We start from the raw sequence: 57,671 nt of genomic DNA on the forward strand, positions 1-57,671 counted from the left end.
CCAAAATGGATGAGTATGATCAATGATTGTGATTAATAGTATGACGGGAGGAGCAATAGCTCGCAGGGGAATGACGCCATTCGGTCATCCTCTGCAAAAACAGAAACCCAACTTAATTTCTGCAACAAATAAGCAAAGAAAAGAATTGTTCGCCACGAACGAACACCTTAAGCAAACACCGTCACTGTCTGGCGACTAATCGCCACGAGTTGACCATGTTCATTCCATATTTCAGCTGCGATGTGGCCATAGCCATTGCGCGCTGCATCTGTGTGTGCACGGTATTGCCACCATGGATTTGCTTGTTGCGACAAGGCTGCCTCGTCTATGCTTGGAAACTCTAGAGTCCAAGTCAAGCTGCTGGCAGGATTTGGGCTATCCAGCATTTGTAGAATCGCTGGTGGCCAAGCGTCGATCAGTGCAATTAAACTCAACAGTGGCGCGCGGGTAGCACTCACCTCAGCGCTATCGATCCAGCGCATCCAGCCATTGATATGCGACTTGGATGACGCGCTAAACGGCAAATCACAATCCTTATAACGAAAGTCGATCTTGCGGGTGAATTCCGGAATGATTCCTTCAAGAAAAGGGAAGGACAAGCCATCTTTGATGTCACCAAAATCGGGCGCAACCTCACTCGTGACGACTACTTGCGAACTACGTGCCACACCAAAACTGGCCAGCGCACTTAAGACGACATTACCTTGTTGCAGTAAATGGCATTGCATTTGCGTGACCGATTTTCCAGCACGCAGCACCTCTGCTTTAAATTCGACTTCACCGACTTCAACGGGTGCAACAAACGAAATCGTCAGCGCGCGCAACTTTGCATCACCGCTCAAGCGCGCTTGCATATGCGCGACAGAAAGGGCCGCCAAAATGCCACCAAAAATAGCGCGACCTTGCCCCCAACCTGGTTCCATCTGCACGAGCGAAGATCGCTCGGCTTGTACTAACATAGTTTCAAAACTCATTGATATCTCTCTTGGTCATTTCAATCTATCTTACGCGGATGAAGTTTAGCAAATTTTTGTAGGCTTAATTGATATGCACAAAATTGTGCTTCCAAACACAGATTGCCGTGTTAGTGAAATTGGTGCGAACCCATCGGACATTTCGTAGGCTGGACGCAGCTTTAATGGGCTTACGCGTGTCGGTTGGAAACGATTAAAAAGATAAAATGAGGTGCGAAGTTTTAGTCTTTATCTCAAGCAGTTCGTCTGTGCGCAAAGATTGTGTTTTCCCCACTTGACTTGGCTACATTGATTTAACGTAGATTGATTTCACCGTTTTCATCATAGGTCTCTTTTTTGTCCATAACTCTATCGAGATTTGTATCGATTTCACATATCTTGATTTTCCCGAGGTGAATTGAGCAGATTTTTTTTGCGTAACCTGAATAGACGTTGATGTATTCAATTGAAGTAGCGACGCCGAATTTGAAATTAGTGATGAAATCAGCGAAGTGATCACCATCGGTGTCGGTTTTCATTTGGGTGATATTACCATTTTCGTAGCTCGCAGTTGACTCAAATACTCCGTCGAAGTTGTCATCGAACTCCGCACTTTCAATCAGCCCATTTTTGTCGAAATGAAAGACAAGATCTAATTTTCCATCGAGATTTCGATCAACTTCATTGAGGAGCGCTACTCCGTTGGGACTGTATGTCCATTGATCGTCTAAACGGCCATCATAGTTATAGTCATAGCCACTTCTATCATATGGCGTCCTTGAGAATGCGTATGCCAATACCAAGCCTAGTAGTAGACCCAAAAAAATCAAACCCAGCGAGCTCTTTCGAGTTCGGGTTGGGATGAGATTTGATGACACATAGGTTTCTTGGGATTGGTTCCACTCATCGATGATCTGATTAGCATTGGCGAAGTCGGATTCAGCCACAAGTATTCTTACGAGATTATGAGCGGGCAAGTCTCCAACGCCACCTTGTAAAAATTCACCTTCAATGAAAGCGTTTATTTCATGTTGCTCCAGCATATTTTTTACCATGTGGGCTTCGATATTATTGCTGGCTTGATAGATTGTTTGCATCGTGAAAGTCAGTTGGTAGTAATCGTTCTATTATATGGAGAAATCGGATGGGCACAGCTACATCGTGCCCACGGATGACGGTTGAAGTCGGTGAAAAAGACAAAAAGCAGGGCAGGGTTTCAGTCAGTGTGCGCAAGCAATCAGCATAGGTAAAAAAAGTGTACTGAGCCTAAACGGCTGACCCAAATTGTCCTCATTGGCACCAATTGTTTTTTTGTGCTGGATCAGCCGAGTCGCACTGGAGAGTGATGTCATCTAAGAAGAAAGTGCCAGTGGATTGACGTTTCTTCCAAGTTACCTTGGCCTTGACATTGCTAAAGTCATTTAGCCCCGTGCTTATTTTGATTTTTCCAGTCAGATAATTGGTGCTGTATTCGGATCTTTCGCCAGTGCTGCGTGACGACTCGGAACGATCATAGCCTATCAATTGAAATCGCGTTCCATGCAGGCGAAAAGTGAATTTTTCATCGACCACGCCATAGCTACCGCAGCTTCGCCAGTCTTGCAAATTGATAGTCAGATTTCCTCTCTCAATCGCGACACCTCCGTTTGCTAAGGGATCGGCCAAACATCCCATATCTTCAACATGCTCGCTTGGTAGCAATGCGTCTCGGCGTATAAGTTCTTTGAACCCATTCTGCGATCCCAATAGAACAATTAGACGACGCGGATTAAGATTCAGTATCGATGGCCCAGATCCGTTGTTTGCTTTGAAGTTGTCAGGATTTCTCTCTTCAATCACAAGTACCACGTCATCGATTCCGTCGCGGTTCAGGTCTCCTTTCTCAAGGTCGCTGAGTTTCCAATTATTGGGAACCCAATTGCTAAAAGTCTCATCGGATTGAGCGAAAGTTGGAGTGGCAAAGAATACTAGCAGCAGAAAAAAATTGTTTCTTAACATTGAGAACCTCTTTGAAATGATGCTTATCTACTGCAACCACATAAGTTGGAAATGAGGAGTAAACGTTAGCTTATTGTAAGTTGTCGCCTTAATTCAAGTGTTGAGGCGAAAGTGTGCTTGTTTAGCTTAGGCGGTGAACAATAATGCTCTTCAACCAATTTGGAGTTTAGCTTAGTGAAATGTCTAATGGCGGATAAAACATGTGTCTTGAAGGGACAATGAATTGCCGTCCCTGCGTGATACGGTTGTTGACGGTAATTGAAGCTTGCAATCAGCAACGTAGCTTAGCGATGGGCCAATTGTGGTCTTGATCGCCCTCTAGGCCGGGAAACCCGCCACTCTTTAATGAACGATCAATGTGTTCCAAAAACGTCTCTGTTACAGGCGATGCGTTGAGAGGAGGATCATTTGCCACGGCAGGAATACTTATCGAGTATGGCGCTCCTCCGCTAACATTGGCCTTGTGCAGCTCGTCTGGCGCAATAATGATTTGAAACGGCTTGTCATACGCAAGACGGTTTCCGTGCTCGTCTTCAAAGTAGTAGAGCGCATAGGAAGCTGGATAGACGATGAGTTGATCAGGGCAATATTCAGTCTCAGTCCAAGAGGGATGGTGACCAGTCAAATTGACGCTTCCTACCTGCCGCCAAAAAAGTTTCAGTGCTTCTGGAATTTCGCCAACCTCACGCTCAATCTTTTCGATGATAGTTTCGGTTTCAGTTTCAGGTCCTGGAAATACTTGTGTGGGGTCTTCGAATACGTAGCCCATATTGCGCAGGCGCTCGATCAACATGGCAATTCTTTGTCCAAGTAAGTCTATTTGAGAACGCATGGTAGTCATTTGTCAGAATTGTTAGGGATGAGCCCGCAGCTATTGAATCGTTTGTTATTGGTGATTATTGTTGCTTGGGCAGGTAATTTATCGGAATGGCTATAGCAAAAGAGTCATGCACTTTTCCGTGCCTTTGACGGTTTGTTTCCATGATATTTCACATTAGGACTTACGAAAAGATTGCACCTTACCGGTTTTTGGATTTTTTGATTTCGGGTGTGTAGGCCTAGAGAAATTATTGCGAATTCATCGGATAGGGCGTAGGGTGGGCACAGTTTGATCGTGCCCACGCGTTACGGTTGAAAAAGGTGAAAAAGATAAAAAGCGAGGTGAGGTTTTAGTCGGCATATCAAGCAATCCGCGTGGGCACATAAAGCGTGCCCACCCTACCTAGCTGCGGTTCAAGCGCACGACGAACGGCCCCTCGGATGGAGGACGACTTGATCAACTTTGAAGCCAGAGCGGTGAGGCTATCTGCCTCTTGAGACTTCCCCAAACCTCGAAGGACTGAGGCGACAAGTTGCACCTCTGAGGCGTAGATGTGGACGTAGGCATCGCGAATGTGTGGGCGCTGCGCCTCGGGAAAGCTCTTGAGGTCTTCGACGTCTTGGTTTAGCGACTCGCTGAGCTGGACGATTCGATTCTCTGGCTGTGCCATATGACGACTGGCAAGGGAGAAGTCGCCAGCGGCAACTATGGCCGGTAGAGCGAGCTTCGCGGAGGATTCGGCGAGCTGTGGGCTGCTGGCTTCGAGCTGGACGAACAGGGCATGGGTCTCCGCTGTGCTGCCGAGGTTCTCGTTTATTGAAATGACGTCGTGGAGCAGTTCGCGATCGCCCTTGCCAACGCGGAGCGCCTCAGCCTTCCTGTCTCTGATTTCAACCAGAACCTCTCTGGCCCTCGGATACTTTTCTGCAAGCTCCATCCAGTAGCTGAGGGCGAAAGACAGACGAACACCATACACCGAAGGCTGCTCTTCGAGTGCGTGATCATGGAACCAGACGTACTCATTCAGAGCCTCCTCGTAGCGGCCTTCGAAGGCCGCATTCCGGGTGGCAGTAAGGCGGTCGCTTGGGGTCATGGTGCAGGCTTAACGTGATTTAATTTTTATTTTGCAAAGATACCCGATAGCGAAGAATTTCGCAATCTGTTTCAAGTCTCTCGAAACCCGCATGTGGCTTGGTTGAATTTGGTTATACCTTATAAAAGTAAGGTATAACCAAATCGAGAAAAGCTGCATAGATTTTCTACCAGATTTTCCCGTTTTTTTGAACCAACACAAACAAAAAAGGGCAACCAAAAGTCGCCCTTTATCATTCAAACCCAAACCAAAAACTTAGAACCGCACATTCCCCGGTGTACGCGGAAACGGAATCACATCTCGCACATTGCCCACACCAGTGATGTAGGAAACAGCACGTTCGAAGCCTAAGCCAAAACCTGCGTGTGGCACTGTACCGTAGCGGCGCAGGTCGCGGTACCAGTAGTACGGTTCTTTTGCTAAGCCGACTTCTTCCATGCGTGCGTCTAATACGTCTAAGCGTTCTTCGCGTTGTGAGCCGCCGATGATTTCGCCTATGCCTGGGGCTAAGATGTCCATCGCTGCGACGGTTTTGCCGTCGTCGTTCATGCGCATGTAGAAAGACTTGATGTCTTTTGGATAGTTTTGCAGAACCACTGGGCCATTGACGTGTTTTTCGGCGAGGTAACGTTCGTGTTCAGATTGCAGATCGGTGCCCCATGACACTGGGTATTCGAATTTTTGACCACAATTTTGCAAGATATTGACTGCTTCGGTGTAGTCCATACGCACGAAAGGTTTGGCGATGATGTTTTGCAATTTCGCGATCACGCCTTTTTCTACACGCTCTTCGAAGAAGGCCATATCGTCGGCACGTTCGTTCAATACTGCGGTGAACACATATTTCAACATCGCTTCAGCGAGGTCGGCATTTTGTGCCAAATCAGCGAAGGCGACTTCAGGTTCTATCATCCAGAACTCAGCCAAGTGACGGCTGGTGTTAGAGTTTTCTGCACGGAAGGTGGGGCCGAAAGTGTAAACCTTGGACAAAGCCATGCAATAGGTTTCCACGTTCAATTGGCCAGACACTGTCAAGAAGGTTTCTTTGCCGAAGAAGTCTTTTGAGAAGTCTGGCTTGCCTTCTGGTGTCTTAGGGAAGTTCATCATATCCAAGGTGGACACGCGGAACATTTCGCCTGCGCCTTCGCAGTCAGATGCGGTCAAGATTGGGGTGTTAACCCAGTAAAAATCTTGCTCGTGAAAGAAGCGGTGAATCGCTTGTGCGATGGAGTGACGAGTACGTGCCACTGCGCCCATGATGTTCGTACGTGCGCGCAAGTGAGCGTTCTCACGCAAGAATTCCATGCTGTGCGGTTTTGGTTGAATCGGGTAGGTGTCAGGGTCTTCGACCAAGCCAAATACTTGCACTCTTTCTGCTTGCATTTCAAAACTTTGACCACCGCCTTGCGATGGCACGATATTGCCTGTTGCAGCAAAGGATGCGCCTGCAGTTAAGTGCAAGACTTCGGCATCGTAGTTAAACAAAGTATTCGGTACCACGATTTGCAAAGTGCCGAAGCAAGAGCCATCGGTGAGTGCCAAGAAAGACACGCCTGCTTTGGAATCGCGGCGGGTACGTACCCAGCCTTGAACTGTTACGCTTGTGTCACTTGGGGCTTTGCCGTTGAGGACGTCTTTGACGCTGAAAGTTGCCATGTTTTGTTTTCTCCAATTCGACGAGGATTTTTGAAAAGGCATTCCGTAATGCTATTTCAAGAAATTCTCAAGTGGCGCATATGATAGCTGTTTGCGCCGTTAAAACCAATTTTGTTGGTGTGTGATTTGCCTCAATTCGTATTGAGTTGGGCTTGGGTGTTGCTTTGTTTCTTGCTGTAGCTATTATTTCTGATGCTTAATAAATTCAGAAAAACCGCGCTCGTTTTGTTCTTAGGTTCCCTCCCTTTCAAGGGGAGGGCTAGGGTGGGGATGGGTTTTGGTCGTGCCGCGACGTTCACGATTTATCCAAACGAAACCCATCCCCATCCCGACCTTCCCCTTGAAGGGGAAGGAGTTAATCCGCAGGACTCTTAATGCTTACCCGTACTACCAAATCCACCTTCACCGCGCTCACTATCGCCAAACTCGTCAACGATGTTAAAGCCGACTTGCAACACAGGCATAATAATCAACTGCGCCAAGCGTTCCATAGGATTTAGCGTGAAGGCATTTTGCCCACGATTCCATGTCGAGATCATCAGTTGACCTTGATAATCGGAATCGATCAAGCCGACCAAGTTGCCAAGCACGATGCCGTTTTTGTGACCCATGCCGCTGCGTGGCAAGATCATGGCGGCGTAACCTGGGTCACCAATGTGAATGGCTAAGCCAGTTGGGATCAAGACAGTTTCGCCGGGTTGAATCGTGATGGCTTCGTCTATGCATGCACGCAGGTCAAGGCCGGCACTGCCCTGTGTGCCGTAGGCAGGGAGTCGGTCTTTCATGCGTGGGTCTAGGATTTTTAGATCTATGTTTTTCATTATTTTGAAATTTTTAATGATGTCGAAATTGGTTCTGAAAATAAGAGAACAAGTGCTTAATTTATTTTCATGGGTGAGTTGTTGGTATTTACTTCGAATATTTCTAAACCGTTCTTGCACCAAAGGATGTATGTGCTGTGCCGTTCATCGGGGATAATCTGATCGACTATCTCATCGACCTCAGAAGAAGTTAACCACCCAATAACGCCTCGTTCATATGGAAGTGATTCGTGCAAGTGTTTTGCTAGTGATACAAACCACTCATGTACTTGCGGTTGCCAGGTTTGGTGATTTGAACTCTCAAAAGGATACCCGCCGACTGGAAAGAATTGTGCGAGCGAGCCCATTGGTATTCCTGCATATAGCCAAACGCCATCTTCGTCCTCAATAACTGAAGTACCGAAGGCAAATTTCTTTCCATCGTTCAGTTCAGCAATGCCGAACCTCGCCTCTGTGTCATTCGTAGATTTCTTTACTTGAAGTTCTGGTTCGATTTGATTGCTTGTGTATGGCCCGTCAATGAACGGAAATTGCCATAGTGTATTACTAATCTTGACCCTAATATTTTTTGATGAGTCATGAATCAGAATCAAAAGCTCGATGCTACCTCCACTCCATGCATCTGGTATCGTGAAAACTCCCTGCATTTAGCATTTGCTCCGTTTCGCAATTTCATCCACCAATTGCTTCGCCAAACTCTGCTTATCCGCCTTAGGCAAAGCCTGATGTCCCTTCGCATCAAATAACACCAACTCATTCTCGTCTTTGCCAAAAGTCTGATGACCGATATTGCCAACTAAGAGGGGAATATTTTTCTTGATGCGTTTGGCGGCGCCGTATTCGAGTAGGTTTTCCGATTCCGCTGCAAACCCTACGCAGTAGGGCGCTTTGGCTAATGCTGCGACGCTAGCGAGGATGTCAGGGTTTTGGGCGAATTGTAGTTGTGGCGTATCGCTGTCGCTGGTCTTCTTGATTTTCTGAACGCTGGCATTCGCTACGCGCCAATCGGCTACCGCTGCTACTGCGATAAAAATATCTTGCGTATTCACTTGCGCCATTACCGCATCGTGCATTTGTTGGGCGGTTTGGACTTGTTGGCGTTGTACGCCGTAAGGGGCATCGAGTGCTGTTGGGCCAGAGACCAGTGTCACGTGCGCGCCCGCTTCCCATGCGGCTTGCGCGATGGCGTAGCCCATTTTGCCTGAAGATAAATTGGTGATGCCACGCACAGGGTCGATAGGTTCAAAGGTGGGGCCAGCGGTGATGAGTACACGTTTGCCCGCCAGCGTTTTGCTTTGGAACGCGGCTTCAAGCTCTGCCAAGATTTGCGCTGGTTCTAGCATGCGACCCATGCCGACTTCGCCGCAGGCCTGTTCACCAGCAGCGGGGCCGAAGACTTGTATGCCGTCTTGTTTGACTTGCGCCACATTGCGTTGCGTCGCTGGGTTGCTCCACATTTCTACGTTCATTGCAGGCGCGATGAATAAGGGTAAGTGAGCAGGGCGGGCGATGCAGAGTGTGGACAATAAATCGTCGCAGGCACCATGCGCTAATTTGTAGATAAAATTGGTGCTGCAAGGCGCGATCAAAATGGCATCGGCATCGCGTGTCAGATCAATGTGCGGCATGTTGTTGGCAATTCGCGCATCCCATTGATCGGTGTACACCGTATTGCCCGACAAGGCTTGCATCGTCACTGGTGTGATGAATTGTGTGGCGCTCTGCGTCATGACGACTTGTACGGTCGCGCCGAGTTTGCCTAGCGAGCGGCAGAGGTCCGCAACCTTATAACAGGCTACGCCACCCGTTAAGCCTAGGACGATTTTTTTACCAGCGAGTCGGGAAGCCATGATTGTTTCCTTATTTTTTGACGCGGCGTAATTCATCGAGAATAAATAAAGCCGCGCCCAAACAAATCGCGCTATCAGCCAAGTTAAATGCTGCGAAGTGATACGTGTCTTTGTAATGGAAATCTAAGAAATCAATCACATGACCATACAGCAAACGATCAATCACATTGCCGATGGCGCCGCCCATGATGAGCGCGAGTGACCAGCAAAACAGTTTTTGCGTCGCGTGTTTTTTGAGTAGCACGGTGATGACGATAGAAGCGATGACGCCAATCGCTGTAAATAAATAACGCTGCCAGCCGCCTTCATTGGCGAGAAAACTAAATGCTGCGCCTTTGTTGTACACCAAAGTGAGATTGAAGAAGGATGTTACCGGATATAGCTCGGCGTATTGAAAGGCCTTCTCTATCGTGATCTTGGTGACTTGGTCGAGCAAAATCACAATGGCAGCTAAGCCCATCCAAACACCGAATAAACTGCCAGAAGATTTAGGTTTGCTTGAGAAAGTGTTGGTTTTTTTAGTCGCCATATTTTTTCGATTTCATTTTTTAACTCCCCTTTCTCGCAAGCGGGAGAGGGGACTTGTTCGTTCGTAGGGCGAGTGCAAGCTATGCTGCTCAGGGGCTTGGCGGCGCGGTTTGCACCGCCCTACATTTTTTTGTGGTCACTCCTGCGCAGACAGGAGTCCAGTGGCGTTCGCGGTACTTAAAAAGACACCGGATTCCTGCCTATGCAGGAATGACGGTCGCTTACGCGTACTTACGTTTTTCACCAGCACCAAACAAATTGCTATTGCAACGACCGCACAAAGTTGGGTGTTCTGCATTGACAGCCACATCTGCACGATAGTGCCAGCAGCGTTCGCATTTTTGATATTTGGATGCGTTGACGACGACTGTTTCTTCAGCTTCGCTAGCGACTTGTTCGACGCTGGCTGCGGAAGTGATCAGCGCAAATTTCAAATCGTCTTCGAGGCTACTCAAGACATTAAATTTATCGCCACTCGCTTTGATCAACACTTCTGCCTGCAAAGAAGAACCGATCGCGCCAGAGACACGCACTTCTTCTAATTGCTTAGTCACGTCAGCACGTACGGCTCGCAAACTTGCGTATTTCGCTTCCAAGGCCTCGCTGTTGGCAATGGCTGGCAGCTCGTAGTAAGTTTGTGTGAAGATAGTCTCGTCGCTGCCTTTGAACGCCTCTGCGCTAGCAAAACTTTCCCATGCTTCTTCAGCGGTGAAGGACAAAGTTGGTGCCATCAAACGCAACAAGCTTTGTGTGATGTGCCAGATTGCGGTTTGTGCTGAACGACGTGCAAACGATGTTGTGCCGCTGGTGTACAAACGATCTTTCAAGATGTCGAGGTAGAAGCCGCCCAAATCTTCAGAGCAGAAGGATTGCAATTTGCTGATGACTGGGTGGAATTCAAACTCGTCGTAGTGCGCCAAGATTTCTTTCTGCAATGCGGCTGTGTGTGCGATCGCATATTGATCGATTTCGAGCAAGTCTTGAGTGGCGACGGCATCTTTGCTGAAGTCAAAATCAGAAGTGTTCGCCAACAAGAAGCGCAGTGTGTTACGGATACGACGATAGGCTTCCGTCACGCGTTTCAAGATTTCATCGGAGATCGAGAGTTCGCCAGAGTAGTCTGTTGATGCAACCCACAAGCGCAAGATGTCAGCACCCAAAGTGTCGAACACTTTTTGCGGCGCGATTACATTGCCTTTGGACTTCGACATTTTTTTGCCTTCGCCGTCGACCACGAAACCGTGTGTCAGCAATGCTTTGTACGGCGCGTGGCCATCGAGCATGGATGCGGTCAACAAAGACGAGTGGAACCAGCCGCGATGTTGATCGGAACCTTCGAGGTAGAGATCAGCAGGGTAGGCAGATTGTTCTTTGTGAGAGCCGCGCAATACCGTGAAATGCGTGGCGCCAGAATCGAACCAGACGTCTAAGGTGTCGCGATTTTTTTCATATTGCGACGCTTCATCGCCGATCAATTCTTCAACCGTGATGTTTTGCCAAGCTTCGATACCTTCTTTTTCGACGCGCTTCGCGATCACTTCTAACAACTCTGGTGTGCGTGGATGGATCTGGCCAGTTTCTTTGTGCAAGAGAAAAGCCATCGGCACGCCCCATTGACGTTGACGAGACAAAGTCCAGTCAGGACGATTCGCGATCATGCCGTGCAAACGCGCTTTACCCCAAGATGGATAGAAGGCAGTTTGCTCAATTGCAGCCAAGGCAGTTTCGCGCAAGCTAGTGCCGCCTGCTTTTGGCGTGTTGTCCATACTCGCAAACCATTGTGAGGTGGCGCGATAGATGATCGGGGTCTTATGACGCCAGCAGTGCATGTAGCTGTGGTCAAACATCTTCAATGAAAACAGCGTACCCGCTTCACGCAATTTGTCGCAGATCGGCTTTGAGGCTTCCCAGATCGTCATGCCAGCAAAGAAAGGCAACCATGACGCATAACGGCCATCGCCCATCACTGGGTTGAGCATGTCGTCATCTTTCATGCCATGCGCTTTGCAGGACAAAAAGTCTTCGATACCATAAGACGGCGCGGAGTGAACCACGCCAGTACCTGTTTCCGTGCTGACGTAGTCGCCCAAGTACACTGGAGACATGCGATCAAAACCTTCGTGCGTAGACGCCAAAGGATGTTTGAATTTGACCAGAGATAAAGCTTCGCCCAAGCAAGTAGCGATGATTTCTGGTTGCAAGTTCCAGTTGGTGAAAGCAGCTTCGACCAAATCTTTCGCCATCAAAATCAAACAGGGCTCACCTTCACGCTCGGTTTTCACCAAGGCGTAAGTGATTTCTGGATGCATGTTCAAGGCTTGGTTAGATGGGATGGTCCACGGTGTCGTGGTCCAGATCACGCAATAACCTTTGTGGAGTGGTAGTTTGTCTAAGCCGAAAGCTTTGGCAATTTTGGCGTTTTCTTCGCCGCCCACAAACGGAAAACCAACGTCGATGGATGGATCGCGTTTGTTTTCGTATTCGACTTCGGCCTCTGCTAGCGCGGAACCGCAATCAAAACACCAGTTCACTGGCTTCAAGCCGCGATACACATAGCCTTTTTCAAGCAATTTGCCGAGCGCACGGATTTCATCAGCTTCATTACCGAAAGCCATGGTTTTGTATGGATTATCCCATTCGCCCAGCACACCCAAACGGATGAAGTCAGCTTTTTGACGTTCGATTTGCTCTTCTGCATACGCACGCGCTTTAGCTTGCACTTCGGCGACAGGCAAATTTTTGCCGTAGAGTTTTTCGATTTGGATCTCGATAGGCATGCCGTGGCAATCCCAACCAGGCACGTAAGGCGCATCAAAGCCGCCCAAGGTGCGCGCTTTTATGATCATGTCTTTCAAGATTTTGTTAACGGCGTGACCTATGTGGATGTCACCGTTCGCATACGGAGGACCATCGTGCAAAATGAATTTTGGACGGCCTTTGGACGCCTTGCGTACGCGTTCGTAAATTTTCTTCTCTTGCCAGCTCTTCACCCATTGTGGTTCACGCTTAGCGAGATCGCCGCGCATAGGAAATGGCGTTTCCGTCATGTTGACAGGGTACTTATTTGCCTGATCTTTGGCTGGTTTTGCTGCTTCTTTTTTTGCTTGCTTATCGTTAGACATAGTCGTTTCGCTTCAATTTGAAATCTAAAATCGGTATAAAAATATTCAGTGGGAGAGGACGCTAGGCGTCCTTCAAATTCGGTCTGTGGCGGAACCGTTGCGTTGCTTAAAATAGCTACGCGCTTGATCGGCATCACGGTTGATGGCGGCGGTGAGTGTGGGCAAGTCCACATACTTTTCTTCGTCGCGCAGCTTTTGTAAAAACTCGACGTGGATGACCTTGCCATACGCATCTACATGCTGGTCTAGGATGTGGGTTTCGAGTAACACACGACCACTATCATCGACCGTCGGACGGACACCCATGCTGGCGACCGCAGGCAAAGGCTGCTCGCTTAAGCCATGCACTTGTACTACAAAGATACCCATCACAGCAGGTTTGTGATGCGCGATGCGCAAGTTCAATGTGGGGAAGCCCAAAGTGCGACCGAGTTTTTGGCCGTGCACAACGTGGCCAGAAATTTGATACGGGCGTCCAAGTAAATGTTTGGCTTCATCAAAATTACCCGCCGCTAAAGCAGCACGTACCGCAGATGAAGAAATACGTTCTCCATTGCGCTCGACAGTATTCATGGTTTGCACGACAAAACCAAAACGCTCGCCTGCTTCTTTTAATGTATGGATATCGCCAGCCCGTTTCGCACCAAAGCGGAAGTCGTCGCCGACCATGACTAGCTTGACGTGCAGGCCATCGACCAAAATCTTTTGGATGAATTCTTCGGGGCTGAGTGCAGCAAAATGTGCATTGAAGTGTTCAACAATCACTCGGTCTACACCAGCTTGATCGAGTGCCGACAAATTATCACGCAAATTCGCAATCCGACTTGGCGCTTTGGATAAGTCGCCTTGCAATTGTGCAAAGAAAGCGCGTGGATGTGGTTCAAAACTCATTACCGCGGCATCGACGTTCAGACGTGTCGCGGCGGCGCGCAAATCGGACAACAAAGCTTGGTGCCCAAGATGTACGCCATCAAAGTTGCCAATCGCCAAAGCGCAGGGGGCGCGTGAAGCCGCATTGGGAAGTCCACGAAAAACCTTCATAGGTCTGAATTCTTAGTTAAATTGCATGTTTAAACCGATCTTGTGCCGCGATTCTGCGTGGCAAAAAAATGGATTAACAAAAACCTTTGATTATAAAGGTATTTAGCTCTGAACAAGCTTGTATTTGTCCGTTTTTGCGATGCAGCAGGATGCAAATCCCTCATTTGGATTCGACTTTGCATCAGGTAAGCAAAGTAATGCGCTTATCTAGCGTGATTTTCTATATTAAAACCTTTTAAGTTGATCTTAAAATTCGTTAAATTAATCAAATCTCGATAAATTTCAATTTTTTTGAGTGCTTTGCACGATTGATGATCGATGGTGAGTTTATCTTGCTAATTTCCAGCGTCTTATCAGTTCCCGCAAGGCCTCTGGTTGATTGATTGGCGCGGGGAAGTTTGCTTGATCACGATGATTGACCCCATGGCAAGATGCACAGACCCGAATCTCTCCAGCTTTGAAAGTGATCCAATTTCTTTCTCTGACGATCGCTTGACCTTGTTGATCAGTTGTTTGCCAAGTTAGCGCACGTTCTGCTGGCACTAAGGCTGCTGTGGAACCATCTTTGGAAATGATGACACTGCTTTTAGGTTGGGATCGGGTCGAATTTTCTGAGTTTGCACTGAGATTGAGCGGATGAAAGTCTTTAATCGTTTGTGCAAGATGCCTGCGTCCCGCTCGATCAGCGTAAGCACGTACTTGCTCTGCTTGAAGAATTTGGAAATGCTGGATCGAATAAAGCTTGCCGTCGGGATTAATTGCCGACAGTGTTTTAATGCCACCCGGCACTTGTAGGTTGTACGGTTGTTGCAAGTCTGCACGATCTCGGCTGGTTTGATTGCGCGTGATAATGAGTGCTAATTGATTTCGTTCCAACCAACCGCGAAATTCAGCCTCATCAATTTTCTCCGCATTTAAAATGTTTTTTTCTGGTGCCTCAAGTTGTGGCAATTGTGCTGGCACTTGTCTACGTGGCTTTAATTCAACTGGATCGAGTTCCCACAACTCTCCTTGATAATGACGTAACTGTTCGCCATCCCACCAGCTTAGCGATTTACGTATGCCCTTAGTTAGTGGCGTTGCCGCCGTATATTGTCCGGAGGAGGTATCTATCGTCAGATATTTTAGGCGCAAGTCTCTTAAGTTTGTTTCTGGTTCTGGTGGTAATTGATTACTTGTGTGACTAGCGATTAGCTTGCCATCCGAGAGCGGGAGTGGATTTCGATAACGTCCATCTTTTAGGTTATCCGATTTGTCGAAACGAGTTACGGCAAGGATTTGCATTTGTTCTGGATTAATGTCTGGTCTGGCATTGACTTTGATGATGCTATCGGTGGTAAATGATGCTGACTCGCGTGCGTTAATTCCAAACAATACGCCAGGTTCAAGTGGGTCTTCACGTAAGTGGAAAATGCCGCCTTCACGTCTTAGTGCTAGACGATTGCGATGTAATTCCTCGCGTGTGCGTTTGCTCAGATTTTTGTCATGCATGAAGCTTGGCGTGAGATAGCCAAAAGAGAGCTCATGTAATCCAGCGTGGTTAATGGTTTCTTCATTTCCGCCGTCTTGATCAATCTGCCAAATGCTAAAGAAGTTGCTGCGAAATGCATGAACTGAACCGTAGGGACTTTCGCTGCCAACTCGTGATTCTGGGAAGATTTCTTCTCGACTTTCAAGTTGTTTTGCTTGTGCTGTTTCGTCGGAATAATTAAATGATTTGAATGGCAGTGCAACGCCGTTACGGCTAGCGTCTCGATCTCGATCGGCCAACTGATCTTGCTGTAAATGGTCCCAGCGTGTGAATATCACTCGCCCTGCATGGTCAATAATGGGTGTAAATGCACCGCTGGGTGTGTGACTTAATAAGCGTAACTTGCCGCTGCTAGGATTAAGTTTCCATAGACCAGAAATGCTGGGCGTCGCTTCGTATTCATCTAACTGTGGGTATAGATGTAGATCACCTGTACGTGGTCTATCTGATGTAAAAATGATTTCTTCATCATCTGCATAAATCGGCGATACATTATTGAATCGCGCATCTTGATTTTTTATTTTTTGAATTACTGCTTTTTGATTTTTTTCTAATCCGCTTATTTCATAAAGCTGCCAGCGGAAGCCTGGGCTTGCCTTAGTTTGTAGCTCTTTCGATCGTCTTGGAGATCCTAAAAGCATACTAAATATCACCTTCTTGCCAGCTGGATGTACCGAAGGTTCTCTCACCGCGATTGCTCTATCTGATTGCAAACCTGACATGCCATATCCAGCTTCGGCGGTGAGATTACGCAAGCTACCGTCAGGATAACGCAACATCAAATCACCACCACGCGGCACATCTTTGACACTGGTGCCATGATTGGCGAATGCCGAGAGTCGCGTATTGTTGTCGTGATCAACTGGCACTTGGGTAACAAATAGAATCGGCTTGCTGCTTTCTACTGCAAGTCGCGGATTTATTGTTGGCTCACCCAATAAGGCCAACTTAGATTTTGTATCGAGGTGAGAGTCCTTCGGTTTCTCGCACCCACTCAAGTAACAAAGTGCAATCAAAAGTAGCGTAATTTTGGAACAAATATGCATATAGGTGATCAATGTAAAAAGCCGCTACAAAAAATTGATGTTCGTTTGCAGTGATTATTTGTTAAGTTCAATCTTGACGTGATGTTGAAATAGTTGATTGGTGAAATCTTACTTGAGTTTTTTCATAAACTGCGCCAATCTTATTAATCTTAATATGCAAAGCGGTAAAATTTTTATCGCCATCATCCAAAGTTGTGCGGGTGATGTGTAAATTAATGCCCAAATTAACCTCATAAAGAACGCGTTAGTGAGTGGGTTCAAACGAATAAAAGACGAGACAGAAAATGACAAGATCTAAAATAGCACCTGTAAAAAATGCGTGGTATCGGTCTAAACAAAGGGTAGGCGTAACGCTCGCTTCAATGCTTGCGATCGCGTCTATAGTTGCGGCATGTGGCGGCTCTGGTGGCGGTAATGCGGTAACTTCGGTGCCCGGCAATGGTAATGGAACCGGTACGACTAATCCCAATCCAGTCGGTCCGCCATGGTTAAGTCATGGCGGTAACGCGCAACACGACGGTTTGTCTGCAGTGGCGACGCAAGCATTTTCACGAATTGTGTGGCAGGCGCCAGTTGACCTCGCTCCTAAGTATTCGACACAAGGCTATTTGTTGGTTCACTATGGATCACCCGTCATCACTGCAAAAAATACAGTGATCTTGCCAGTGAAGTCAGCGGCAGATTTAGTGTATCGCTTCGAGGCGCGCAATGGAAATGATGGCAAATTACTGTGGTCAGAAAATACTGATTACATTATGCCGCCGCATCGTTGGACGCCAGCTTACAACCTAAGTTTGGCGGCAAATAATCGTGTGTATGCTCCAGGTGCAGGTGGAAAAGTGTTTTACCGTGAAGATGCTGATGCGATTAGTGGTACCTTGAAGGTGGCGGTGTTTTATGGCGAGGCAGTTTATAACGCCAATAAAGCCGCGATGGATAAAGCGGTAATGATTAACACTCCCATCACCATCGATGCGCAAAACAATGTTTATTTTGGCTTTATTGCGACGGCAGGTAATCCGGCTGGCTTAAGCAGTGGAGTTGCGCGGATTGCTGCAGATGGTAAAGCTAGCTGGGTCAGCGTCGCTAACCTAGCTGCTGGAACTGGCGTAGCTAAACCAGCGACCAATAGTGCATTTGCAGTATCAAAAGACCAAAAAACCTTGTATGTCGTTGCCAACGATAATATTGCTACTGGGGTGCGTCAAACAGGTTATTTGTTAGCACTTGATGCATCGAGCTTGGCATTAAAGTCAAAAGTACAGTTAATTGATCCCAATGAGAATGGTGCTGCCAATATCTCTGACGACAGTACAGCATCGCCGCTGGTGGGACCCGATGGCGATGTTTATATTGGTGTCTTAGAAAAGACGTATGGTTCGCACAATGCACGAGGTTGGCTATTGCACTTCAATGCTGATTTGTCGCAAACGAAATTGCCGGGTTCTTTTGGTTGGGATGATACGCCATCCATTGTGCCAGCAAATTTAGTTCCCAGTTACAAAGGAAGTTCGCCCTATTTGTTAATGGTGAAATATAACAATTACGAACGCGCAGGTTCTGGAAATGGGATGAATGAAATAGCAATTATTGATCCGCATATTTCGCAGGATGATGAGTTTGCTAACGTTAAAGTCATGAAAGAAGTGATCACCATGCTAGCCCCTACACCAGATCCAAATGTACCAGGTGGCTTTATTGAATGGTGCATTAATACCGCCGCTGTCGATCCATTTACCAAATCAGTGATTGTTAATAGCGAGGATGGCTATCTGTATCGTTGGGATCTAAGCACCAATGCTTTGAGCGAAAAGATACGCTTGACGAGTGGATTGGGTGAATCCTACACGCCTACTGCCGTAGGTGCTGATGGAAAAGTGTACGCGATCAACAATGCAATTTTGTTTGCGATTGGTAAATAGAACTAAATTTAGTAAATTTACTTGCTCCATCTCGTTGATAACTTTGCCGAGTATCTTGTAGGGGATTAGAGTTGCTACTCGGCAAAAATTTATGCTTTGATGTATTCTTTGCTTTGCTAGATTCGATAATCGAGTCAATGATCGCGCAAGGGGATACCACATGTCGCAAGTCATCGTAAATCAAGACAGCTTCGCTACACAGACCGTGCCTGGGTTAAAGTTATCTGAATTGATCAGTGCCCTAAGTCATGCGCTCGATATCACTGAAGGGCAACCCGAAGGGCACTGCATACGTTGCTGTTGGATTGGCATGCATATCGGGCGCGAGATGCATTTGCCGGAAGACCAACTGTGGAATTTGTATTACACCTTACTCTTGAAGGATCTCGGTTGTAGTAGCAATGCGGCACGCATTTGTGAGTTGTATTTGACCGATGATTTGCAATTTAAGCGAGATTTCAAAACTGTCGGTGATAGCTTGCCGCAGGTTTTACATTTTGTTCTCAAACATACGGGTTTAAAAGCGGGCTTGGCCGAGCGTTTTCGTAGCGTGTTAACGATCTTGCGTGATGGTCGAAATATTGCGCAGGAATTGATCGCTACTCGATGTCAACGCGGTGCCGAAATTGCACGCCTATTGCGTTTTTCAGAAGACGTGGCGCAAGGAATTTACAGCCTTGATGAGCATTTCAATGGGCAGGGGCGTCCTGATGGTTTAAAAGCCGACACCATACCGATGTTTTCTCGTATCGCCTTGCTCGCCCAAGTGATAGATGTGTTTCAGATTGCGGATGGTGCTGACGCGGCATTAAACGAAATTCGTGAACGTTCTGGTGTTTGGTTTGATCCCTTATTAATCGATGCATTTGAACGCGTTGCGGAGCGAGAAGATTTTTGGCTTGCTTTACGCGCGGATGATATTCATCTTCGGGTGCTCGCTCTGGAACCGCATTCGTATGAAGTGCCTTTAGATGAAGATTATCTCGACGACATTGCTGCAGCGTTTGGACAAGTGGTTGACTCGAAAAGCCCTTATACCAGTGGTCACAGCGCCAGAGTCGCTTTATATGCCGATTTGATTGCTGAAGCTTTACAACTCAGCCCACAGCGCAGACGATGGTTGAAGCGTGGTGCCTTGTTGCATGATGTCGGAAAACTCGGTGTGAGCAATAGCGTATTGGATAAGGCAGGGAAATTGGATATCTCAGAATGGGATGAAGTGAAATTGCATGCCAGTTACACGGAAACAATTTTATCGCGCATATCGGCATTTTCTGAATTGGCTAAAGTCTCGGCCGCGCATCATGAAAAACTAGATGGCACTGGTTATCCACGAGGCTTGAAAGCTGAGGAGATTAGTTTAGAAACCAGAATCATTACGACAGCGGATATTTTTGACGCGATTACTGCTGAGCGCCCTTATCGCGGGGCTACACCGATACCGAAAACTTTGGAAATCATGGCAGAGAACTTGCATACCGCCATCGACGAGCGATGTTTTGAAGCCTTGAAATTAGCGATTGCGAAATTGGAAAAAATGGAAGCGACGCAGTGAAGCCACTCACTGCATCGATCATTCGTATCGCTTCTTTTTATTTGCTTATTTGCTGATCAGTTGTACGCGATAGCTATTGCATGCCGTATCTTTGTTATTCACTATGTCGAATAATCGGTCGATGTTTGGATGTTTCCCAGGAAACGCGAGTGCATCTGCAGTGTGTTCCGCATACATCGCTAAACCTTTGTTCGCTGCAGCGACATCAATTGCGCCAAACTCCGCAAATAAAGCGTGATACACGCGCACACTACCCGCAGAGCCGGGTTTGTTCTCAATGCGCGCCGCGAGTTGATCATTGGTATATAGCTCGATTGCTTGAAGATGATCAATGCTGGGTAGGCTAGATAAAATTTCGCTAAATTGCATAGAGTTTTCTCGTAAATGAAGGTGTGAGATGCGGGGAGAACATCGCATCGTGTAAATCGGGCGCCATCTTAATCGACGGGCAGTGAATGTACAAGCTTAAAGTTTGAAGTATGTATATAAGTCAAACGCAGGAATAATTTGAGCCTGCAAGTTGATAATTGCGAGTCGATCTCGATCGATGCAATTTGTCAGAATTTTTTATCAACGTCTCTCAATATCTAGCTTTAATTTCGTTCCTTTAATCTTTCGCTTTGATCCGATGTTTGCTTAAATTGTCCCCGCTGGAATCTAGGTGCAGAGTAGACGCCAGCGGGTTCAGATTTAATCGTGTTTTGCAGCGCCGAAGAAACGTTGCATAGCACCTTCATTCATTCCAATCGGATTCGACGCAGATACAGCTTGTAGTTGCTTTAATGTAGGCTGTTGATCGACGAAGGGCTTGATGCCCATGCTTTGATGAATTTCACGCGGATACATTAAATAACCGCGTGTAATTACGGCAGAGATCTTACGAATATCTTCGATGTTCTTGGTTGGATCACCGTCGACTAACACCAAGTCAGCTAGTTTGCCTACACTGATCGAGCCACGTTCGTTTTGTGTGCGGGTATAAATTGCGCCGTTGCGCGTTGCCACTTGTAATGCTTGCGCTGGACTCAAGCCCGCTTTGACTAATAGTGCGAGTTCGGAATGTAGCGTGAAGCCGGTCAGTTCGTCGGTGCCCGCAACAATTGGCACGCCTGCTTTGTACAAACGACCAACGAAATCGATCATTTTTGCATAGGATTTTTCGTAGCGTTGATGGGTTGCATCATCCGCGATTTTCATTGTCCCAACTGAGAATCCGCGACGTACATCCGGTGGCATGTGGTCAGCGATTGCGGCGAAGGGCTGATTGATCGTGCCATCTTTTTGTCGTAAAAATGAGAAGGTCGCCAAAGTTGGATCGATGGCGATTTGTTTGGCTTTTAAGCGTGCGATAAAGTCTTTTACGGGTTTTGAATTAAAGTCGATATCCACCGTTTTTTCAGATGGCAAAATAAATCGATCTAAGGTACGTGTATCGGTTTTTGGCGTCGCTAGAAAATTGAGCATCACTTGGTTGATATGTTGAATCTCGTCATAGCCAGCGTCGAGTGCTTCAAATGCACGTAAGCCAACTGGAATATGCCCAGAAACTCTTAAGCCACGCGTATGTGCGTAGGCGACGGTCTCTTTCAGAATTTCTTTTGGAAATGAGTTATAGATTTTGAGTTGTGGATAGCCATGCTGTGCATACCAATCAATCGCATTCTTCGCCTCGGCTAAGTTCTTAATGACGAAACCATTATTCGCTGAATAGGGACTTTCTCCCTCTAAAAATCCGGCTGGGACAATTTGTGGACCTAACAGGTCACCTTTGCCGATTTCGTTTAACAGCAATTGCATCTGTGCATTATCATTACCCATGTCACGCACGCTAGTGACTCCAGCAGCGATGTTGAGACCGCCATCCCAGCGTCCGACATGGCCATGCATATCAAATAAGCCTGGTAATAAAATTTTTCCTTGCGCGTCAATCTCGGCAACCGCTCCGCGCACCGGTGAGCCTGCTGGCAAGATTGCGGTGATACGACCGCGCAATACATACACATCCGATGCCGCTTTGAGTTGCGCTCTGTCGCTATCGAAAATGCGCGCGTTACGAATCACAGTTAAACCTGGAAGAGGGTGTTGCAGTGTCTTGGCGCGCTCGAGTAGCACTTTGCTTTCTGCAGCTTTCTGAAAGTTCGCCATCGCTTCGCCGTTGGCTTGCCAACCTTCTTCGACCATTTTCATATAGCCTGGAATGACAACCGCGAATAAACGTGGATCAGCGCCAGTGGTCGCCCATACAAAACTTGGTGATAGGCCGATGCCCGTTTGCGCTAACAATTGCACGGTTTGTTTTTTGTCGCCATTGCGGACTTCTAATTCACCAATTTTGCTTTGTGAAAGCGTGCCAGATGGTAGCAAGGTTAAGCGTTTGTCGGCTGATTTTTCGAGTGCGGTGATCGATAGCGAACCTATCGCAAATGAGCTATTGAGTGGGATGTAAAGGGCAGAGCCCTTAACAGTTTGTTTGCCTTGTTCAGAGGTGGATTTCCATTCGGCTTGATCGCCAACGCGTTGGTAACTTTCGTTGACAACAGCACCGAAAGTGGAATTGCCAGTGACTTTATATTCTTTTGGTAAACCGTCTGCACCTAGCCGAAATTCTTCATTTAGTTCTGGGCCACGACCATTATCTTTAAAGATAAAACGCACCTTGGTTAAACCTTGATCATCTCGCTGCACAATTTGTTCGCCCGCTTGTTTACCGTTTTCGACAAAGATTAAATACTTGGTTGTTTGTGTATCCGCAAATGCGCTAGTGGCGTAAAGCAGCATGAGGCTTGATGCAATAATTGTTTTGATGCGTTTCATAGAAAATGTCCTTTATGAGTAAGCAAGAAGGGGAGCATTGAATAGCAAGATACGGACGCTAGACATTGATGCATAGTCAGGAAAAGAAATAAAAGAGCAATGCACTTTAGCATGCTGTGACGCCATCAAGCGCTATCAAGCACTATTAGATTAAGAAAACCAGCGTAAGCGTGGTCAATATGCACAATGGCGGGGGAGAGTATGTAGTGGCTGTGTACGAGTTAATAGAAAAAAGCTGGCAGAGCGAAATCACTCTGCCAGCTTGAAAATAGTTTGAACAAAATTTACGGAATAAAAATCAGTTCGTTGCTGAGTTCATCAGGATTTTCCGCATCTGAGGCAATTGGGAAATGTTGACGCAGCAATTGTGCGCATGCACTCAAAGCTTGGCTCAATCCCTCGATCACATGCGCAGCTGCCAATTCAGATTGAAGTTGTACGCAGATCGTATTCCACTGGTCTTGCCCGACTAATCGGTTGATGCCACGGTCAGCGACGATTTCTATCTTTCGTTCTGCTAACAAAATGTAGATAAGAATGCCGCTATTTTCTTCCGTATCCCAAACGTGCAATTCTGAGAACCAATGAATTGCCCGTTGACGTGCCGTTGTACCGGCGCGTACAAGGGATAGAGCGAGTTGTGATTCAACCACTAATCTGATTTCTCCTCGATGACCTTGCTCAGCCTTGATAATTTCTTGGCTGAGACGTCGGCGATTGGCATCGTTGAAATACTGACGATAGGGATTGGGACTTAGTTGCGCGCGCAAATTTTGCCATACTCGTTTGTTTGTCATTACCAATCCCCCGAGGCGCCACCGCCGCCAAAATCACCACCACCGCCGCTGAAACCATCGTTATCGCTGCCGCCACCTCCACCGCCGCTAAAGCCACCGATTGCACCGCTTTGTAAAACTGCGCCAGCGATGTCCCAGAATAAACGACTACTGAGTAAGCTGTAGATGATAATCATCAGCATGCCGGCCAGCATCGCCATTCCGATCGGTGTTCCTGCCAATAAGGCAGCGCCTGCGCTACCAAGCCCTAAACCACTACGTCCCAACCACGGGCCAAAAATTTTACTCAGGATGAATCCGGCAACTAATAAGCCTAACCATACAAGCGGATGTAATCCAAAAATGTTGAAGTTGTCTTGAAAATGCGCCGTTTGCCCTTGACTGGGCGCGGGTGGTGGCAGTTCTTCGCCAGCAATCACTGCACTGATTTTATCGATGCCGATATTGATACCACCGTAGAAGTCATTTTGTTTGAACGCTGGGCGCACAAATTCCCGAATGATGCGGGCGCTGGTGACATCGGTTAGCGCTCCTTCTAAACCACGACCGACCTCAATTCTTAGGCGCTTATCATTTTTGGCGACCAAGAATAGCACGCCATCGGCAGTACCTTTGCGCCCCAACTTCCATTCATCAACAACACGGATAGAAAATTGTTCTATACCTTCTTCACCCGTGCTAGGAATGATCAACACTGCAATCTGACTACCTTTGGTCTTTTCAAGCGTTGCTAGTTTTTGTGCAAGCGACTCAATTTGTTCAGGTGTCAGGGTTTGCGTCAAATCGGTAACGCGCTTTGATAACTTAGGAACCGGAATTTGCTCTGCAATGGCATTACTACTTCCGAATACAAGGAATATCGGAAGCAGTAAGGCCAAGCAAAAAGTTGTGAAAGACTTCACCGTCAACATTATTTCTTACCGAAATCGACTTTTGGTGCGTTTGAAATTGCTTTTTCATTTTCAACAGTAAAGTTCGGCTTCACATTCATGCCAAACATTTTTGCAGTCAGATTGCTTGGGAAGGAACGTACGGTGACGTTGTAGGTCTGTACGCTTTTAATATAGCGATCGCGTGCAACAGTAATACGATTTTCTGTACCTTCTAGTTGCGCTGAAAGATCACGGAAATTATCGTTCGCTTTCAATGCTGGATAGTTTTCAGAAATCATCATCAGGCGTGACAACGCTGAACTCATGCCAGCTTGTGCTTCTTGAAATTTTTTCAAAGCTTCTGCGTCTTTCGCCAATTCTGGTGTCATTTGTATGCTGCCAATTTTTGAGCGTGCTTCTGTCACGCCGAGTAAGACTTCTTTTTCATGATCGGCATAGCCTTGTACGACATTCACCAAGTTAGGTACTAAGTCTGCACGACGCTGATAATTGTTTAAGACATCAGACCATGCAGCTGACACTGCTTCATCTTGCTGTTGCAGAGTGTTATAGCCGCAACCAGTTAAGCTAGTTGCGAGAAGAGCGATTAACAAAAAACGTTTCATAGAATTTGCTCCTAAAAAATTAGATATTAGAAATAAGAAATTGAGTGAATACACAAAAATTGAACAACAGATCACTACAAGACCCGCGCAGCATACCGTAACTGTGCGATGAAAATCTTCGGTTATTTGGATAAAATTTTTATCACTACTTTTTTGATTTGCATAGCTTGATTTACTGCCCGACATGGACGATGTAACTCGCCTGGAAAGAATACAGCATACATGCCAGCCGTGAGGACAATACGTGTTTCATTTTCTTGTTGCGCGACAAATGCAATATCGCGTTCCGCCAAAAAATCATCAGTCGATTTGAGATTGCTGTTCGCTGGCAAAAAGCCTAATGCCTCTTGTCCACTCAGTAAATATTGGACATCAATATGACGCGCATGAAATTCTGGGAAACCTAGATCCCAACTTTGCGTAATTGGGTCTTGCACGATCGCGAACATGCGTTCTCCATCGATCGGATATCGTCCGGGCGCGATTTTCGTGTAGTCGGTATCGCGTAGATGCTGTAAAGCTTTTTCAATATCCGTGCTGGCACTTGAGTGAATAGTTTGAGTTTGATGCAAGTGACCAAGAATCATAGTGGTAGGTGAGGGCAATCCTCAAGCAAGTGATGTATCAAGAAAGTGGGAATCATAGCACTAAGTGCAATCCTTAAAGAACTTTAGATAATTCATCCACAGCCGCAAAAATTAGAGCAGGCGAAACGCCAAAGCAGCAATGATAGTGGGCCCCAAAGCAGCGAGGAATAGTCCGAATGGATGAATTGCCTCGTCTTTAAAGTGACCGCGAAGAATGGCAAAACCAGCTGGATTGGGCGCATTTGCGATGATGGTTAAACCGCCGCCAGTCACCGCACCAGTGACCAAAGCATATTTAAAGCTATCAGAAAGACCTTCTACTAATGAGCCAAGATAAGTGAGCGCTGCATTGTCAGTTACCGCAGTGAGTAGGGTGGCGCCATAAAACACTTGATCGCTACTCATGCTAAGCAATACTGGTTGTAGCCACCATTGCTGCTGACCTCCCAACACCACTAGACCTGCCAGAAAAAACGCCACTAACAAACCTTCGCGCAAAATCAAACGATCTTGGTATTGTTGATAGGCTTGTGTAATGCCCAGAAAAAACAAAAATAAGCCCATGAAGATTGCTGGGTGATGCGCAAACGCGACCACGGCAGTCAGGAAAGCAAAGTGGGCGATACTTAAGACAAGCGGCGTTTTCTGTACCTCTTTGGTCGGGCTGGCTTGCGGCAATTGAATTAGTTCACGATGAAATAGTGCTGCCATGCAGATAGTACTAAAGCTGATTGCTGCTGCCGCTTTCCACCCTATCATTGTCAGCATGAATGGCATGTCCCAACCCCATTTGCCCGCCACCATAAGGACAGGCGGTGCAGCAAATGGTGTGAGCGTCCCGCCTATGGATACATTCACAAAAAGTAAGCCTAAGGTGGCGTACTTAAATCGATTCGATACGGGGCGTGAGAAAAAACATTCGGCGATCATGAGTGCGGCTAAAGTCATTGCCGCAGGTTCTGTGATGAACGAACCTAATAGCGGAACCGTAATCATGACAATCACATATAAACCTAAACTTCCCGGCAAGGGCAATAGGTTTGCTAGCCATTTCACCGCCGACATACTTGATTGAATGATGGGCCGGGTGCCAGCGATGACCATGATGGCAAAAACGAACATCGGTTCTGTGAAATTGCGCGAGTCGATATAAGTGGTAGCTGCTTGTGATCCTTCTAAACCGAAGATTGCAAGCATCAACACAAATGCCCAAAAGCCAAACACCACCTCGACTTCACCTAGCAGATGCCACAGGCCAGAGTGAGATGGCTTTGCATGCGCTAAACGCTCAAAAAACTTAGTTGAGAATGTATGGATGATCGCGATCACAAACAGAATCGCGCCTATCAATTGGACATGTGTGGGGGATGGCATGTGAGCTTATCGATTCGATGTCGAGTAGTGACAAATGTGTGCTTATGAGTGGGTGGTCGTAATTGGATTGATGGCTAATGCAATTGAGCGTTTTCTTGTGCCCTAGCTTGCGCAAAGATCCAATTCAATCAGATTTGATTTATTATTGTTCGAGCTAATTATTGTAGCTTACACATCCAGACCTCTGCTAAAAATCCTTAAATAAGGAAGCTTATGCCTATCTTGTACTTGAGTCTGATTGCTATCGTTTCGGCAGTGATTTGGCACCGTTTGCAAAAACGATTTCTACTGGCAACTGCCTTGTCGGCAATTAGCGCGACGCTGCTGTTTGAATTGTTGGCGTATGTTGAAGCGGGATCTCTTGACCCATTTTTTATGATTGCGAGTGTGTTTGCGTTTGGCTTGAGTTTTTTAATCTCAGTTGCGATTGGATTGTTGATGCGCAGGCTTCGAGAATGAAATTAGGTATTCGATGATTGAAGTTTTCACTTAGTGATCCTGCATGATCACATCATCTAGATATGAGGCGCGTGAAAGTCACCTAGGATTTGGCCGGTGTTGGATCGGGCAATAAGCATGCATCGATAATTTGTAAGTCATTATCTTTTGCAAAACTCATGACAAAGTGAAAAGCGAGTGGCTCAATCTCACGTAGGGCTTCATTCACCACCACCGAGCGAACGCCATTCAATAGTATAGGGCGAACGTAGGGCGAATATTGCAAATGCGCGTTTCTACCGCCTTCAGGGCGAAAGCACGACATAGCACCACAAAGACGTTCGGCCCAATCGCTTGGACGGAACTGTTTGCCATCACTGGTGAGACCTTGGATAAAGAACTCACTTATTGGCTTGGGAGCGTGTTTGGCTGTATCAGTCATGTGATCCGAGGGCAAAAACGGCAATGCTATGTCTATCAATTCTGGTCGGCTTGATGCTTCAACTATGCCTCAACAACGGTAGATGTTGAACAAAACCAGATTCCTATTTTAACCTACCTATGTATTATATCTTATAGAAGACTTGAACTAAAATCGGGACAGGAAAATTTCTTTGATGCAACGATGTTAAGTATAGTCGATATTCAATCGCTGTAAAGTAAGTCGGATGATCTCGCGAAATTTAATTTAATCCTTAATTATCAATGGCTTATGCTTATCGCTCCGAGAGCTTTAAAGAGAATGTGTTTGTGTTTGATACATTGGAAATAAGCGCAAGAGGAACTTTGTAGAGCTGAACTTGTCTGCTTAATTGCTTTTATGCGCTGTCAAAATCAGCTGGAGTTTTGTTTTATATCACAAGAAAAATCACGATCAAGGGAAAAACATGTTTAATAGAAAAGAGATTCGAACATTGAAGAGCGCTGGATTTGCCTTATTGCTAAGTTGTTTATTTAGTTCTGCGAGTATTTTTGCTGGCCCAGCGAATGACGATAAAAAGCCAGCGGTTTTTAGCGAAAAAGAATTACAAACCGCCGCATGGATACGCGATGCTGCGCGTACCGATAACTTAAGTTACAAAATTCTAGAATCATTGACGACAGAGGTTGGACCTAGGATGGCTGGAAGTCCAGGCGATGCGCTAGCGGTTGCTTGGGCAGAAGCCAAATTTAAAGAGCTTGGTTTTGATAAGGTATGGAAAGAACCAGTGACTTTTCCAAGTTGGAAGCGTGGTATCGAGAAGGCTGAAATTACAGCTCCTTTCCCGCAAGCTTTGGTGATTACGGCGCTGGGAAATACCGTGGCGACGCCACAGAATGGATTAACTGCCGAACTAGTTGAATTCGCGACCTTGAAAGACATGCTAGCAGCGCCGAATGAGAAAGTGCGCGGCAAAATTGTCTTCATTAATCATAAGATGCAAAACTCAAATGAGTATGGCTTGGTGGTGCCTGGCCGCTCCAAAGGAGCATCCGAAGCAGCGCGAAAAGGGGCGGTGGCGATTGTGATTCGTTCAGTTGGTACCGATAGCCATCGCTTGCCGCATACCGGTGTGATGACTTATGACTCCGATGTGCCGCAGATTCCAGCGGCGGCAATGTCAAATCCAGATGCCGATTTAGTAGCTCGTATGCTGAAGCGCGGCAAGCCAGTTTCATTAAAATTAGAAATTAGTGCGAGCGCTGCAGGTACCTACACGTCTTACAACGTGATTGGAGAAATGACTGGTAGTGAATTGCCGAACGAGTATGTCTTGATTGGCGGTCATTTAGATTCTTGGGATTTGGGTACTGGCGCAATTGATGATGGTGCAGGATGTGCGATCACGATGGCTGCAGCAGAATTTATTAAGCGTAATGGACTCAAACCAAAACGCAGTATTCGTGTCGTTTTATTTGCTAATGAAGAGCAAGGGCTGTTTGGTGGAAAGGCGTATTTAGCAGCGTATCAATCGCAAATTACAAAAATTCAAGCGGCTGCTGAGGCAGATTTGGGACAAGGTCCAGTCACTAAAATGGCTTCCTTCGTGCGCGCAGAAGCCTTGCCTCTGGTAAAGCAAATGCACACCATTCTAGCTCCTTTGGGCATAGAAGCTGGCGATAACAATGCCTTTCCCGGTCCGGATATGGGTGATTTGCGAATGGCTGGCGCAGCAAGCTTTGGGTTGGCGTTAAAAGCAGATGACTATTTTGATTTACACCATACGCCCGATGACACATTCGATAAAATCGAACCTGCACGCATCAATCAAGCGGCGGCGACGTATGCCGTGTTTGCGTGGATGGCAGCACAAGCACCGATCGGTTTTGGTTCCGGGCCAGAATTGTTATCCGTGATTAAGGCTACGAAAAAATGAATCGCAAAGAAGTAAATTTTTGCGCACTAATGCACTGTTGAAACGAAATCTGTTAATAGGCTAGTTCCTTGCAGCGATTGTGTAGAAATGTTAGAAGCTAAGTCGAATTGGCGAATATGCGATGAATGAAGTTTGATTTGCTTGGATAAAAAATGAGCGCCTTCAAATTACTTGAATGCGCTCATTTTTATTGGGCACTTGTGTTACTAAACATCGGCGCAAGCGCTAATGCGATTAATGCCAATGCTAGCGGGACGCTAGAAATAAATCCTAGATGTTTGAAGCCAGCCGCACCAAGTACACCACCTATTGCGAATGATAATACTAGTGTGTAATGAAGCCTGAGCTTCTGTTTATTGACGATCACTTTTAAGTCTTGATCGTGTTCGTGATCGCGATTCCAATAGAGTAATTTACCCAGTTCGATACCAATATCGGTGACCAATCCGGTGACATGCGTGGTGCGAATTTCAGCGTGCGAAATTTTGGTGATCAACGCGTTTTGTAAGCCCATCATGTAACACAATAAAATCGCAGTGAACGAGACTGTGATCATTTCGTGCTTTAACAATCCTTGCCCCAGCATGCCGAAGATGAGAAGTAAAACCGCTTCTAAAAATAAGACCGGCGAATAGATAAAGCGAGGAAAATTACGCCGTGCGTAATTCACAATTAAAGCGGTGCAAGCCGCGCCACAAACAAACGATAACATCATAAAAAGCGCTGCGAGCGCTGCCATGCTGTGTCCAAGGATTAGTTCATCTGCAGCGGTTGAAAGCAAGCCTGTCATATGCGAGGTGTACTCGCCAACCGCTAAAAAGCCTCCCGCATTCAGCGCACCTGCAATCCAGCACAAGGTCACACCTAGATGCAGATTTGCTTTCGCATCACGCTTAGGGGAAGTGAGTTTTGCAAGATAGTGCTGAGGCATAGTTGATTCGCGTTGTCGGTGTTGAGTAATCGATGCTAAATAATTTGCTTGGTATTTCATCGAATTACGATATCAAACCCAAGCAAAGTGTATTCAGTTAGAACTTAACTCATCATCGCGCGCTTGCCGTATTTTGGTCAAGTTTTATGACCAGCTTTCCTATTTATGCACTTCCGAATCATAATTTTTTTGAAAATCAATCAAATAATTTATGCTGAGCCTGCGTTTTTTCTTAAAGGTTTGAAAATAATTCGATTTTTTAAATTGGCATGTTGGATTGAGTCAACATACCATCTCCATATTTACTTCTCTCATAATTAAATAAGCCTTTTTTATTCAATGACTTAGGGTTGCTGTGTTGCTTTGCATACTAATACCATTTGCCGAAAACAATTAATACCAATCAAATAAAAGTAATACCACATGAATACCGCTTGACAATTGGTATTGACAAATCTAAAGTGAAGTTTCTTCAAAAATTGATATGTTTAGCTGATTTTAAATCATCAACAAGCGATTTAATTAGGTGAATATTCCTGTGGGGGGAGTTTTTTTGAAGTCGTTTCATTGAGAGCCTGACCAACGAGTTGCTAAATTTGTTCCAACATGGCGAACTTGCTTGGTCGGGAATTCAAAACCGAAACTGTGAAAAGTGGTCTTTATCTGGTTTTGATTATTCTCTTAAAGTGGTTTGGTTTTTCTTGATAAGTGGTAAGTCGCGCGAAGCAGCATAGGATGTTGAAATCTGCTACGCATTGAATGTGTTTTGGTTTTTATGGAAGTCTTGGGGGAATAAATGAAAAGTAATTTGAAACCTGGTTTGACGCCTATTGCATCAGCCGTTTCTATGCTGGTGATGACAGTTGCGATGTCTGCACAAGCGCAACAAGTCGACACTAAGAAAGAGGAATCTCAGCAAGTCACTGTGACTGGCATTCGTATGGCACTGCAAAGTGCAGTGAACATCAAGCGTAATGCGAATTCTGTTGTTGACGCAGTGTCGGCTGAAGATGTCGGTAAATTGCCAGATACTGATGTTGGCGAATCATTGGGTCGTATTCCAGGTGTGACTGTTGGCCGTGCATTCGGCCAAGGTGCTTCTGTATCTGTGCGTGGATCTGATCCACAAATGACTTACACGACTTTGAATGGTCAAACAGTCGCCTCGACAGGTTGGTATGATCAACAGGCGCTGGATCGCTCATTCAATTATTCATTATTACCTTCTGAATTGATTGGTGGTATGGATGTGTATAAATCGTCCCAGGCAGATTTGACGGAAGGTGGTATCGGCGGCACCGTTATCGTAAAAACACGTAAACCATTAGACATGAAATCTGGCACCGCCTATGTTGGTGCTAAGGCTGGTAAAGGCAGTGTGAGCGATAAAGTATCGACTGATTTGTCGGGCATGTTCAGTTGGAAAAATGATGCCAATACTTTTGGTGTGTTAATCGCAGGCGCGCACGAGAAAGGTGACTATATTCGTCGTGGCGTAGAATCTGATTCTCGTTGGTCTGCTGACGTTGCGCCAACTACATTTGTGCAAGAACGTAAACGCTCTGCGCTCAATATCAATCTACAAGCACGTCCAGTGCAAGGCTTGGATTTAGGTTTGAATTATATGAAGTTGGAATTGGATGCAGATAACTCCAACACCAGTCACTATATTTTCCATGATCCAAACTGCACGCAACGCAATACAAGCGTTAAATCTGCCTTTAACCCAGATGGCGTTTGTTTGAAGAGTAATACAACTGCCGCTAAAGCGAGTGATGCTTTCCTTCAAACTTGGGCACGTCAAGGTAAAATGACTTCTGATAGTTTCACCTTAAATGCAACTTATAAAGGCGAAGGCTACAAATTAGATGCGATGGCGGGAACCACCAAGGCAGACGGCGGTACTTCAATGACAACCAACTATTCTTATGGTTGGTGGACAGCTGGGGCAACTTTGCCTAAATGGACAGGAGCGATTGACGCTACTGGTAAACAGATTGTAATTTCTCCAGCATCGAGCCAAAACGTTTCAGTAGCGAATTTGCCAGCAAAAACTGGTCCAGCTGGTTCTTGGGCTACCTCACGCGGACCGAACGCAGATAAAGAAAATTTCGCTCAAGCTGACTTAAGTTTGAACGTCAATTGGGGTGCGATTACGTCTTTCAAAACTGGTTTCCGCAAATCTGATCACACTTTCAGAAAGGCGACAGATCGTGCATCTTTTGCTGCAACGGCGAAAGAGGTTGCTACTTCCAGCTTGTACGACGGTAGTATGGCAATGGGTTCATTGGGATGGTCATCGCCACGTCCAAATATCGCAGCAATGATGGCGAATACAAATCAAAATGTGACTGGCTGGATTGAAGAGCGCGGCGGTTATGGTAAGTTGAATGAAGACAATACTGCGCTTTACGGTATGTTTAATTTTGAACAAGAGCAATGGCATGGAAATTTTGGTCTGCGTTACATTAGTTCTGATGTCACCGCAGAAGGTTATAAGTTGGATGGTACAGCGGTCGCTGCTGGCGATATCGCACAAAATGCTGGTTGGGGTCGTACGAAAAAAACAGAATCAGCCAGCTATAACGATGTATTGCCAAGCTTGAACGTGGCATACGATTTGAATAGTAATTCCATTTTGCGTTTTACTGCATCACAAGCCATCACGCGTCCAAATTATGAAAACATGTTTATTGCAACGCAATCAGGTTTTCAAGACACAGTAGCTGGCAACGAGACCGTGAGTTTTGGTAGTGCAGGCTTGAAGCCAATGAAGTCAACGCAGTTTGATTTGGGCGTGGAATACTACTATGGGAAAGGTAATTTGTTCTCATTGATGTACTTCCACAAAGATATCAATAACTTTATTACGACTGCAACCAAGATCAATCAATCAATTGGTGTAGTGAGTCCTGACAGCGGTAAAGATAGTTGGACTGTGAATCAGTACATTAATGCAGGTGGTGGAAAAATTAATGGTATTGAAGCCCAAATTAACCATGCATTCGACAATGGCTTTGGTGTCGTTGCTAACTACACTTTGTCTGATGCGAAAGCACCATCAACAAGCTATCAGGATCAATTGAATGTATTCACATTGTCTTCTAAGCACAATGCCAATTTAGTTGGTTACTGGGAAAATGAGACTTATTCTGCGCGTTTAGCCTATAACTGGCGCTCCAAATACATGGTACGTGAAACAGGTTGGTATGGAAATCGTATGCATGATGCCTACGGTACTTTGGACGCTAGCTTTGGCTGGAACATCAATAAGAATCTTCGTTTGGCATTTGAAGCAACAAATCTGCTGAAAGAAGATGATGTGCAATATGGTGCAGCTGCAGCGAATACGACGGTGAAAGATCCATTGAAGATGGGTTATCCAGCGTGGTCATTTATTGGCGAAAGAATGTATAGAATCAGTTTGAGCGCGAAGTTCTAATCGATTCTTAGTTTCGTCCTTGTATAAAACAGCCCGACTTTTCATCGGGCTGTTTTTCTTTTGGTAGATCAAAAATCGTAAAAAGTATTGACGGTGAGTCGACCTTTACGTGGATCATCCGTGATGCTGATTGCCGGATTGATGCAGGCGGTATGTAGCAAGCTACCGTGATACATCACCAGTCGATTAAATTTCGCAGGGATCATACCGAGAAATTGAAATTGCTCGGTAGAGTCGTCGAAATAGCGCTGCGCTGGACGCTTTGCATTGATTTCTTGGTAGTACACATCTAAGTAATGCTCACGCGTGCTTTCGGTAATTTGTTGTAGTCCTGTTGCATTGTGTCGATAGAAGCCCGTGCCTCCATGTCGTTCGTTGCAAAGATAAAGTAGAACTGCCATATGGTAAGGTGTACTGGCATCGAAATGCGGCGTCCGTTGTAAAGGTCCGAGCTCAGACGCCGGCATGGTGGTTAGCGAGAAGGCGCAAATACTTTTTCTTAATGCTAGTTGCTCAGGTATATGAAAATTGGTCTTGATGATCGGTTCAAGAAAATCGGTCAGATTCAATGAGTAATCGGTTGGTGCTTGCGCTCTGATGCCAGGGTAACCTTTATGGTCCGCATAACCAGGATAGCGACTGAATTCGCTGTTGACTGCAATTTCAAGTAAATGGCTTGGGTTTTCCAGAAAATCATCAATGATTAAGGCTTGATGGTCTCCAATCTGGACGGATTGAATAACCGGATTTTCGTTAATCGAAAAGTGTTGACTCATGGTTCGCCATTCTAAGATTTTTGCTTAAGTTAATTTTTCGGTGGAACAGTGAAAACGTCACGCCCCTGCTATTTTAAATTGTCTGCATATGAATCAGGTGTATCGCCAATAAAAATCTTCAGATCGTTTTCCTCAATACATTTCCTTTGTGCGATGGGCACAGACATGCATCTTTCGAGTTGTTTCTTTCGTTGTTTCTAAAGCATTCAGGTAGTAATAAGGTGTTCCTAAAAATTATTTTTATTTTGATTTCTTGATGTGCAGGCTTGTTAGATAAGTGGCTTTATGTTCAATGAAATTGGTCTGCATCTCAGTAAATGGCCTGGTGTTGGATTGAGTCAACATACCAATAAGTTGGGGTGGGTTAATTTTTAGAATAAATCTGATTGTAAACAAGTAGTTAGGTTTAATCGCTTTCTATTTGTGTTAATACCAATATAGATTATTTGCATGATACCAATCAAATAAATGTAATACCACATGAATACCGTTTGACAATTGGTATTAATAAAATTAAAGTGAAAGCTCTTCGAGATCTGTAAATTATTCCTGTGGGGGGAGTATTTAGTTTGAAGTAGTCAGATGCTGGAGCGGCACGACAATTTGTATTGATGTGCTTGTTTGGGAAATGAGAGCGTCGATATCACTCGTATGGATTGATGATGTCGTGTTTGGGTTCCGGAGTGAGTAGATGATTTTGAAATTGGTGCAATGATTTGCTGGTAGTTAGGTGACTTAGCGAATCATCTGCATTTTGGAAGTTTGATGAAATCCTTGGGGGAATACATGAAAAGTAATTTGAAACTAAATCTGACACCTATCGCTTCTGCGGTATCTGTTTTGATCGTGACGGCAGCGATGGCAACATCGATGTCGGTACAGGCGCAGCAAGCAGACACGAAAAAGGACGAGACACAGCAAGTGACAGTCACTGGTGTTCGTGCATCAATGCAGCAGTCCTTGAATCAAAAACGTAATGCTGAGTCACACATTGAAGTGATTACTGCCGAAGACATCGGTAAGATGCCGGACAAAAACGTCGCGGATTCTTTGCAACGTGTTTCTGGCGTGACGACTAGTTCAGCTTCTGGTAACGAAGGTGGTTTCGATGAGAATGATCGCGTCAGTATGCGTGGTACGAATCCAAGTTTGACACAAACTTTGATTAATGGTCACAACATGGCTGCTGGCGATTGGTTTGTCTTGAACCAATCTGGTGCTGGTGTCGGTCGTTCTATTAGCTATACCTTGTTGCCTTCTGAATTAGTTGGTCGTATCGAAGTCAATAAATCTTCACAAGCAAGCTTGGTAGAAGGTGGTGTTGCAGGCTCGATCAATGTGATCACGCGTAAGCCATTGGAATTTAAAAAGCAATTAACAGCTGAAGCGTCATTGGGTGTTGTTTATGCTGATTTGCCAAAGAAATCAGATCCACAATTGAGTGGTTTGATTAACTGGAAAAATGATGCAAATACTTTTGGTTTGATGGTGCAGGCGTTCTCAGAGAAGCGTAGTTTGCGTCGTGATGGTCAAGAAATTTTAGGTTGGTCTCAAATTGCTGCAAATAGTCCAATGGCTAAATCCAATCCAGATTTGGCTGGTGCTTATTATCCAAGCTTGATGGGTTCAGCATTGTTTGAGCAAACGCGTCATCGTACCGGTGGTTTAGTTAGTGCACAATTCAAGCCAAGCAAAGAATTTGACATTGTTTTAAATGGCTTTAGCTCGAAGTTGGATGCAGCGAACTACAATCGTAACTATATGTTCTGGGGTTCACGCATTATCGATAGTGGTAATGGACAAGCACCTGAGCCAGGTTACACAGTCGCGAATGATGGTGGCGTGAAGACTTTAACTAGCGCGACTTTCAAGCCAATCGCAGGCAATACATACGGCGTGTATGATCAAATCTCCCGTCCAGATGCAGGCTCAGAAGTTAATTTCTTTAGCGCTGATGCAACTTGGAAAGCCAATGCCGACTTGAAATTTAATGCGCAATTGGGTACGTCAAAAGCGACAGGTAAAACACCAACGCAAGACGTGGCTGAGTGGAATGTTGGTGTTGGTTCCGGTGCATCTTATCGTATCAATGGTGTCGATAATGCGGCAGATTGGAAGTTAGGAAATACCAATTACGGAAGCCGTGCAAACGATACCTTGGGTTGGGTATTTGGTTATCAAAATACGATAGTCGACGACAAAGAGTCTTGGGCGAAGTTGGATGGCGAGTATCAATTAAATCAAGGTGTATTCAGTACATTGAAATTTGGTGTACGTGCTACCGAACATAAACGTAGTAGCGATGCTGCGCTCGGTCAAGGTCCTGGCTGTAAAAATGCTGCTGGTACGCAAGCACCTTGGGATTGGTCACAATCTACATGGTGTCCAGCTGGCACGATCGCGCAAAACGATCCAGCTAAGTTCCCATCCACAGTCAGCCAATATCCTTCTAATTATGGTTCTGGTTTAGGTGGCAATTTCCCATCGAATATTTGGTATTACACACCAGCGCAATTGGCTGAATTTAACAAGTATTCGAACCGCGACAATAACGGAACACGTCTTGACTATGGTACGCAGTTTGCTTTGAAAGAAAACGTCAATGCGTTCTATGTACAAGGAAACATGGAGGGTGAAGGTTGGAGTGGTAATGTTGGTCTGCGTTATGTACAAACGAAGGAAAACGTCGTGTCCACTTTGACTGGCCCAGGTGCAGGTCAGAAGACATCTGATTTTGGTACTTTCCATTTCGCGACAACTGAAAATACCTTTAACGATATTTTGCCAAGTTTGAATTTGCGTTTTGATGTGCAGAAAGATTTGGTTGCTCGTTTCGCGGTTTCTAAAACGATGACGCGTCCAGACTTTGGTGCATTGGCTAGTGCAATTAGCTTGAGTCCACCAGCAACGGCAACAGGCGTTGGTAGTGGTAGTGGTGCGAATCCAAACTTGAAACCAATTCGTTCTAATAATTTGGATGTTTCCTTGGAATGGTATTTTGCGCCACGTGCTTTGTTGTCTGGTAGCGTGTACTACATGGATTTGACTAGCTATGTTGGTATTGGTCAAGTTTCACGTAGTTACTTCACGACTAGCGCTGCAATTCCTCAAGGTGCGATGGTTCCATACGTGTTGAGCGTACCAGTCAACACAAGTGCGAAAGTGAAAGGTTTTGAGTTGGCATACGAACAGCCAATTGGTGCTAACTTCGGTTTTGCTACGAACTACACTTACGCTGATGCAAAAGACGCCAAAGATCAAGAAGTGGTTGGTGCTTCTAAGAACACGTATAACTTGAGTGGTTACTATGAAGACGACACGTTCAATGCGCGTCTGTCCTATAGCTATCGTTCAGCGTTCTACAGTGGCTTGGATCGTGAGACAGCATTCTCACAAGCTGCAACAGGATCTTTGTCTGCTTCTTTAGGTTACAAAATCAATGAAAATTTTGCGATTTCATTTGATGCGCATAACTTGAATAAGCCAACCTTGAAGTATTTCGCTTTGAATGAGAACCAACCACGTTCAATTTATCAAAGTGGTCGTCAATACTATTTGACTCTGCGCGCGAAGATGTAATTGAGATGTAATCAAGCGACGGTCGTCGTAGGAAACGATGGCGACCGGTTTTTGTCAGTGTCAAAGAAAGGAGTGACGAGGCCATTAGCTTCGTCATTTTTTTTCGCTCTTTGTTTTGTTCGATGGCTATGTATTTTTGCGCGTTTTTCTGAGCATAAAGCTGGGTTCTGCTTCACTAGCAAATTGACGCAATATTGTTGTGTTGAAACGAAAGAATGAAGAAAATTTTAAATACCACTTAAATACCTATTGACAGCCACTTTGGAAACACCTAAAGTGTTCTTATATCTTAAATTTTGTCTATCGCTACTTGATAGTTAACGTTTTTTCTTTGGAAATGCCCGTGAGCCAAATGCAGCAAAATCAGCAAATTCAATCGACGCAAATTCAATATCTGATCGGTGTTGATGGTGGTGGCACTGGTACGCGCATCGTGTTGACGGATAGAAATGGTATTGAACTTGCTCGCGGTACCGCCGGTCCGTCTGGATTGATGCATGGAGCAAGCGCTGCGTGGAAAGCTATTTTATCAGCAATTGAGCAGGCATTTGCAACAAGTGGTATTGTTGCTCCTGCATTTCAGCAGATCGCGATTGGTTGTGGTTTGGCTGGTGTGAATAATAAGCTTTGGGCAGCGGAGTTTGTCGCTGCAAATCCAGGTTTCGGTATGCTATTTGCTGAAACCGATGCGGGTACAACCTTGCTTGGAGCGCATCAGGGCAAACCAGGCGCGATTATCGCTCTTGGAACTGGTAGTGTCGGTGAGGTCATGTTGGCTGATGGTAGTCGGCGTGAAGTTGGCGGTTGGGGATTCCCTTCAAGCGATGAGGCAAGTGGTGCTTGGATGGGCTTGCGGGCAATTAATCATGTACAGCATGTACTGGACGGACGCGCCGCAGGTGATGAGTTTGCAACGGCTATTATCGATTTTTGTGGTGGTAATAAAGATGCGGTTTTTGCTTGGTTAGGCGGTGCGACGCAAACCAAATTTGCGCAGTTAGCGCCTTTGGTCATCCAATATGCAGCACGTAATCAAAAAGCGAAAAGCATCTTAATAGAGGCAGGGATAGAAGTAGAAAAAATGGCGAATGCCTTAGATCCGAATTGTGAAATGCCGATCGCTTTATGCGGCGGTTTGGCAGATGCGGTTTGGAACTATTTGCCAGAAAAATTATTGCAGCGCGTAAGTAAACCAATCGGTGATTCTTCTTCCGGTGCGCTTATTTTGGTCAGAAAACATTTGATGAAGTCGTAGTTCAAATTAAAGACTTCAGAAACTCCAGAGACTTAGAGGGATAAAAAATATGCTGGCACAACTGCTCGATTTTAAACCTGATGGTGATAGTTCTACGCCGCTGTATTTGCAGTTGGCAAATAAGTTGGCGAACGGAATTCATAATGGTTATTGGCAGCCAGATGAGGCTTTGCCTTCTGAACGGGTATTGGCTGAAACCTTAGATATTTCGCGTGTGACTGCGCGTAAGGCAATTGAGATGTTGTGTGAGCGTGGCTTATTAACGCGCAAGCATGGTTCCGGTACGTATATCACACCAAAATTAGAGCAACCTTTGTCGCGTTTGACGAACTTCAGTGAAGAATTACGTCAACGTGGTTTCATGCCTGGCTCGCAGTGGTTGTCCCGTGAAACTGGTGTGGCGTCACCAGAAGAAATTTTATCTTTAGGACTATCTCCGCATTCCGTAGTTTCACGCTTGAAGCGTTTGCGTACCGCAGACAATGTGGTCATGGCAATTGAGAGTACGACTATTCCTAATCTGTATTTGCCTAATCCTAAATTGGTAACAGATAGTTTATATGGTTACCTTGATCAGAATAATGCATCGCCAACGCGAGCGTTGCAGCACATTCGTGCTGTCAGCGCGACTGCAGAGCAGGCCAAGCTGATCGGCTTAAAGCAGGGCACGGCGATGCTGTTGATTACGCGTGTCGGTTATCTAGCAAATGGTGCGGCGGTCGAGTTAACGCATTCGTATTGCCGCAGTGATTACTATGACTTTGTAGTGGAGTTGTTTAGATGATTTCAGTGCAGCAAGCTCAACAATCTCCGATGCAAACTAAAATGCAAACCATACAAGGCAATGTATTGACTGCGGATGGATGGGTCGCTGGAACAATTTCTTTTGCAGACAAGATTGAAGAGATACAAGGTAGTGCTGTTGATCCACGCTCGAATAATGCTGCTTATATTTTGCCTGGCTTTATCGATTTGCACGTGCATGGTGCTGGTGGTAAAGACACCATGGAAGCAGGCGACGCAGTTCAGGTAATCTCACGCATGCATGCGCAGCATGGTACGACCAGTATGCTGGCAACCACGATGACCGCGCCCATGTCTGATTTAGAGGCCGCATTGCAAGCGTTGGCAGGCGTTTGCCAACAGCGTACTGCAGGTTCTGCGCGCGTGTTAGGCGTGCATTTGGAAGGGCCTTACATTAATCCAGGTAAGTTGGGTGCACAACCCGATTTCGCGCATGCTGGATCGCTTGAACAAGTAAAATATTTAGACGCGATTGCGCCGATTAAATTGATTACCTTAGCACCCGAAGTGGAAGGTAATTTAGCGATGGTCAGCCAATTGACTGCGCTTGGTATGCGCGTGCAATTAGGCCATACCTTAGGTACTTACGAAGATGGTGTGGCAGCGCTAGAGAATGGTGCTAGCAGTTTCACCCATTTGTACAATGCGATGTCGCGTCTTGATCATCGCGCACCAGGTATGGTTGGTGCAGCTTTGGCGCACGCGAATTTTGCTGAAATTATTCCAGATTTATTGCATGTTCATCCCGGTGCTATTAAAGCAGCGATGCGTGCGATCCCAAAAGTATATTGTGTAACAGATTCTACTTCTGCCTCTGGGATGCCAGACGGCGAGTACATGCTTGGTCGTCAAGTGGTGCATAAGTGTTTAGGCGGTGTGCGTTTAGCCGACGGTACTTTAGCTGGTAGCACTTTGACGATGGATCAAGCGCTCAGAAATTTAGTCAAGATTGGTTTAGAGCTAGACGATGCATCTAAACGCGTTTCTACCTACGCAGCAGATTTTTTAGGATTATCTGATCGCGGCCGTCTGCAAGTAAATGCTTATGCAGATTTAGTAGTTCTTGATCGGGATTTGAATCTAGTTGCTGTTTATATCGAGGGAGAAAAAATTGAGCTCAAAGATGCTTAAAGAAGCGTGTTCGTCTGGGGAATTTGTTGCTGCACAGTTAGGTCATGATCGTGAACGATTTATAGAATTAGGGAAGCAATTACGCGCGACGCCACCTTCTTCTGTGGTGACGATTGCGCGTGGTAGTTCGGATCATGCAGCAAATTACGCTGCTTATTTAATGATGGCGCGTTTGGGTCATATCGTCGCTTCTTTGCCGATGTCTTTAGTGACCTTGAACAAGTCGCCATTGCTGGTGAAAAATGCGCTGGCAATTGCGATTTCGCAGTCGGGACAAAGCCCTGACGTGGTCGAGCCTATCCGTTATTTTAGTGAACATGGTGCGACCACGGTTGCTTTAGTAAATGATGCAAGTTCGCCATTGGCGCAAAGCGCGCAATGGACTATGCCCTTGCATGCAGGACCAGAATTAAGCGTCGCTGCCACCAAAAGTTTTATTACCTCTTTAGTCGCTGGCGCACGTTTGGCAGGTCATTGGCAAAATGATCCAGCGTTCTTAGCGGGAATTGAAGAGCTGCCACAAGTTTTGCACGCTGCTACCCAATTAGATTGGTCGAATGCTTTAGATGTGTTAGTACCTGCGCAACGTATTATGGTAGTCGGTCGCGGCATTAGCTTTTCTGTTGCTTTGGAATCTGCATTGAAGTTCAAAGAGACTTCAGTCATCCAAGCAGAAGCGTTTAGTGGTGCAGAGATTAAACACGGACCGATGGCATTGATCGATGATGGCTATCCATTATTGATTTTCGCAACGCGTGGTCCGGCACAAGCTGGCTTGATTGCCTTGGCAGAAGAAATGCGTGGACGTGGTGCGAACGTTTTGTTAGCGGCTCCAGCAGATGTCAAAGAACGTAACTTGACATTGGCAACTACAGCGACGCCTGATCTTGATCCTATCGCAGCGATACAATCTTTTTACGTGATGGCTGCACATCTGTCAGTGGCACGTGGTTTAGATCCAGATAAGCCACGTCATTTAAGTAAAGTCACCAAGACGAATTGATTGGAACAAGCGGGCGATCATTTAGCATGAAGTCCGCTTTTCTTTTAGCCTATTTTCATTAGCCTCTTTTTGGAAATGTAATGACTCATATTAGTAAAGAAGAAGCACGCCGTATCGCAGGACAGTCGATCATGATTCGCATGCCGGAGACGGTATTAAGCGAAACAACCGCAAATTTTATTCGTGAAAATCATATACGCGCGATTTGTCTGTTTCGCCAAAACATGGTGAATCAAGATCAATTGACCAAATTGACCAGCGACTTACGTGCAGTAATGGGAACAGAAGCCCTGATCGGTATCGATCAAGAGGGCGGCGCGGTGGTTCGTGCTACTTGGGTACCTCAACCACCAGCAGCAATGTCTCTTGGCGCTAGCAATGATCCTGAGCTTTGTCGCCAAGTTGGCGCGGCAGTGGCGCGTAGTGTGAAAGCATTGGGATTTAATTGGAACTTCGCACCGGTTTTGGATTTAAATAACAATGTCAATAATCCTGTGATTTCCGAGCGTTCGTTTGGGGCTGACCCAGTGCGAGCGCATCAATTGGCGAGTGCGTGGATGGAAGGCAGTTTAAGCGAAGGTGTCGCATGTTGTATCAAACACTTTCCAGGCCATGGTGATACGCATGTTGATTCGCATCGAGATTTACCTGAAGTGAATAAGTCACGCGCGGAGCTTGATGCCTTGGAATTAGCACCATTTAAAGCTGCCGCCAAAAATGCACCTGCAATGATGACGGCGCATATTGTTTATCCACAAATTGATCCTGAGAATCCAGCAACGATGTCAAGCAAGATTTTGACTGGTATCTTGCGTGATGAGTGGAATTATCATGGTGTAGTGATTACCGATGGCATGGATATGCACGCGATTGCTGGACGCTATGGTGTTGGCGCTGCGGCGGTGAAAGCATTAGCAGCAGGTGCGGATATGGTGATGGCGCTTGGTAATACCGAGACGCAAATAGAAACCTTAAACGCCTTGGCACTGGCGATTGAAAGTGGTGAAATACCCTATAGCGCTGTGCAGAAGAAGTTGCAACGTATTCGCCAGCTTGCACAACAATATCCTAGTTTGAAGGGGCACTATGACCAACAAACGGAAGATGCCGACCGTGTTTTGATGGCGCAAGCTTGGCAACGCGGATTAACGATATATCGTCAAGCAGTACCGCCAAAACCTGGCAGTCGAGTGCGCTTGGTCATAAGTGCAGACGTGGTCAGCGATGGTGTGTCAGAAGCGGGTATCCCAGCGCATAAAGTCGCCTCAATGTTGTCGCAAATCTATGATGCACAGACCAGCACTTTCGATGATGCTTCTAGTTTTGATTGGTCGAGTATTCCTGCCGATGGAAGAACGCTTATTTTGGCATCAACTGTCAGAATTCGCTATAACGAACATGCTCGTAAAACGTGGAAGCCCGATTTACACTTGGTTTTGTGGAATCCATTTCAAACGCTCGATATCGATGCTCCAGCGTTGATCTCTTATGGCTTTGCAGAACCTGCTATTCAAGCTGTTGGGGCCTGGTTATCAGGAAAGGCCGAAGCGAGTGGGCAGGTTCCTGTTGCGAATTTTGATCAGTTAGCAGCGTCTTAAAAGGATTTTTATGCCTTGCTCATGGTGCTAATTGGGCTAAAAAATAAGGTAGGAAAGTAAGCTAATAAAGTAAGTGAACAAAGCCAGAATATGCTTAAGTATTCTGGCTTTTTTTATCAATTTAAAAGATGCGCAGGAATACTCATCTCTTCAGCTTTAGGCAGGCTTAGGGCTAAATCCCAGCCGGCTGCGCGTTCCGCATCGATTAATAATTTACAAAAACCGTGAAGCAGATTGTTTTCCAATCGTAGGTCTATCGATTGTCCTTGTTGCGCAATAAATTGAATGACCAGAGGCGAATTAGCTTTCAAATGGAAATTAATCGATTCAAGCAATAAGGGAACTTCACCGTGAATTGCTTTGCGCTCTTGGCTTTGGTAACTTTGTCCAAAATTACCTTCTTCTTTAATTTGATCAACTGCTTCTTCGTGTTCGATCTGAATTAACTCTTCACTTGCGAATGCTGTTTCAGGCCGATTTAAGCGCATATGCGAACTAATTGACTCCATCAAGACGGGCCACAGTCTTTGAAGCATGCGACGTGTGATGAACAATTGAACTTCTTGTTTTTCATCTAACTCGGTTTCTTTATTTTTTGTAGAAAAACCAATTCTGAGCAAGATGCGATCTTCGTTTATCAGGTAGGTTAAATTAAGTTGTTCTAATTGCATAGCTTGTTGATGTAACGCAAAATGCTTATAAATTTTTGCAGGGTTTGTTCTTGAAATCAGCTTTTCCCACCTAATCTATCAGTCAATTAATCATTGAATCCTTTTAGGGGGCATTATGCGTTTAGATAAATTGACGACAAAATTACAGGAGGCGCTGGCAGATGCGCAGAGCCAAGCGGTTGGTAATGATAACCAATATATAGAGCCGGTGCACGTCTTACTTGCATTGATCAATCAGGATGATGGCGGTGCGCGCTCTTTGTTGCAGCGTGCTGGTGTGAATATCAATAGCTTATTGGCAGGTTTGAAAAGTGCTATTGATCGTTTGCCAAAAGTTACAGGAACCGATGGGCAAGTTCAAATTGGGCGTGAATTAGCAGGCTTATTGAATTTAGCTGATAAAGAATCTCAAAAGCGCGGCGACCAATTTTTGGCGAGTGAGATGGTCTTGCTCGCTTTGGTCGATGACAAGTCAGAAGCCGGTAAGTTAGCACGAGAAAATGGCTTAACTCGCAGTGCTTTAGAAGCTGCGATCAAAGGTGTGCGCGGTGGTGCGAATGTTGATTCGCCAGAAGCGGAAGGGCAACGTGAGGCTTTAAAGAAATATACGCTTGATCTTACCGAACGCGCGCGTCTAGGTAAGCTTGATCCAGTGATTGGTCGCGACGATGAAATTCGTCGAGCAATTCAAGTCTTGCAACGCCGTAGTAAGAATAATCCGGTTCTGATTGGTGAGCCTGGGGTTGGTAAAACAGCCATTGTTGAGGGCCTTGCGCAGCGGATAGTTAATGGCGAAGTTCCAGATAGTTTGAAGTCGAAGCGCGTGTTGTCACTTGATATGGCCGCCCTGTTGGCTGGAGCGAAATTCCGCGGTGAATTTGAAGAGCGTCTGAAAGCGGTGCTGAAAGAAATCGCAATGGATGAGGGGCAAACCATCGTTTTCATTGACGAATTACACATCATGGTTGGTGCTGGTAAGGCGGAAGGCGCGATGGATGCTGGCAATATGCTCAAGCCAGCTTTGGCGCGCGGTGAATTGCACTGTGTCGGTGCAACTACGCTTGATGAGTATCGTAAGTACATCGAAAAAGATGCAGCGCTTGAGCGTCGCTTCCAAAAAATTATTGTGGACGAGCCTAGTGTTGAAGCTACGATTGCGATTCTGCGCGGACTGCAAGAGAAATACGAAGTGCATCATGGCGTTGATATCACTGATCCCGCGATTGTTGCTGCGGCAGAGCTCTCGCATCGTTATATCACCGACCGCTTTTTACCTGACAAGGCAATCGACTTGATTGATGAGGCTGCAGCCAAGATCAAGATTGAAATTGATTCCAAGCCTGAAGTGATGGATAAATTGGATCGTCGTTTGATTCAATTGAAAATTGAAAAAGAAGCAGTCAAGCGTGAGAAAGATGAGGGATCGAAAAAGCGTCTGGCTTTGATCGAGGATGAAATCAAGGCTTTATCACGCGAGTATGCCGATCTCGAAGAGGTGTGGAAATCAGAAAAAGCTACCGTGCAAGGTAGTACCCATATTAAAGAAGAGATAGAAAAAATTCGCCTGCAAATGGAGGACGCGAAGCGTAAAGGTGATTGGCAAACTATGTCGCAACTCCAGTATGGTCGCTTACCAGAACTAGAGGCACAATTAAAATCAGCCGATTTGCAAGCAGCCAAAAATGCCGAAGCAGGTGGCAAACCTAAGTTGTTACGTACCCAAGTCGGTGCGGAAGAGATTGCTGAGATTGTGTCGCGTGCGACCGGTATTCCTGTATCTCGCATGATGCAAGGTGAGCGTGAGAAATTGCTGCACATGGAAGATGCTTTGCATAAACGAGTAGTGGGTCAAGATGAGGCGATTACCGCGGTTTCCGATGCAATTCGTCGCTCCCGCGCTGGGTTGGGCGATCCAAATCGTCCGTATGGATCTTTCTTGTTCCTGGGCCCTACTGGCGTTGGTAAAACCGAATTGTGTAAAGCATTGGCTAACTTTATGTTCGATACGGAAGAGTCCTTGATTCGTATTGATATGAGTGAGTTCATGGAGAAACATTCAGTTGCGCGATTAATCGGTGCGCCACCGGGCTATGTTGGATACGAGGAGGGCGGCTATTTGACAGAAGCAGTCCGTCGCAAGCCATACAGCGTGATTTTGTTGGATGAAGTCGAGAAAGCGCATCACGATGTGTTTAATGTTTTGCTACAGGTGCTTGATGATGGACGTATGACCGATGGTCAGGGGCGTACTGTGGATTTCAAAAACACTGTGATCGTCATGACCTCTAATTTGGGATCGCATCAAATTCAAGCGATGGAAGGAAGTGAACCTAGCGTCATTAAGATGGCGGTAATGGGCGAAGTTAAATCACATTTCCGTCCAGAATTTATTAATCGTATTGATGAGATTGTCGTTTTCCATGCACTGGATGCAAAAAATATCGGTGCTATTGCGAAGATACAGTTGGATACTTTACATAAGCGCTTGACGCAGATGGACATGAGTTTGCAAGTTACTGATGCGGCATTATTGAAGATTGCCGAAGCTGGATTTGATCCAGTATATGGCGCTCGTCCATTGAAACGTGCAATCCAACAAGAGATAGAAAATCCTTTATCTAAATTAATGTTGCAAGGCAAGTTTGGTCCCAAAGATACGATTGTTGTTGACGTCGCGAACGGAGAATTGCTGTTTAAGTAAATAGACTTTGATTGGCAGACTCTGTTGAGTTAACTTTTTATAGAGCTCTGGACCGTCGGATAGTCTTATTTGTATACCCTACAAATAAGACTATCCGACGGTTTTGTTTTTCTAGACTTTTTGTGTATATTTTGTTGTGACGTCGGCGCGACAGCGTTGATGATTTTAGATATGCACCAATAGATGTGCCAATAGATGTGCCAATAGATGCACGAATCTTTCCCAATAGTATTTTTCAGCAAGAGGAATTTATGGTATCTGCAAACAATACGCAATTGATTGTTCGAACAAGCACTTTGGATGAGATTCCGCAGCTGAATCAAATGATCGTGGAATCAGCGCGTGTCTTAAGTCGAGGCTTTTACACCGAACAAGAAACCGAATCTGCGATCAAGTATGTATTCGGTGTTGATTCTGCTTTAGTGAAAGATGGTAGTTATTTCACCGCAATTTTAGATGGTGAATTAGTTGGTTGTGGTGGTTGGAGTCGTCGCCGCACTTTGTATGGTGGTGATCAGCGTCCAATGGGAGCAGATGAATATCTCGATCCGGCACATGATCCAGCGAGAATTCGCGCGTTCTTTATTTCGCCAAAAGCAGCAAGACGAGGTGTTGGTAGAGCTGTGTTTGAAGCATGTAAGCAAGCTGCACTTAAACAAGGATTTACTAGCTTGGAATTAATGGCAACGCTGCCCGGTGTGCCATTCTATGAAGTTTTGGGCTTTCAAAAACTTGAAGATGTATCTGATGTTTTGCCAGATGGTGTGACTATTCGATTTGAGCGTATGCGTTTGCAGATTGCATGATTTGCTTCAGCTCTAATTAATTTTGTTATCCATTAAATCGGTGTCAGAGCGTAAAAGAAAGGCCGGCGTTACTGCGTTCCGGCCTTTCTTCTTGTTCGTCGTTAAACTGACTGCAAACAAGAATTATTAATTGCTTGGTGTAATGCTCTTCACAACTTTGCCAGCTTCATCCAGCATCTGGATTTCTGCTTGACCAGCGGCGCTTACGATTAACATCATACGTGTTCTACCTTTGGCATCTTTTAGGCTTAGTGCTGATCCTTTATCTCTTGTATTACCTAAGTAGATTCGGTTCTCGGATAGACGACCTTCGTCAGATAATTTTTTCCAGTATGCAGCTTGCTCGGCTTGCGGAAGTTTTTCTGCTTCTGCGCCAAATTTCTTGATGTCTTCTATCGAGCTGACTTTGTACATAGGCACATCATTGATGCGGATGCCGGTTTGTTGATGATTGGCGCTATCCGTACTGATCAGTTGTAACGCCTGATCTTGACGGAAACGGTCGAAGGTGAGTGAGAGTCCAGCATCAATCTTGCCATTTTCTCCAATACTTCCTTTTTGAATAAAACCACCATTTTCAGTACCTTCTTCATTCACAAAGATCATGCCAGCAAAACTGCGACGATCTGGGCGAGCACCTTCTTTTCCTTGATGAAAATCGCCAGGGAATTGTGCGCGATTCGAGATGATCATACGTTTTGTTCCATCCGGTTCGACGATATTGATTCGACCTACGGTGATTTCATCAAAGCGTTCGTTCTTCACGGGTTCACGTGCGCCAGTTAACGCGAATACCGCGGCGAGTGCGGCTGCCATTGTGGTTGCGCCTGCAAAGAAAGTTCTGAGTTGTGACATAGTTTTCCTTCTAAAAAGTAAAGTGAGTCATTGGTAAAACAAAGCGTAAGCAAGTAGATATTTGAAAAAATACTTGAATAAAATCATAGCGATAATTAAAAAATCACTGTGTTGGAATTTTACGAATGCGCCATTCCATGAAGAAACCTAAGATGCCAGTAAAAAGTAATAGGCCACCCAAAAATTGTATAAATTGATTTTGATAAGATTGAACAATGCTGACATCGACTAAATGAAATTTTCGACGACCACCTTCGACGTTTTCATAAAATACCGTGCCAGCATTGTGGCTTTTCTCAACAAAAAGTGGTCGTCTGCGCTTCTCTGTGAAGTCTGCCAATAATTTGCTGGCTTCGTTTCTAGAAATTATGTTTGCATCAAATTTCAAATTGATGATTTTTTCAAATTGATCAAATACGTCTTCGGCCTCGTCTGCGCGAAATACGCCTTTCGACTCGTACTTATAGAGTTTATTCGGGAAAAATATTCCTTCATTCGCGCTCAAGAGGAAGGCGAAGCCTAATGTGCACAACGCAGCGGACCCAAACAGCCAGCGCTTTACGCTATGGGTTTTTACGACGATTGTTGTTTTCAAATAGTGCGCGACTTCGGGTATGTGTTTAAGACTTGTTTGTAGAATCTTTTTATCAATGTCTTTTAAAAAATCACCAGCTTCGATCTCTAGCGATTTCATAATGGTCTGGAACATTTCAGCAGAAGGTACCGATTTGTCGTTTTCCAATTTCGATAAATAGGATTGTTCGATACCGATTGCCTCTGCCATTTGCGGTTGCGTCAGATTTTTCTGCGTTCGTATTTGCTTTAACTTTTCACCAAAATTCATACTCACATCCATTAATTTTCTGTACTGAATTTCTTGAATCAACTTAATTCAATTTATCATCGAAGGCACTATCAACAGAGCCAACAGAGCCGATAGAGCCGTGCAAGTCGTATTCTTTTGTATTCAAGCGGAAATTGGAAGCTGAATATCTTTGAATATTCATGAATATTCAATTTTTAGCCGATTTAGCTAAATTTTTTCGCTGTGACGATCGCGGGATTGAGAGCATGATGTGATAACTGATCACATCATCGAAAATGCTTAAGCTAAATTGAGTGTGAATCTCGATCATTCATAAGTCGCAAAGCTGTGTCTTGATGCAACTTAGAATGCGTTGAACGGTATGCTGTTTAAACGGTATTCGATCAAAAATATTAAGGTGAGATAAAAAAAGGGAGGCAAATTGCCTCCCTTATGCGTCATTAATAGTGCCTTACTTTATGTAATTTGCCTGAACATCAATTTGAGATGTGGTTATTTATGGCAAAGTACACATGCAATGCGCCATCACCATATAGCTGCGATTTTCTTTTCTCAAATCTGCCAGCCAAGCCAAATCTTTAATCATCTCTGTAGCTGCTGCTGGTGGAATGCCATTAGGTGCAACAGCAACTTTGAACTGTTCATTGATTGCACGAGCCGCTGCTTTGGTCGCGCCGTCTTCAAACATGCTAAAGAATCGGTCAAATTTAGAAGGCTCACGTTCGATATACGTCACGCGATATTCGTTACCTAATTTTGCCAGCGTGGCGGCGGATTTTAGAGCATCTTGATAACTACCAATGCGATCAATCAAGCCACGTTCTTTGGCCTGTTCACCAGTCCAAACGCGACCCTGTGCAACCGCGTCAATTTTTTCAGGTGTCGTTTTGCGTGCAGCTGCGGCCTTTGTCGTGAACTCGGAATAAATATTTTCCACTCCCAACTGAATCACTTCGCCAAACTTCGGATTCATAGGGCGCAAAGGATTAAAGGAATCGCTCATCCAAGTGGTTGTTGTACCGGCGGTGCGCACACCAATCTTTTCAACGACTTTATCTACAGTCGGAAAAATCACGTACACGCCAATTGATCCGGTGATGGTCGCTGCGTCCGCAATGACTTCATCGGATGACATGGAAATCCAGTAGCCGCCGGAGGCTGCGACATTACCCATAGAAATGACCACAGGTTTTCCCGCTTTGCGCGTTAATTCCAATTCTTGGCGAATCAACTCAGAACCGAATGCGCTACCGCCAGGAGAATCAACTCTGACTACGAGTGCTTTGATTTGATCATCCTCACGTGCTTTACGAATCAAGTTTGCTGTGGACATACCGCCAATCGCACCAGGTGGTGCATTGCCTTCGCTAATTTCACCTTCTGCAACGATCACGGCAACCGCTGGGCCAAACGAAAAATGATTTTGCGCTTGTAGGTAGTCATCAAAGCTTACTTGTTTGAAGCTCTTTGTCTGCTCGTCCTTCGCACCCAAACCCAACATCATTTGGCGTAGTTCGTCACGCGATTTCAAACCATCAATTAATTTTGCATTGACCGCAAATTGCGCGACGCTTCCGTTTGCTGCTTTTAACATTTCGGGTAAGTTGTTGATGCTCTCCATGATCGCGCCAGCAGGTAGTTTGCGTGCTTTTTCTACGCCATCGGTGTAGAGCTTCCACATTGCGTTGTATAAAAACGCTTCAGCTTCAGACGAGGCTGGTGAAGGACCGTTAGCAATGTAGGGTTCAGCAGCGCTTTTGAAGGTGCCGACCTTCAATAGATTGACAGTCACGCCAATTTTATCTAAGGCATCTTTATAGTAATTGCGGTATCCACCAAAGCCACTCAACATCACATTGCCCATTGGGTGCATATACACTTCGTTCGCGTGCGCGGCTAAAAAGTATTGACGTTGATCGAAGCTAGATCCCCATGCGATCACTTTTTTGCCACTAGCTTTAAATCGTTCTAAAGCAGCTGCGACTTCACGCAGCATCGGCAATCCCGCTCCTTGCATACCATCGAGCATCAGTACGGCATTGTTAATTTTGGGATCTTTGCTAGCTGCATCAATCACGGTCAAAATGTCACGCAATTGTGTGGAGCGCTTGTTCTCCCCCTGCACCTCAGCAATGAAGGCATCACTTGCACTGCCAGCATGCTGTTCAACTAGTTGCCCTTTGAAATTCAAAATGAGCGCGGTTTTATCTTCAATCTTTAACTTGTCTGAAGAAAATAAAGCGTTCAATAGAATTATGACTAGTAACAAGAAAATAAAGTTAATGACAAAACGCCGACTCGTATCGACCGCACTCCAAAACCACTTAATACCTCGTCCGATTGAACGGAAGGGCGTAAAAGCCATAATAACTCCTGATTAAAAACAATTAAGGACAATAAATTACATACCAAGTTAAATCTACAACGTCTAACAAGTTACTGAATAGAGGACATACCAATCATTTTACCCATAGTTTATGCGAGCCAGTGGAAGTCCAGCATTTAAGTATCTATTTTAGCGATACATGTCGACAACTTGATTAGAAAAAATGAAGGCAAGCTTAAATTTATATTGGCAAGAGTTGGTTCGAATTTTAGCGGATTCCATTTTCCACAGCATAACAAAATCAGAAGTAGGAATTAAGGTTAAAATCCGTTTCGATCCGAGTTAAATTTGAGTTTAAATCAAATTTCTTTAATTTATTAACTTACGCGAAAGACCTCAATAATGAAAACCAAAGCCGCAATCGCATGGGAAGCCGGAAAGCCATTAACTATTGAAGAGGTAGATCTTCAAGGTCCAATGGCGGGCGAAGTATTAGTCGAAATTAAAGCGACGGGCATTTGTCACACCGATTATTACACGCTATCGGGTGCAGATCCTGAGGGGATTTTTCCAGCGATTTTAGGCCATGAAGGTGCTGGCGTTGTGGTCGATGTTGGACCAGGTGTGAAGAGTTTAAAAAAGGATGATCACGTTATCCCACTTTATACGCCGGAGTGTCGCGAATGTAAGTTTTGTTTATCGCAAAAGACGAATCTGTGCCAAGCGATTCGCAGTACGCAGGGACGCGGTTTGATGCCTGATGCGACCAGCCGTTTTTCGATTGATGGCAAGCCGATTTTTCATTACATGGGTACATCGACATTCTCCAATTACATTGTTGTCCCAGAAATTGCTTTAGCAAAGATTCGTGAAGATGCACCGTTTGATAAGGTTTGCTATATCGGCTGTGGCGTCACCACTGGCGTGGGTGCGGTCTTGTTCACGGCTAAAGTGGAAGCTGGCGCAAATGTGGTTGTGTTTGGTTTAGGTGGTATCGGTCTAAACGTGATTCAAGCAGCACGCATGGTTGGTGCGAATAAAATTATTGGTGTCGATATCAATCCTGCACGTGAGAGCATGGCACGCAAATTCGGTATGACGCATTTCATTAATCCGAAAGAAGTTGCGAACGTGGTCGATGCGATTATCGGTATGACTGATGGTGGTGCGGATTATAGTTTTGAATGCATCGGCAATACAACAACCATGCGCCAATCATTAGAGTGCTGCCACAAAGGATGGGGACAATCCATCATCATTGGTGTCGCGGCAGCAGGACAAGAAATTAGCACGCGTCCATTTCAATTAGTCACTGGTCGGGTATGGAAAGGCTCTGCATTTGGCGGCGCACGTGGTCGCACCGACGTTCCAAAAATTGTCGATTGGTACATGGAAGGCAAATTAAATATCGACGACTTAATCACCCATAAATTGCCTTTAGAGAGAATTAACGAAGGCTTTGACTTAATGAAGAGTGGCGAATCGATTCGTTCTGTGGTCGAATTTTAATACTGGTGATTTGATCTAAGTGAAGCATACTTAAGAACAATCAATTCATTTTGATTTTGATATTGATATTGTCCGTCATTTGCGCTTTATCTATCTAAGACTTAACTATCAAAGCTTCGATTACTTGTGCCTTGATTTTTGCAATCCCTTTCTCTAAAGCAAAAGAGTGAGGGATTCTCTCCTTATTTTGCGCCTTATTCCTGTAACTTCTACTTAATTTGTCATTTCGAAATGCGAGCGCGGGTCTGCGCTAGCGAGAAAATCACGGTATCGCATGTTAAAATGTGCGGTTATTTTTTTCTAAGCAAAATCTCGCAATGACCGATTCCATCAGCACTCCAGACGATAGTAATGAAGCAGACAACCTTGTCGTCAAAAAAGTATCGACCGACCTCATCAGTAAAGAAGTAGCGCGTCGTCGCACATTCGGGATTATTTCCCATCCGGATGCAGGTAAAACCACTTTGACTGAAAAACTTTTGATGTTTTCAGGTGCGATTCAGTTAGCTGGCACGGTCAAGGCGCGTAAAAGTGGTCGTCATGCGACCTCTGATTGGATGGAAATTGAAAAGCAACGCGGTATTTCGGTAGCTTCTTCAGTAATGCAGTTTGAATATCGTGATCACGTCGTTAATCTTCTAGATACACCTGGTCACCAAGATTTTTCTGAAGACACGTATCGCGTGTTAACTGCTGTCGATTCGGCCTTGATGGTGATCGATGCGGCAAAAGGTGTGGAAGAGCAAACCATTAAGTTGCTGAATGTTTGCCGTATGCGCAATACACCGATCATTAGTTTCGTCAATAAAATGGACCGTGAAACCCGCGATCCTTTGGAACTGCTCGACGAGCTCGAATCAGTCTTAAAGATTAATTGCTCACCAGTGACTTGGCCGATTGGTATGGGCAAAACTTTCCGTGGTGTTTATCACATCTTAAAAGATGAGATCATGTTGTTTACACCAGGTAGTGAGCGTGCCGATCAGGAATTTGAAGTTGTTAAAGGCATCGATAATCCACGTTTGGCAGAATTATTTCCACTAGAAATTGAGCAATTAAAGATGGAAGTTGAACTGGTACACGGCGCTTCACATCCTTTTGATTTGGCAGCCGTTTTGGCAGGTACACAGACGCCGGTATTCTTCGGTTCCGCTATTAATAATTTTGGTGTGCGTGAGATTTTGAACGCGCTTCTTGATTGGGCGCCAGCACCACGCGAGCGTGATGCGACTGTACGTACTGTTGCACCGATTGAAGAGCCATTCTCTGGTTTTGTGTTCAAAATTCAAGCAAACATGGACCCAGCACATCGTGATCGTATTGCATTCTTACGTGTCTGTTCAGGTCGTTTTGAGCGCGGCATGAAGCTCAAGCATTTACGCATCAATCGTGACATTAAAGTGTCGTCGGTGGTGACCTTCATGGCATCGTCACGCGAGCAAGTCGAAGAGGCCTATGCAGGCGATATTATCGGTTTGCCGAATCACGGCAATATGCAAATCGGCGATAGTTTTTCTGAAGGCGAATTACTGCAATTTACGGGTATTCCTTACTTTGCTCCCGATTTTTTCCGTATCGCACGTATTTTGAACCCGCTAAAAACTAAACAGTTACAAAAGGGCTTGCAGCAATTGGGTGAAGAAGGTGCGGTGCAGGTTTTTAAACCTATCGTGAGCAGCGACTTAATTCTTGGCGCGGTCGGCGTTTTGCAGTTTGAAGTAGTCGCTAGCCGTTTGAAAAATGAATACGGTGTTGATGCTGTATTCGAGGGAACAAGTATTAGCAGCGCACGTTGGATTACTTGCGAAGATAAAAAAATGTTGGCTGACTTTGAACGCTCAAGTGCAGGCGCCAACGTTGCTTACGATGCAGCCGGCAACATGGCTTACCTCGCCAGTTCAGGTGTCAATTTACGATTAACCCAAGAACGCTGGCCTGATATCGTGTTCCACGCAACGCGCGAACATGCTGCGAAGTTGGATTAATGCGTTGTTGTTGATTTTGACTGGCACACAAAAAAAGGCAGAAATTTTTCTGCCTTTTTTTATTACTGTTTCTACAAAATAGAAAAGTGAGCGACTTGTTAGCTCAATGACGTGATCTGATGAGTTGGATCGGTCATATCTTTTCGCCTAAGCTTGATTTGACTGCTAGCTACTGGGAACTATCCGCTTCTTGATCTTTAATATTAAGAAAGCGACACAGGAATAAAACTGGTAGTGCTGAGATAATGACCCAGATAAAGAAATTGTGATAGCCCAGCATGGTTTGAATTTTTCCACTCAGCATTTTGGGAATAACCAATCCTAGTTGCATAACGCCAGTGGCGAGGGCGTAGTGTGCTGTTTGGTATTTTCCAACCGCGACTACTTGCATCATAAATAGAATCAGCCCAACGAAGCCAAAGCCGTAGCCGAACATTTCTATGCTTAAGGCTGCGCCAATAATCATTAAATTATCTGGTAATGAAGTGCTCAAGAAAAAGAACACGATATTTGGGAAGTTCATTGTGATAATTAGCCAAGGTAAGGCTCGGCGTAGTCCTAACCAAGAAGTAAAGTAACCACCAAGTATGCTGCCACCCAAGAACGCGATTGTGCCTGCGGTGCCATAGACTAAGCCAACTTGTTCATTGCTCAATCCTAAGCCACCATGTTCTTTTAATTCTTTTAGAAATAGCGGGCCTATGGTTTGGATTTGTCCTTCGCCAGTTCTAAACAAAATGATGAACAGAATTGCCAACCAGATTCCTGGCTTTTTGAAAAAATCGATGATCACATCAACGGTGGTTGTGTAAATGCTGCGCATGGATTGCTTGGATTCTACTTGCTTTACATTGGGTAAAGACCAAGTGTGATAGAAACCAAGTGCAACTAACATCGCGCCTAACAATCCAAAAATAATTCCCCAAGCTTGTGCTGGCGGCATGCTTTTTTCTAGATGCCCAGCCAAGATAACAAGTCCACCAAGCGAAATGAATTTAGCCGCATTAAAAAATGCACCTTGCCAGCCAGCGTAGGCAGCTTGTTGTTTATTATTGAGACTAGCAATATAAAGTCCATCTGCGGCGATGTCGTGGGTTGCAGAAGAGATGGCGACAATCGCGAGTAAAGCAATACTGACCGCGAAGTAGTTGGGTAGTTGCATTGCTAGCGCAACGAGCCCTAGCGTTGCGCCCCCGATTAGTTGAAAGCAGACTACTAGAAATTTCTTACTGCGGGCGGCTTCCAGAAAAGGGCTCCACAAGGGTTTAAATACCCATGCAAAACCAATCGCGCCAGTCCAATAAGCGATCTCTTCGTTTGATACGCCTAAGCTTTTGTACATTAAACCTGCAACGAGTGCGATCGCAAAAAAAGGTAAGCCCTCGGCCAGATAGAGTGTAGGAACCCAAGTAATCGGGGAGCGCGCAGGTTTTTGTTCAATAGTCATAACAGCTGTCTCAGAAGGATGTAAGCAAAGATTCGGTGATATTTTGAGTTTTGCAGTAGGTAACTGAATCCAAACTGGTATATCGACGAAAGCAAGCTAAATTCGAAAATTTGGTGATACGAGCGGTCAGGTTTGAGCGCCTGAGCTACAACATACTATTCCGTTTTTATTCGGTCAACTGGTTTTACAAAAATAATGCCACTTACGTACCAATATGCAACTATA

43 protein-coding genes are annotated in these 57,671 nt (G+C 45.4%); 15 read left to right on the forward strand and 28 right to left on the reverse strand.

The annotated features are described in order from the left end of the window. Nucleotides 1-167 precede the first annotated feature (167 nt). The 13 genes from IE103_RS14885 to IE103_RS14945 form a co-directional block, all read right to left on the reverse strand. Entirely contained in the window at nucleotides 168-974 is an 807-nt protein-coding gene (locus IE103_RS14885; RefSeq protein WP_189346924.1) for a thioesterase family protein, read from the reverse strand. Between the two features lie 293 nt (nucleotides 975-1,267). After that, nucleotides 1,268-2,050 carry a putative signal transducing protein gene (locus IE103_RS14890; RefSeq protein WP_189346925.1) on the reverse strand — a complete coding sequence of 261 codons (783 nt, stop codon included), beginning with the start codon at nucleotides 2,048-2,050 and terminating at the stop codon, nucleotides 1,268-1,270. Between the two features lie 193 nt (nucleotides 2,051-2,243). Next, a complete protein-coding gene (locus IE103_RS14895; protein WP_189346926.1) occupies nucleotides 2,244-2,951 on the reverse strand; it encodes a hypothetical protein in 708 nt (235 codons plus the stop codon). A 271-nt stretch (nucleotides 2,952-3,222) separates the two neighbouring features. After that, complete coding sequence (locus IE103_RS14900) at nucleotides 3,223-3,783, reverse strand: hypothetical protein (protein ID WP_189346927.1); 561 nt, start codon at nucleotides 3,781-3,783, stop codon at nucleotides 3,223-3,225. Between the two features lie 349 nt (nucleotides 3,784-4,132). Then, nucleotides 4,133-4,864, reverse strand: a complete 732-nt coding sequence (locus IE103_RS14905) for a hypothetical protein (RefSeq protein ID WP_189346928.1) — start codon at nucleotides 4,862-4,864, stop codon at nucleotides 4,133-4,135. Nucleotides 4,865-5,119: 255 nt separating this feature from the next. Next, nucleotides 5,120-6,520, reverse strand: a complete 1,401-nt coding sequence (gene asnS / locus IE103_RS14910; protein WP_189346929.1) for an asparagine--tRNA ligase — start codon at nucleotides 6,518-6,520, stop codon at nucleotides 5,120-5,122. A gap of 371 nt (nucleotides 6,521-6,891) precedes the next feature. Next, nucleotides 6,892-7,341 carry a dUTP diphosphatase gene (gene dut, locus IE103_RS14915; RefSeq protein ID WP_189346930.1) on the reverse strand — a complete coding sequence of 150 codons (450 nt, stop codon included), beginning with the start codon at nucleotides 7,339-7,341 and terminating at the stop codon, nucleotides 6,892-6,894. A gap of 56 nt (nucleotides 7,342-7,397) precedes the next feature. Further along, nucleotides 7,398-7,988: a hypothetical protein gene (locus IE103_RS14920; protein WP_189346931.1), complete on the reverse strand. Its 591-nt coding sequence runs from the start codon at nucleotides 7,986-7,988 to the stop codon at nucleotides 7,398-7,400. Next, entirely contained in the window at nucleotides 7,989-9,191 is a 1,203-nt protein-coding gene (coaBC, locus tag IE103_RS14925; RefSeq protein WP_189346932.1) for a bifunctional phosphopantothenoylcysteine decarboxylase/phosphopantothenate--cysteine ligase CoaBC, read from the reverse strand. It lies immediately after the preceding gene. A 10-nt stretch (nucleotides 9,192-9,201) separates the two neighbouring features. Further along, nucleotides 9,202-9,720: a signal peptidase II gene (gene lspA, locus IE103_RS14930; protein WP_189346933.1), complete on the reverse strand. Its 519-nt coding sequence runs from the start codon at nucleotides 9,718-9,720 to the stop codon at nucleotides 9,202-9,204. Nucleotides 9,721-9,940: 220 nt separating this feature from the next. Next, entirely contained in the window at nucleotides 9,941-12,841 is a 2,901-nt protein-coding gene (gene ileS / locus IE103_RS14935; RefSeq protein WP_189346934.1) for an isoleucine--tRNA ligase, read from the reverse strand. 72 nt (nucleotides 12,842-12,913) lie between these two features. Next, nucleotides 12,914-13,882, reverse strand: coding sequence for a bifunctional riboflavin kinase/FAD synthetase (locus IE103_RS14940; RefSeq protein WP_189346935.1), 969 nt, complete (start codon nucleotides 13,880-13,882; stop codon nucleotides 12,914-12,916). A gap of 327 nt (nucleotides 13,883-14,209) precedes the next feature. Continuing rightward, complete coding sequence (locus IE103_RS14945) at nucleotides 14,210-16,459, reverse strand: HzsA-related protein (RefSeq protein ID WP_189346936.1); 2,250 nt, start codon at nucleotides 16,457-16,459, stop codon at nucleotides 14,210-14,212. Between the two features lie 284 nt (nucleotides 16,460-16,743). Between IE103_RS14945 and IE103_RS14950 the strand changes: the two genes are divergently transcribed. Next, complete coding sequence (locus IE103_RS14950; RefSeq protein WP_189346937.1) at nucleotides 16,744-18,381, forward strand: hypothetical protein; 1,638 nt, start codon at nucleotides 16,744-16,746, stop codon at nucleotides 18,379-18,381. Nucleotides 18,382-18,541: 160 nt separating this feature from the next. Next, complete coding sequence (locus IE103_RS14955) at nucleotides 18,542-19,936, forward strand: HD-GYP domain-containing protein (protein ID WP_189346938.1); 1,395 nt, start codon at nucleotides 18,542-18,544, stop codon at nucleotides 19,934-19,936. 45 nt (nucleotides 19,937-19,981) lie between these two features. Here the strand turns inward: IE103_RS14955 and IE103_RS14960 are convergent, their stop codons facing one another. From IE103_RS14960 to IE103_RS14990, 7 genes are all read right to left on the reverse strand, one after another. After that, on the reverse strand, nucleotides 19,982-20,305 hold the full coding sequence (locus tag IE103_RS14960) for a DUF2322 family protein (protein WP_189346939.1): 324 nt from the start codon (nucleotides 20,303-20,305) through the stop codon (nucleotides 19,982-19,984). A 321-nt stretch (nucleotides 20,306-20,626) separates the two neighbouring features. Then, nucleotides 20,627-22,750, reverse strand: coding sequence for an amidohydrolase family protein (locus tag IE103_RS14965; RefSeq protein ID WP_189346940.1), 2,124 nt, complete (start codon nucleotides 22,748-22,750; stop codon nucleotides 20,627-20,629). Between the two features lie 284 nt (nucleotides 22,751-23,034). After that, complete coding sequence (locus tag IE103_RS14970; protein WP_189346941.1) at nucleotides 23,035-23,547, reverse strand: TPM domain-containing protein; 513 nt, start codon at nucleotides 23,545-23,547, stop codon at nucleotides 23,035-23,037. Then, entirely contained in the window at nucleotides 23,547-24,449 is a 903-nt protein-coding gene (locus IE103_RS14975) for a TPM domain-containing protein (RefSeq protein WP_229827308.1), read from the reverse strand. Before IE103_RS14975 ends, IE103_RS14970 begins: the two co-directional genes overlap by 1 nt. Nucleotides 24,450-24,457: 8 nt before the next feature. Then, the gene (locus IE103_RS14980; protein WP_189346943.1) at nucleotides 24,458-25,045 is read right to left on the reverse strand and encodes a LemA family protein; all 588 of its coding nucleotides are present in this window, start codon (nucleotides 25,043-25,045) and stop codon (nucleotides 24,458-24,460) included. 122 nt (nucleotides 25,046-25,167) lie between these two features. Continuing rightward, the gene (locus IE103_RS14985; protein WP_268248983.1) at nucleotides 25,168-25,632 is read right to left on the reverse strand and encodes a NanQ anomerase/TabA/YiaL family protein; all 465 of its coding nucleotides are present in this window, start codon (nucleotides 25,630-25,632) and stop codon (nucleotides 25,168-25,170) included. Nucleotides 25,633-25,743: 111 nt separating this feature from the next. Continuing rightward, nucleotides 25,744-27,006, reverse strand: coding sequence for a putative Na+/H+ antiporter (locus tag IE103_RS14990; protein WP_189346945.1), 1,263 nt, complete (start codon nucleotides 27,004-27,006; stop codon nucleotides 25,744-25,746). A 213-nt stretch (nucleotides 27,007-27,219) separates the two neighbouring features. On the opposite strand from IE103_RS14990, the gene IE103_RS14995 reads away from it, so the two are divergent. Further along, nucleotides 27,220-27,465, forward strand: coding sequence for a hypothetical protein (locus IE103_RS14995; RefSeq protein ID WP_189346946.1), 246 nt, complete (start codon nucleotides 27,220-27,222; stop codon nucleotides 27,463-27,465). A gap of 82 nt (nucleotides 27,466-27,547) precedes the next feature. Here the strand turns inward: IE103_RS14995 and IE103_RS15000 are convergent, their stop codons facing one another. Further along, a complete protein-coding gene (locus IE103_RS15000) occupies nucleotides 27,548-27,886 on the reverse strand; it encodes a DUF3579 domain-containing protein (RefSeq protein ID WP_189346947.1) in 339 nt (112 codons plus the stop codon). A gap of 445 nt (nucleotides 27,887-28,331) precedes the next feature. On the opposite strand from IE103_RS15000, the gene IE103_RS15005 reads away from it, so the two are divergent. Then, nucleotides 28,332-29,801: a M20/M25/M40 family metallo-hydrolase gene (locus IE103_RS15005; RefSeq protein WP_189346948.1), complete on the forward strand. Its 1,470-nt coding sequence runs from the start codon at nucleotides 28,332-28,334 to the stop codon at nucleotides 29,799-29,801. Nucleotides 29,802-29,988: 187 nt separating this feature from the next. Here IE103_RS15005 and IE103_RS15010 read toward each other — a convergent pair whose 3' ends face one another. Continuing rightward, complete coding sequence (locus tag IE103_RS15010; protein ID WP_189346949.1) at nucleotides 29,989-30,732, reverse strand: YoaK family protein; 744 nt, start codon at nucleotides 30,730-30,732, stop codon at nucleotides 29,989-29,991. A 796-nt stretch (nucleotides 30,733-31,528) separates the two neighbouring features. Between IE103_RS15010 and IE103_RS15015 the strand changes: the two genes are divergently transcribed. Further along, nucleotides 31,529-34,174, forward strand: coding sequence for a TonB-dependent receptor (locus IE103_RS15015; RefSeq protein WP_189346950.1), 2,646 nt, complete (start codon nucleotides 31,529-31,531; stop codon nucleotides 34,172-34,174). Nucleotides 34,175-34,242: 68 nt separating this feature from the next. Here the strand turns inward: IE103_RS15015 and IE103_RS15020 are convergent, their stop codons facing one another. Continuing rightward, the gene (locus IE103_RS15020) at nucleotides 34,243-34,950 is read right to left on the reverse strand and encodes a DUF6445 family protein (RefSeq protein ID WP_229827309.1); all 708 of its coding nucleotides are present in this window, start codon (nucleotides 34,948-34,950) and stop codon (nucleotides 34,243-34,245) included. 786 nt (nucleotides 34,951-35,736) lie between these two features. Between IE103_RS15020 and IE103_RS15025 the strand changes: the two genes are divergently transcribed. The 6 genes from IE103_RS15025 to nagZ all read left to right on the forward strand — a co-directional run bounded on the left by IE103_RS15025 (nucleotide 35,737) and on the right by nagZ (nucleotide 44,320). Further along, on the forward strand, nucleotides 35,737-38,529 hold the full coding sequence (locus IE103_RS15025) for a TonB-dependent receptor (RefSeq protein WP_229827310.1): 2,793 nt from the start codon (nucleotides 35,737-35,739) through the stop codon (nucleotides 38,527-38,529). A gap of 352 nt (nucleotides 38,530-38,881) precedes the next feature. Beyond that, nucleotides 38,882-39,784: a glucosamine kinase nucleotide-binding domain-containing protein gene (locus IE103_RS15030; RefSeq protein WP_189346995.1), complete on the forward strand. Its 903-nt coding sequence runs from the start codon at nucleotides 38,882-38,884 to the stop codon at nucleotides 39,782-39,784. Between the two features lie 49 nt (nucleotides 39,785-39,833). After that, complete coding sequence (locus tag IE103_RS15035; protein WP_189346951.1) at nucleotides 39,834-40,568, forward strand: GntR family transcriptional regulator; 735 nt, start codon at nucleotides 39,834-39,836, stop codon at nucleotides 40,566-40,568. Between the two features lie 41 nt (nucleotides 40,569-40,609). After that, nucleotides 40,610-41,719, forward strand: coding sequence for an N-acetylglucosamine-6-phosphate deacetylase (gene nagA / locus IE103_RS15040; protein ID WP_229827311.1), 1,110 nt, complete (start codon nucleotides 40,610-40,612; stop codon nucleotides 41,717-41,719). Continuing rightward, nucleotides 41,712-42,722: an SIS domain-containing protein gene (locus tag IE103_RS15045; RefSeq protein WP_189346952.1), complete on the forward strand. Its 1,011-nt coding sequence runs from the start codon at nucleotides 41,712-41,714 to the stop codon at nucleotides 42,720-42,722. The genes nagA and IE103_RS15045 overlap by 8 nt, the downstream gene beginning before the upstream one ends. 80 nt (nucleotides 42,723-42,802) lie before the next feature. Then, the gene (nagZ, locus tag IE103_RS15050) at nucleotides 42,803-44,320 is read left to right on the forward strand and encodes a beta-N-acetylhexosaminidase (RefSeq protein WP_189346953.1); all 1,518 of its coding nucleotides are present in this window, start codon (nucleotides 42,803-42,805) and stop codon (nucleotides 44,318-44,320) included. A gap of 116 nt (nucleotides 44,321-44,436) precedes the next feature. Here the strand turns inward: nagZ and IE103_RS15055 are convergent, their stop codons facing one another. Beyond that, on the reverse strand, nucleotides 44,437-44,991 hold the full coding sequence (locus IE103_RS15055; RefSeq protein WP_189346954.1) for a hypothetical protein: 555 nt from the start codon (nucleotides 44,989-44,991) through the stop codon (nucleotides 44,437-44,439). 115 nt (nucleotides 44,992-45,106) lie between these two features. On the opposite strand from IE103_RS15055, the gene clpB reads away from it, so the two are divergent. Continuing rightward, nucleotides 45,107-47,692: an ATP-dependent chaperone ClpB gene (clpB, locus tag IE103_RS15060; RefSeq protein WP_189346955.1), complete on the forward strand. Its 2,586-nt coding sequence runs from the start codon at nucleotides 45,107-45,109 to the stop codon at nucleotides 47,690-47,692. A 251-nt stretch (nucleotides 47,693-47,943) separates the two neighbouring features. Next, entirely contained in the window at nucleotides 47,944-48,498 is a 555-nt protein-coding gene (locus IE103_RS15065; RefSeq protein WP_189346956.1) for a GNAT family N-acetyltransferase, read from the forward strand. A 126-nt stretch (nucleotides 48,499-48,624) separates the two neighbouring features. On the opposite strand, the gene IE103_RS15070 is transcribed toward IE103_RS15065, so the two are convergent. From IE103_RS15070 to sppA, 3 genes are all read right to left on the reverse strand, one after another. Next, nucleotides 48,625-49,353: a hypothetical protein gene (locus IE103_RS15070; protein ID WP_189346957.1), complete on the reverse strand. Its 729-nt coding sequence runs from the start codon at nucleotides 49,351-49,353 to the stop codon at nucleotides 48,625-48,627. 103 nt (nucleotides 49,354-49,456) lie between these two features. Then, entirely contained in the window at nucleotides 49,457-50,197 is a 741-nt protein-coding gene (locus IE103_RS15075) for a helix-turn-helix domain-containing protein (RefSeq protein ID WP_189346958.1), read from the reverse strand. Between the two features lie 478 nt (nucleotides 50,198-50,675). Next, entirely contained in the window at nucleotides 50,676-52,544 is a 1,869-nt protein-coding gene (sppA, locus tag IE103_RS15080; protein WP_189346959.1) for a signal peptide peptidase SppA, read from the reverse strand. A 363-nt stretch (nucleotides 52,545-52,907) separates the two neighbouring features. Here sppA and IE103_RS15085 point away from each other — a divergent pair, with 363 nt between their 5' ends. Beyond that, nucleotides 52,908-54,014: an S-(hydroxymethyl)glutathione dehydrogenase/class III alcohol dehydrogenase gene (locus IE103_RS15085; RefSeq protein WP_189346960.1), complete on the forward strand. Its 1,107-nt coding sequence runs from the start codon at nucleotides 52,908-52,910 to the stop codon at nucleotides 54,012-54,014. Nucleotides 54,015-54,331: 317 nt separating this feature from the next. Beyond that, nucleotides 54,332-55,999, forward strand: coding sequence for a peptide chain release factor 3 (locus IE103_RS15090; RefSeq protein ID WP_229827312.1), 1,668 nt, complete (start codon nucleotides 54,332-54,334; stop codon nucleotides 55,997-55,999). Nucleotides 56,000-56,168: 169 nt separating this feature from the next. Here the strand turns inward: IE103_RS15090 and IE103_RS15095 are convergent, their stop codons facing one another. Further along, on the reverse strand, nucleotides 56,169-57,446 hold the full coding sequence (locus tag IE103_RS15095; RefSeq protein ID WP_189346962.1) for an MFS transporter: 1,278 nt from the start codon (nucleotides 57,444-57,446) through the stop codon (nucleotides 56,169-56,171). Nucleotides 57,447-57,671: the final 225 nt, after the last annotated feature.

The sequence above is a fragment of the Affinundibacterium macrobrachii genome, from assembly GCF_014652415.1.
Classification (GTDB): Bacteria; Pseudomonadota; Gammaproteobacteria; order Burkholderiales; family Burkholderiaceae_D; genus Undibacterium; species Undibacterium macrobrachii.

Coding starts and splice junctions, on each gene's coding strand:
- IE103_RS14885 (WP_189346924.1), bottom strand. CDS start 974: ATGAGTTTTGAAACTATGTTAGTACAAGCCGAGCGATCTTCGCTCGTG.
- IE103_RS14890 (WP_189346925.1), bottom strand. CDS start 2,050: ATGCAAACAATCTATCAAGCCAGCAATAATATCGAAGCCCACATGGTA.
- IE103_RS14895 (WP_189346926.1), bottom strand. CDS start 2,951: ATGTTAAGAAACAATTTTTTTCTGCTGCTAGTATTCTTTGCCACTCCA.
- IE103_RS14900 (WP_189346927.1), bottom strand. CDS start 3,783: ATGCGTTCTCAAATAGACTTACTTGGACAAAGAATTGCCATGTTGATC.
- IE103_RS14905 (WP_189346928.1), bottom strand. CDS start 4,864: ATGACCCCAAGCGACCGCCTTACTGCCACCCGGAATGCGGCCTTCGAA.
- asnS (WP_189346929.1), bottom strand. CDS start 6,520: ATGGCAACTTTCAGCGTCAAAGACGTCCTCAACGGCAAAGCCCCAAGT.
- dut (WP_189346930.1), bottom strand. CDS start 7,341: ATGAAAAACATAGATCTAAAAATCCTAGACCCACGCATGAAAGACCGA.
- IE103_RS14920 (WP_189346931.1), bottom strand. CDS start 7,988: ATGCAGGGAGTTTTCACGATACCAGATGCATGGAGTGGAGGTAGCATC.
- coaBC (WP_189346932.1), bottom strand. CDS start 9,191: ATGGCTTCCCGACTCGCTGGTAAAAAAATCGTCCTAGGCTTAACGGGT.
- lspA (WP_189346933.1), bottom strand. CDS start 9,720: ATGGCGACTAAAAAAACCAACACTTTCTCAAGCAAACCTAAATCTTCT.
- ileS (WP_189346934.1), bottom strand. CDS start 12,841: ATGTCTAACGATAAGCAAGCAAAAAAAGAAGCAGCAAAACCAGCCAAA.
- IE103_RS14940 (WP_189346935.1), bottom strand. CDS start 13,882: ATGAAGGTTTTTCGTGGACTTCCCAATGCGGCTTCACGCGCCCCCTGC.
- IE103_RS14945 (WP_189346936.1), bottom strand. CDS start 16,459: ATGCATATTTGTTCCAAAATTACGCTACTTTTGATTGCACTTTGTTAC.
- IE103_RS14950 (WP_189346937.1), top strand. CDS start 16,744: ATGACAAGATCTAAAATAGCACCTGTAAAAAATGCGTGGTATCGGTCT.
- IE103_RS14955 (WP_189346938.1), top strand. CDS start 18,542: ATGTCGCAAGTCATCGTAAATCAAGACAGCTTCGCTACACAGACCGTG.
- IE103_RS14960 (WP_189346939.1), bottom strand. CDS start 20,305: ATGCAATTTAGCGAAATTTTATCTAGCCTACCCAGCATTGATCATCTT.
- IE103_RS14965 (WP_189346940.1), bottom strand. CDS start 22,750: ATGAAACGCATCAAAACAATTATTGCATCAAGCCTCATGCTGCTTTAC.
- IE103_RS14970 (WP_189346941.1), bottom strand. CDS start 23,547: ATGACAAACAAACGAGTATGGCAAAATTTGCGCGCGCAACTAAGTCCC.
- IE103_RS14980 (WP_189346943.1), bottom strand. CDS start 25,045: ATGAAACGTTTTTTGTTAATCGCTCTTCTCGCAACTAGCTTAACTGGT.
- IE103_RS14985 (WP_268248983.1), bottom strand. CDS start 25,632: ATGATTCTTGGTCACTTGCATCAAACTCAAACTATTCACTCAAGTGCC.
- IE103_RS14990 (WP_189346945.1), bottom strand. CDS start 27,006: ATGCCATCCCCCACACATGTCCAATTGATAGGCGCGATTCTGTTTGTG.
- IE103_RS14995 (WP_189346946.1), top strand. CDS start 27,220: ATGCCTATCTTGTACTTGAGTCTGATTGCTATCGTTTCGGCAGTGATT.
- IE103_RS15000 (WP_189346947.1), bottom strand. CDS start 27,886: ATGACTGATACAGCCAAACACGCTCCCAAGCCAATAAGTGAGTTCTTT.
- IE103_RS15005 (WP_189346948.1), top strand. CDS start 28,332: ATGTTTAATAGAAAAGAGATTCGAACATTGAAGAGCGCTGGATTTGCC.
- IE103_RS15010 (WP_189346949.1), bottom strand. CDS start 30,732: ATGCCTCAGCACTATCTTGCAAAACTCACTTCCCCTAAGCGTGATGCG.
- IE103_RS15015 (WP_189346950.1), top strand. CDS start 31,529: ATGAAAAGTAATTTGAAACCTGGTTTGACGCCTATTGCATCAGCCGTT.
- IE103_RS15020 (WP_229827309.1), bottom strand. CDS start 34,950: ATGAGTCAACACTTTTCGATTAACGAAAATCCGGTTATTCAATCCGTC.
- IE103_RS15025 (WP_229827310.1), top strand. CDS start 35,737: ATGAAAAGTAATTTGAAACTAAATCTGACACCTATCGCTTCTGCGGTA.
- IE103_RS15030 (WP_189346995.1), top strand. CDS start 38,882: ATGCAGCAAAATCAGCAAATTCAATCGACGCAAATTCAATATCTGATC.
- IE103_RS15035 (WP_189346951.1), top strand. CDS start 39,834: ATGCTGGCACAACTGCTCGATTTTAAACCTGATGGTGATAGTTCTACG.
- nagA (WP_229827311.1), top strand. CDS start 40,610: ATGCAAACCATACAAGGCAATGTATTGACTGCGGATGGATGGGTCGCT.
- IE103_RS15045 (WP_189346952.1), top strand. CDS start 41,712: ATGCTTAAAGAAGCGTGTTCGTCTGGGGAATTTGTTGCTGCACAGTTA.
- nagZ (WP_189346953.1), top strand. CDS start 42,803: ATGACTCATATTAGTAAAGAAGAAGCACGCCGTATCGCAGGACAGTCG.
- IE103_RS15055 (WP_189346954.1), bottom strand. CDS start 44,991: ATGCAATTAGAACAACTTAATTTAACCTACCTGATAAACGAAGATCGC.
- clpB (WP_189346955.1), top strand. CDS start 45,107: ATGCGTTTAGATAAATTGACGACAAAATTACAGGAGGCGCTGGCAGAT.
- IE103_RS15065 (WP_189346956.1), top strand. CDS start 47,944: ATGGTATCTGCAAACAATACGCAATTGATTGTTCGAACAAGCACTTTG.
- IE103_RS15070 (WP_189346957.1), bottom strand. CDS start 49,353: ATGTCACAACTCAGAACTTTCTTTGCAGGCGCAACCACAATGGCAGCC.
- IE103_RS15075 (WP_189346958.1), bottom strand. CDS start 50,197: ATGAATTTTGGTGAAAAGTTAAAGCAAATACGAACGCAGAAAAATCTG.
- sppA (WP_189346959.1), bottom strand. CDS start 52,544: ATGGCTTTTACGCCCTTCCGTTCAATCGGACGAGGTATTAAGTGGTTT.
- IE103_RS15085 (WP_189346960.1), top strand. CDS start 52,908: ATGAAAACCAAAGCCGCAATCGCATGGGAAGCCGGAAAGCCATTAACT.
- IE103_RS15090 (WP_229827312.1), top strand. CDS start 54,332: ATGACCGATTCCATCAGCACTCCAGACGATAGTAATGAAGCAGACAAC.
- IE103_RS15095 (WP_189346962.1), bottom strand. CDS start 57,446: ATGACTATTGAACAAAAACCTGCGCGCTCCCCGATTACTTGGGTTCCT.